The organism is Microbacterium testaceum, assembly GCF_020781835.1.
Taxonomy (GTDB): Bacteria; Actinomycetota; Actinomycetes; order Actinomycetales; family Microbacteriaceae; genus Microbacterium; species Microbacterium testaceum_H.
The window spans coordinates 55495-112833 of the sequence record NZ_JAJGNJ010000005.1 but is presented as its reverse complement, the minus strand read 5'-3'; the positions used below and the strand labels follow the sequence as shown (position 1 = coordinate 112833).

The following is a 57339-nucleotide window of genomic DNA, read 5'->3' as shown; positions in this document are numbered from 1 at the left end:
GAAAGCTCTCGCGCGCCGCGCCTTCGTACGAGCATTGCGTGTGTCAGGCCCGCTTGACACGCAGACCTTCGAATCAACCCTCCAGCGAAACGGCTGAACGGCTATGGACACGAAGTGAACGGCTCGAAATGAGACCCGTCCGCAACTAACGGTCTGCCCTGTCCGGGGTAGGCCCTCAGACAGGAGAATTGTGGCAAAACCACGCGTGCACGAGATCGCTTCCGAGCTCGGCGTCGACAGCAAGGTCGCGCTTGCGAAGCTGAAGGAGCTCGGCGAGTTCGTCAAGAGCCCCTCATCCACCATCGAGCCCCCGGTGGCTCGGAAGCTCCGCGCCGCCCTCGCGGCCGAGGGCTCGTCGGATGCCAAGCCTGCGGCCTCCGCAGCGCGCCCCGGCGCCCGTCCCGGCCCGGTCCGCCCGGCCGCGACCCCCGGAGCCCGCCCATCCGGCCCCACGCCCGGACCGGCTCGCCCCGCCGCGCCCAAGAGCGCACCCGCGCCCTCGGCGCCGGCTCCCGCGGCCTCCGCCCCTGCGACGCCGGCCGCGTCGACGCCCGCGTCGTCCACTCCGGCGCCGTCGGCTCCCGCCTCACAGGCTCCCAAGCCCGGCGGTCCCAAGCCCGGTCCGGCCGGCGGTGCCTCGCAGCCTCCGCGTCCCGGCGGCTCGCCGCGCCCGGGCAACAACCCGTTCGCCTCGTCGCAGGGCATGGGACAGCGTCCCGCCGGCCCGCGCCCGGGCAACAACCCGTTCGCCTCGGCCCAGGGCATGGGGCAGCGCCCCACCCCGGGCAACATCCCGCGCCCGCAAGCTCCGCGTCCCGGTGCCCCCCGCCCCGGTGCCCCGCGCCCCGGCGGTGCGGGTCGTCCCGGCGGCGGCGGTCGTCCCGGCGCTCCGTTCCAGCAGCGTCCCGGCGGTCCCGGTCGTCCCGGCGGCGCCGGTGGCGGCTTCCAGCGCCCCGGTGGCGCTCCCGGCGGTGGCTTCGCCGGTCGCCCCGGGGGTGGTGGCGGTCGCGGCCGTGGCCCCGGCGGTGGCACCGCGGGTGCCTTCGGTAAGGGCGGCGGCAAGTCCAAGCAGCGCAAGTCGCGTCGGGCGAAGCGGCAAGAGTTCGAGATGCGGTCGGCGCCGGTCGTCGGCGGCGTCAACGTCTCGAAGGGCAACGGCGAGATCATCCGCCTGCGTCGCGGTGCCTCGATCGCCGACTTCGCCGACAAGCTCGAGGCGCTGCGCGGGTACACCGTGCAGCCCGGCACGCTCGTGACGATCCTGTTCAACCTGGGCGAGATGGCCACGGCCACCGAGTCGCTTGACGAGGCCACCTTCGAGGTGCTCGGCGAGGAGCTCGGCTACAAGATCCAGATGGTCTCGCCCGAGGACGAGGACAAAGAGCTCCTCGAGGGCTTCGGTCTCGACCTCGACGCCGAGCTGGAGGCCGAGAGCGAGGACGACCTCGAGATCCGTCCTCCGGTGGTCACCGTCATGGGCCATGTCGACCACGGTAAGACGCGACTGCTCGACGCCATCCGCCAGACGAACGTCGTGGCGGGCGAGGCCGGCGGCATCACGCAGCACATCGGTGCGTACCAGGTCTGGACCGAGCACGAGGGCATCGAGCGCGCGATCACCTTCATCGACACCCCGGGTCACGAGGCGTTCACCGCCATGCGTGCCCGCGGTGCGCAGGTGACCGACATCGCGATCCTCGTGGTCGCGGCCGACGACGGCATCATGCCCCAGACGGTCGAGGCGCTGAACCACGCCCAGGCGGCGAACGTGCCGATCGTGGTCGCGGTCAACAAGGTCGACAAGCCCGATGCCAACCCGGCCAAGGTGCGCCAGCAGCTCACCGAGTACGGCCTGGTCGCCGAGGAGTACGGCGGCGACGTCATGTTCGTCGACGTCTCGGCCCGTCAGGGCACGAACATCCAGGAGCTCCTGGATGCCGTGCTGCTGACCGCCGACGCCGGCCTCGACCTCACGGCCAACCCGAACAAGGCTGCCCGCGGTGTCGCGATCGAAGCGAAGCTCGACAAGGGTCGCGGTTCGGTGGCGACGGTCCTCATCCAGTCCGGAACGCTGCGCGTCGGCGACGCGATCGTCGCGGGAACGGCCTACGGCCGCGTCCGCGCGATGATCGACGAGAACGGCGACGCGGTCGAGGAGGCCTACCCCTCCCGTCCGGTCCAGGTGCAGGGACTCAACTCCGTCCCGCGCGCCGGCGACGTCTTCATCGTCACCGAGGAGGACCGCACCGCGCGCCAGATCGCCGAGAAGCGCGAGGCCGCCGAGCGCAACGCCCAGCTGGCCAAGGCCCGCAAGCGCATCTCGCTCGAGGACTTCACCCGCGCTCTCGAAGAGGGCAAGGTCGAGTCGCTCAACCTCATCATCAAGGGTGACGTGTCGGGTGCCGTCGAGGCGCTCGAAGAGTCGCTGCTCAAGATCGAGGTCGACGACAGCGTCCAGCTGCGCATCATCCACCGTGGTGTGGGTGCGATCACCGAGTCGGACATCAACCTGGCCACGATCGACAACGCGATCGTGATCGGCTTCAACGTCCGTCCCGACACGAAGGCCCGCGAGCGGGCCGCCCGCGAGGGTGTGGACGTCCGGTTCTACTCGGTCATCTACAACGCGATCGACGACGTCGAGCAGTCGCTCAAGGGCCTGCTCAAGCCGGAGTTCGAAGAGGTGCAGTCGGGTGTCGCCGAGATCCGCGAGGTGTTCCGCTCCTCGAAGTTCGGCAACATCGCCGGTGTCATCGTCCGCTCGGGCACGATCACGCGCAACGCGAAGGCGCGCGTCATCCGCGATGGCGTGGTGCTGGCCGACGGTCTGCAGATCGAGTCGCTCCGCCGGTTCAAGGACGACGTCACCGAGGTCCGTACGGACTTCGAGGCCGGTATCGGACTCGGCAAGTACAACGACATCCAGGTCGGCGACGAGATCGAGACCACCGAGATGGTCGAGAAGCCGCGCGGCTGATTCGTCGAACGGGGGTCGCGCCTGCGGGCGCGGCCCCCGTTCCGTCCTCTCAGAGAAGGAGAAGGAAGTGGCAGGGGAACGACAGGCCCGTGTGGCCGACCGCATCCGCGTCGTGCTCGCCGAGCGCCTCGAGCGGGGTCTGCGCGACCCGCGGCTCGGGTTCGTCACGATCACCGATGTGCGCGTGACGGGTGACCTGCAGCACGCCTCGGTGTTCTACACCGTCATGGGCGATGAGGCGCACCGCGCCGATACCGCGGCCGCGCTGAAGTCGGCGACGGGCATGCTGCGCAGCGAGGTCGGCAAGAACCTCAACACGCGTCTTACCCCGACGCTGGAGTTCATCCTCGACGCCATCCCCGAGAACGCCGATCACATCTCGGCGCTGCTGCGCGAGGCGCGGGAGCGCGACGAGTCGGTGGCGGGGCTCGCGGCGCAGGCGTCCTACGCCGGCGACGCCGATCCTTACGTCAAACCGCGCGAGATCGACGAGGACGACGACGAGGACGACGAGCGCGACTGACTCCTCCGCACGAACGGCCGGATGCCACCCCCCCAGGGAGGCGTCCGGCCGTTTCGCGTGCGAGAGGGGCGTGCCGTCGTGCGGAGTCGGGGAGCGGCCCGCCGCTCCGGGGGCCACCATCGTCGGCGTGTCGGTAGGGGAGTCCGCAGGGCGGAGCGGGCCAGGTCCGCCGGGGGACGGAGCATGGAGTCTCCTTCGCACGGGGGAGGTCCCGGCATCCGGGTCTTCGTAGGGTCGAGACATGACCGCTTCGCCTCGCCCGGACTGGCTCGCCATCGGCGTGTTCGCCCTCACCTCCGTCGGCCTCTCGTGGCTCGTCGCGCTCCCGCTCTGGCTGCGCGGCCTGGGCTTGGCCGATCCGTTCCTGGGGCTCACAGCGGCCGCCATGATGTTCACCCCCGCTCTCGGCGTCGTCGCGGCGCTCCTCGTGCAGCGGCGCACGCGCGGACGGCGCGGCGCCCGCGTCGTGCTGCGGGAGCTCGGCATGTGGCCGCTCCGGCCCGCGGCCCGCACGATCTGGACGTGTGTCGCCGTGATCGCGGCCGCGCCGGTGCTCGTCGCTCTCGGCCTCGTGGGGGTGGGGGCTCTCGGCCTCGCGACCTTCGATCCGATCGGGTTCTCCGGCTTCGCCCAGACGCTCCGCGACGCCGTACCCCCGGGAACGCCGCTGCCGCCGGTCGCCGTCCTCGCCGCGGTGCAGGTGGTGATGATCCCGATCGGGGCCGTGATCAACGCTCCCTTCGCGTTCGGCGAGGAGCTCGGCTGGCGCGGCTTCCTGCTGCCGGCCCTGCGGCCGCTGGGGGTGTGGCCCGCCCTGATCATCTCGGGCGCCTTCTGGGGGTTCTGGCACTCGCCGCTGATCCTGCTCGGCTACAACTTCCTCGAGCCCAATGCGTTCGGCGTGCTGATGATGATCGTGGCGTGCGTCTTCTTCGGCATCCTGCTGGGATGGACCCGGCTGCGGACGGCCTCGGTGTGGCCGGCGGTGTTCGCGCACGGCGCCTTCAACGCCTCGGCCGGTCTCGGGGCGCTCGTCGTCGCGGCGGACTCGGCCACCCCGTCACCCGTGATCGCCGGCCCGCTCGGCGTCATCATGTGGGGCGTGTTCGGTCTCGTGCTCGCGGTGCTCGTGCTCACGGGTCAGTTCCGCGCGGACCGGCTCGACGCGCGGCTCGCGCCCGACCCCGTGCGCCCGGCACCGGTGCCGAGCGCCTGATCCTCGCGCCGTGCGGCTCACCGACCGGCAGCGACACGGCGCGCGGGCGGCGTGCCGCCGTGCGGAGTGCGTCGCCGACACGCCCTCGACCGCCTCCGGGCATTGGCGTGTCGGTGCGTGTCTCCGCAGGACGGTACGCCCCGGGGCCCCACGGGCGGGGCGGATGCGCGATCAGCGCGGCAGGAAGAGGACGCCGTCCGCGGCCTCGGCCAGTCCGTCGGCGATGAGGGAATCGATCGCGCGGTCGCGCTGCACCGGGTCCGGCCAGGCGGGAACGACCTCGTCGAGCCGCACGGCGGCCGGGGCGGCATCGCGCAGGACCTTCAGCACGGCGCCGCGCGCTTGGCGGTCGCTGCCCTCGTACTTCGCCTGACGGCGGCGGCGGTCCTCGGATGCCGGGTACCCGGCGGCGCGCCACGCGCACTGCGCGGCCACGGGGCGCACACCGCACTTCGGCGCGCGTGCCGTGCACACGATCGCGCCGAGCTCCATCGCCGCGGCGTTCACGATCGCGGCCTCGCCGATGTCGTCGGGAAGCTCGGCCGCCATGCGCGCGAGATCCGCCCTGCCGGGCGGGCCGGGTTGTGCGACGCCGTCGACGACGCGGGCGAGGACCCGGCGCGTGTTCGTGTCGACGACCGGATGCCGATCGCCGTAGGCGAAGACGGCGACGGCACGCGCGGTGTAGTCGCCGATCCCGGTGAGCGCCAGCAGCGCCTCGACGTCGCGGGGCACGACACCGTCGTGGCGGTCGCGGATCTCGACCGCGGCGCGGTGCAGCCAGAGAGCGCGGCGCGGATAGCCCAGGTTCGCCCACTGCGTCACGGCCTCGGCGGGCGCCGCAGCGGCGAGGTCGGCGGGAGCCGGCCAGCGCCCCAGCCACGCCTCCAGGTGCGGGATGACGCGGGCGACGGGGGTCTGCTGCAGCATGAACTCGCTGACCAGCGTGCCCCACGCGCCGAAGCCGGGCCGACGCCACGGCAGATCACGCGCATTGTCGCGGTACCACGCGATCAGTGGCGCGGCGATCCCTGGCATCCCTCCACCCTACGAGCCCGCGGGGCCGGCGCAGCGCGTCCGATCTCGCGGCGATGTGCGCCGTGCGACGGCGCAACGCGGCGCCGCGGCGTACCCGCCGGCGGAGAGCGTCTGACGGAGAGGTGTGCGCGGGCGACCGTAGGCTGGAGGCATGTCGAGCGAGAACCCCGCCGAGACCCTGCAGCGAAGTCTGCGCGATCTGATGCGCCAGAACGCCGGCGCCGGACGCGTCGTGGTCGGTGTCGACGCGCTCGACGCCGACGCGGCGACCGCCTTCGCGGACGCGTTCGCCGCCGCGGTCGAGGAGGACGGCACCGCGACCTTCCGCGCCACGCTCGCCGACGGCGCCGACGACGTGCGCCAGCACCTGATCTCCCCCTTCCGCGCGGGTGAGTCGTTCGACGGCGGTGATCCCGCACCCGATCATGCCGTCCTCGTGGTGGACGGCCGCTTCCTGCACGCGGCGGGCCTGCGGGGACTGTGGAACTGGTCGGTGTGGCTCGAGGCGAATCCGGTCATCGGCGCCCCTCGACCCGAGCTGCCGGATGCCGAGAAACGGTACCTCCGGGAGTCTCGACCGCGCGCTGCGGCTTCGGTCATCGTGGAGAACTCCGACCCGGCGCACCCGGTGCAGGTGTTCGGCGACTTCTGCTGATGGCGCGCGCCGGCATCCTCCTGGTCGACAAGCCCGGGGGCATCACCAGTCATGACGTCGTGGCGCGGGCGCGCCGGGCGTTGGGCACGCGCAAGATCGGCCACGCGGGCACTCTCGATCCGATGGCGACGGGTCTGCTCGTCCTAGGCGTCGAGGGCGCGACGCGCCTGCTCACCTACGTGGTGGGGGCCGACAAGACCTATGAGGCGACGATCCTGCTCGGGGTCGAGACCGACAGCGACGATGCCGACGGTGTCGAGACGGGCCGGGCGGATGCCGACGCCGTCGCGGCCGTGACGGACGGGGCCATCGCGGCAGGCATCGCCGCCCTCACGGGCGAGATCGAGCAGGTGCCGAGCACCGTCTCCGCGATCAAGGTGCAGGGGCGTCGGGCCTACGACCTCGCCCGCGCCGGCGAGACCGTCGAACTGAAGGCCCGCCGCGTGACCGTGTCGCGCTTCGCCGTACAGGCGAGTCGGCGGGATGCCGGAACGATCGCCCTGGACGTCGTCGTCGACTGCTCGAGTGGCACGTACATCCGCGCGCTCGCCCGCGATCTGGGCCGCTCGCTCGGCGTCGGCGGGCACCTCACCGCCCTCCGCCGCACGCGCATCGGCTCGTTCGAGGTGGCATCGGCGGCATCCGTCGACGACATCGCCGACGCCGCCCTGGTCGACCCCGCCACTGCGGCGGCGGTGGTCGTCGGAGCCCTCGCCGTGAGCGCCGACGACGCCCGTGACCTCCGGCACGGCAAGCGCATCGACGGCGGAGGTCGGCTCACGGGCGAGCGCGCCGCGGCGATCGATCCCGATGGGCGGCTGGTGGGGATCGTGGAACGCCGGGGCACCCAGCTCAAGAGCGTCATGAACATGCCCGAGGAGGTCGCGGGATGATCCTGTGGTTCACCGTCACGCAGGTCGGGGTCGCCGTGCTCGCGGGGCTCGTGGCGATCGTGGCGGGGCTGGCCGGGCGTCGCCCGTCCGACCTGACGGTCGGGGCCCTCGCCCTCATCGAGCTGCTGCTCGTCGCGCAGATCGTCGTCGCGATCGTCGCCCCGTTCGCCGGGAATCCGCCGACGGGCAGCCTGCTGGAGTACTGGACGTACCTCGTCTCCGCCGCGCTGCTGCCCCCTGCCGGTGCCGCCTGGGCGCTCATCGAGCGCAGCCGGTGGAGCACCGTCATCATGGGCGTCGCCGCCCTCGCGGTGGCCGTCATGGTGTGGCGCATGCACGTGATCTGGACGGTACAGGTGGCCTGAGCGGTCCGGTCCGAACCATGAGCGAGGGCCCTGACCGAACTAGACTCGGAAGGTCATGGCATCCACCACTCCCGCCCGCACCCGCGGAATGACCGGCGTCGGCCGGGTCCTCGTGATCGTCTACGTCATCATGGCGCTGGCCGCCACCGGCCGGTCCTTCGTGCAGATCGTCCGCGAGTTCGACGACGCGCCCGTGGCATACACGCTGTCGGCGCTCGCCGCGGTGGTCTACATCCTCGCGACGCTGGCGCTGGTCTTCTCGGCGCGTCCGGCCTGGTACCGGGTCGCGTGGGTCGCGATCGGCTTCGAGCTGATCGGTGTCCTCGTCGTCGGGACGCTCAGCCTCGTGCTGCCCGTATTGTTCCAGCACCCCACCGTGTGGTCGGTGTACGGCATCGGCTATCTGTTCGTCCCGCTGGTGCTGCCCTTCCTCGGTCTGTGGTGGCTGGTGCGGCACCGCCGGACGGCGTCGTGATCGTCTTCCGCGACCCCGCGGAGGTGCCCGTCGGGTTCGGGCCGTCGGTCGTGGCGATCGGGAAGTTCGACGGCGTCCACACCGGCCACCGCGCCGTGATCGATCGCGCGCGCATCGAAGCGGCGGACGGGGCACAGGTCGTGGCCGTCACCTTCGACCGCAACCCGCTGAGCGTGCTGCGCCCGGACAGGTGCCCGCCCGATGTCATCGGCCCGCATCAGAAACTCGAGCTCCTCGAACGGGCGGGCGTGGATGCCACCCTGCTGCTGACCTTCGACGCGACCCTGGCGGCACTCCCCGCGGACGAGTTCGTCCGGCGCGTGCTGGTCGAGGCCCTCTCCGCCCGCACGGTGCTGGTCGGGCGCGATTTCCGCTTCGGTGCGGGTGGGGTCGGCGACCCCGCGCTGCTGGAAAGGATGGGGGTCGACCACGGGTTCCGCGTCGACGTCGTCGACGACGTCCGTGCGGTCCACGCCGACCGTCGGGTCTCGTCGACCTGGATCCGCGAGGCCCTCGCAGCCGGCGACATCGCCACCGCCTCGCGGCTGTTGGGTCGCGCGCCGTCGGTCTGGGGAGAGGTCGTGCACGGGCTCAAGCGCGGGCGCGAGCTCGGCTATCCGACCGCCAACCTCTCGCCCGACCTCGAGGGGTTCGTGCCCGCCGACGGCGTCTACGCGGGCTGGCTGATCGACATCGAGGGCGCCCGGCGCATCAGTTACCCGGCCGCCATCAGCATCGGCACCAATCCGACCTTCGACGACGTGGACTCCCGCCAGGTCGAGGTGTACGTGCTCGACGAGACGGACCTCGATCTCTACGGGCACCACGTGGAGGTCCGTTTCGTCGAGCGGATCCGCCCCATGACGGCCTTCGACGGTGTGGACGCCCTGCTCGTGCAGATGGCCGACGACGTCGAGCGCGTGCGCGCGATCCTGCGCTGACCGCCCCGCGGTGCCGCAAGGTCGTCGGGCGCGGCCGGGGGAGGAGCTCAGTCCCGCCGTGACAGATGGTTCCGGATGCCGAGGAACGACGTCGCGGACCCGAGCACCATGAGTGCGGCGGTGAAGATCGCCGCGCGGTGGAACCCGTCGAGATCGAGGGCGCCGCCCGCGACGGCGGACACCGCCGCGATCGCCAGGAGGCCGGCGACCCGCGAGACGGCGTTGTTGACCGCCGAGGCGATGCCCGAGCGTTCCGTCTCGATCGCGCCGAGGACCGCAGCCGTCAGCGGGGACACCGTCGCGGTGAGCCCCAGGCCGAAGACGATCACACCCGGCAGCACCTGGGTCGCGTAGTCGAACTCCGCTCGCACGGACACCAGGAGCAGCGCGCCGATCGCCATGACCGCCGGTCCGATCGTCATGAACAGCCGCGGTCCGAACCGGCCCGAGAGGGCGCCCATGCGGGAGCTGAGGGCGATCATCAGCAGCGTGCTCGGCAGGGAGGCCAGCCCCGCGAGGGTCGCCGGCAGCCCCGCGCCCTGCTGCAGGTACACGCTGAGCACGAAGCCGTTCAGCGAGAGCGCGGCGTAGACGAACATCGTGGCGAGGTTGCCCGCCCAGAAGTTGCGGGAGCGGAACAGGTCCAGCGGCATCATCGGCTCTCGCGCGACACGTTGGCGCACGAGGAAGCCCGCGAAGGCCGCGGCGCCCAGTGCCCCCGGCATCCAGATGATCGGCGAGCCCCACCCGAGGTTCGGCTGCTCGATGAGGGCGAACACGATGCCGCCCAGGCCCAGCGCGCACAGCAGCGCCCCGAGGATGTCGACGTGCGCGCCGGGACGACGCTCGTCCGAATGGCCCCGTCGCGCCAGAAGCCACATCGTCACGGCGATCGGCAGCACGTTGACGAGGAACACCAGGCGCCAGGAGAGGGTGTCGACGAACAGCCCGCCGATGAGCGGGCCCGCGATCATGGCCACGGTGGTGGCCCCGGTCCAGATGCCGATCGCGCGGGCCTGGGCGGCGCCGCGGAACGTGGAGGTGATCAGGGCCAGCGAGCTCGGCACGAGCAGCGCTCCGGCGACACCCTGCAGGGCGCGGGCGACGATGAGGACCTCCGCCGTGGGTGCGGCGGCGATCGCGATCGAGGTGAACCCGAACCCGATGAGACCGATGCGCAGGACGAGCGTGCGGCCGAGCACGTCGCTCATCGAGCCCGCGACCAGGATGAACGCGCCGAGGGTCACGAGGTAGGCGTCCACGACCCACTGCTGCGTCGACAGCCCGCCGCCCAGGTCGCGCGAGATGGCCGGCAGTGCCACGTTGACCACGGTGCCGTCGAGGAAGGACACGAAGGATGCCAGGACGGCCACGGTGAGCACCACGCGCTGGTCCCGCGACATCCGCTCGGTCATGGCCCCAGCGTAGGTCCGCCGCGGCAGACGAAGGCCGCGATCGTGCGGGCCCGGCCCGGTGCGGCCCGGGCGGTGGAGGGCGCGGCCGGCGACGCGCCCGCGCGGACCCGGTCGTCGCGACGCAGCCGGGTTAGGGTCGAATCGATCCTCGGAGGTGTCATGCCCGCCCTCGCCCGTGTGGTCGCCGTCGGCTCTGTCGCGGCGGCCCTGGCCGTCATCCTGTCCGCCTGCGTCCCGGAACCCGTCCCGACCGCCTCGCCGAGCGTCGAGGCATCCGTGCCCGGTGACCCCGGGACGCCCACGCCGATCCCGTCATCGACGGTGCCTCCCACGACCGCCCTGCCGGCCACGTGCGACGACATCTACTCGGATGCCATGCGTGCGGTGTTGGAAGAGCAGAACCCGCCGCTGAACGACCCCGTGGTGACCCTGCTCGCCACCGAGCAGGCGCCTCTGCTCGAGCTGCTGGACGTCGTCCCCACGCTGCGGTGCTCGTGGGGAACCCCGAGCGAGCGCGGTCTGGCCACGAACGTGTCGATCGTGGACGCCGAGCAGGCGGCCCTGGTCCGGAACACGCTGACGACGAGCGGTTTCGAGTGCCAGGACAGCGGCGATGCGACGATCTGCCGCCTGGAGCAGCGCGGCGTGTCGCTCGACGACGTGCCGTTCGAACGCGGCGAGGTGCAGGCCCTCCGCGGAGAGGTCTGGGTCGCCACGTCGTGGATCAATTTCGACCCCGAGGGATACACCGAGGACATCCTGTCGACGGTGGCGGGGTAACACGCGCGCGGAACCGCTAGAATGGGTCTCGACCCCGTCACCCGCCTCCTCGCGAGCCGTTCCGGTGAAGACGCGTTGCGGGTCGCAGACGCTGCCGCTCCGGCGGTGAGTCTCGCGACATTCTCCGGGGTCACTGATCCACCGGCGTCACGCCGGACGTCCCGGACACATCCGGACGACACGCTCAGGAGGAGCATGCCGACCACGGCAACCGCCGCCCGAAGCTCGAGCCAACGGCGCCGCAAGACCTCGTCATCCCGTCGCGATGACGAGGCCCCCGTCATTCCCATCCTCGCCCGCAAGGTCCGCGAGGTCGAGGCCAAGGCCCAACGCGGCAAGCTGGGCCCGACCAACCGCGTGAAGTTCCAGGTGATCGCCTTCCTCGTCCGCGAGGAGCGTGCCCGCGTGAAGGCCGACACCGAGATCACCGACGCCGCCCGCGCGGAACTGCTGAAGCGCCTCGACGGCGTGGCCACGATCCTGGCCAAGACCGCCGCACGCGACACCTCCCTCATCCAGCTGCTCGAAGTCGACCAGGCGACCTCGCCGGTCGCGCGACGCATGCGTCGCGACTGGCTGCTCGAGTCCGGTGCCGAGCTCCCGCCGGACGAGCTCATCATCACCGACAACGCCCCGGCCAGCGCCCCCGTGGTGCCGGCGGCGCTCGCCGAGAAGCAGGTCGTCCCACCGTCCATCGAGGCGCGCCAGATGGCCAACCCGTTCCTCGCCCCCGACCTCACTCCGCGTCCCACCGGTGACGCGCCCCGCCGCCGCTTGGACGGCTGGGAGCTCATGGGTCCGCTGTACAAGGCGTTCGAGACCGGGGCGGGGGGATCGGCGGCCAGCATGGAGCTGCCGCCCGTACCCGAGTTCGACCGCGTCTCGCCGCGCGGGCTCGAGGTCATGCCGCACCAGTCCCGTTTCCTCGAGGCCGTGCGTCAGGGGCACCGCTCGTTCCTGCTGGCGGACGAGCCGGGCCTCGGCAAGACCGCCGAATCCGTGCTCGCCGCCTCCGTCGCCGAGGCCTACCCGCTGCTGGTCGTCGTGCCCAACGTCGTGAAGATGAACTGGGCCCGCGAGGTGCAGCGGTGGACGCCGCACCGGCGCGCGACCGTCATCTCGGGAAGCGGCGCCGACATCGATGCGTTCGCCGACGTGTTCATCGTCAACTACGAGATCCTTGACCGTCACCTGTCGTGGCTGTCGTCGATCGGCCTCAAGGGCATCGCGGTCGATGAGGCCCACTTCATCAAGAACCTGTCGTCGCAGCGATCGCAGAACGTGCTCGCCCTGGCATCCCGAGTCCGTCAGCAGACGCGCAATCCGCTGCTGCTCGCGCTCACCGGAACCCCGCTGATCAACGACGTCGAAGACTTCGACGCGATCTGGCGTTTCCTCGGCTGGACCAACGGTGAGAAGCCCGGCCCCGAGCTGATGGAGAAGCTGGATGCCACCGGCCTGACGCCGGCGGACAAGGCCTTCTACCCGGAGGCGCGCGAGGCCGTCATCTCGATGGGCATCGTGCGCCGCAAGAAGAAGGACGTCGCCGCGGACCTGCCCGACAAGCTCATCGCCGACCTCCCGGTCGAGCTCGATGACGAGTACGGTCGGTCGATCCGCCAGGCCGAGCGCGAGCTGGGCGCACGCCTCGCCGCGAAGTACCGGCGGATCATCGAAGCCCGCGGCGATCGCGGGCTGGCTGCGGGCGAGATCGACGAAGACATCGTGCGCCTGGTCGCCCACGGCGAGCTCGAGGAGAGCAAGGCCGCCGGCACCGGGTCCGAGAACGTCTTCACCATGGTGCGCCGCATCGGTCAGGCCAAGGCTCAGCTCGCCGCCGACTACGCCGTGCAACTGCAGCGGTCCGTGGGCAAGGTCGTCTTCTTCGCCAAGCACATCGACGTCATGGACGCCGCCGAGGCGCACTTCAAGGCATCCGGCCTGCGTGCGGTGTCGGTGCGCGGGGATCAGACGTCCACGGCGCGCCAGGCCGCGATCGACGCGTTCAACAACGATCCCGGCGTCGGTATCGCGGTGTGTTCGCTCACCGCGGCGGGTGTCGGTCTGAACATGCAGGCGGCGTCGAACGTCGTGCTCGCGGAGCTGTCGTGGACCGCAGCGGAGCAGACGCAGGCCATCGACCGCGTGCACCGCATCGGTCAGGAGGAGCCGGTCACGGCGTGGCGCATCATCGCCGCGCACACGATCGACACGAAGATCGCCGAGCTCATCGACTCGAAGGAGGGCCTGGCGCAGCGCGCCCTCGACGGCCTGGCCATCGAGCCGGGTTCGAGCGACTCGGTGCAGCTGTCGGCGCTCATGCACCTGCTGCGCCAGGCGCTCGGGGCCTGACACTCTCCACGAACGCCCCGGTGTCGCCGGGGCGTTCGTGTTTTCTGAGCCGGGTCCGGACGAGACGTTCTGGTTCGACGACGTCACGCCCGTGGGAGCCGTCGAGGACTGGATCAGCGCCGACCCGGGCGAGCCCGGCTCGTGGCGTCGTACGTGACGCGTCCCCCGTTTGGCGAGCGCGGCAGGAGGGGCAGTAATGTCGAACGCGGCAGTGTCGCCGACTCGATCATCCCCATTAGCGAGGTTCACAGCATGAAGATCGGCATCCTGACCAGCGGCGGAGACTGCCCCGGGCTCAACGCCGTCATCCGTGGTGTCGTGCTCAAAGGCACCACCAATCACGACATCGAGTTCGTCGGTATCCGTGACGGGTGGCGCGGTGTCGTGGACGGTGATTTCTTCCCGTTGACCCGTCACGAGGTGAAGGGGCTCTCCAAGGTCGGCGGAACGATCCTCGGCACGAGCCGCACGAACCCCTACGAGGGCGCCCGGGGCGGCGCCGAGAACATCTCCAAAACGCTGTACGGTCACCGTATCGACGGCATCCTGGCCATCGGCGGAGAGGGGACGCTCGCCGCGGCCGACCGTCTGTCGAAGGACGGCATCAACGTCATCGGTGTGCCCAAGACGATCGACAACGACCTGCGCGCCACCGACTACTCGTTCGGCTTCGACACCGCGGTGAACATCGCGACCGATGCCATGGATCGTCTGCGCACGACCGGCGACTCGCACCAGCGCTGCATGGTGGCCGAGGTCATGGGCCGTCACGTCGGCTGGATCGCGCTGCACGCCGGCATCGCGGCGGGCGCGCACGTCATCTGCATCCCCGAGGTGCCGATGTCGATCGAGGAGATCACCGAGCAGGTCACGCGCGCCCACGACCGCGGCCGCGCGCCGCTCGTCGTCGTCTCCGAGGGTTTCAAGCTCAAGGGCATGGACGAGGCCTTCAGCGACAAGGGCCTGGATGCCTTCAACCGCCCCCGTCTCGGCGGCATCGGCGAGCAGCTGGCCCCCGAGATCGAGCGACTGACCGGTATCGAGACCCGCGCCACGGTGCTCGGGCACATCCAGCGCGGCGGTTCGCCGTCGGCTTTCGACCGCGTGCTCGCGACCCGTCTCGGACTGCACGCCGCCGACGCGCTGAACGACGGCGCCTGGGGGCAGATGGTCGCGCTGCGCGGCACCGACATCGTGCGTGTGCCGTTCGCCGACGCCCTCGGCGAGCTCAACAGCGTCCCCCTCTACCGCTACGAGGAGGCCGCCGCGCTGTTCGGCTGAGCCTCCGCCGACGCCGCGCCCCGCTGCCGTGGGCCGCTGCCGTGTGGCGCTGCGGGGCGCTGCGGTGTGTCGCTGCCGCGTCCCGCTACGGTGTGTCGCTGCCGCGTCCCGCTGCCGCGTCCCGCTGCCGCGTCCCGCTGCCGCGGCAGATTCCGGTGCGGCGTACGCCCCCACGTCCCACTTATGGGGGTGCATGTCCCAAATGTTGTCGCCTGATGTGCTCTGAGACAGCAACAAGTGGGACATACTCCGCGCGGCGAGCGACGGGATGCCTTCTGCACAAGCCACACCTCGCAACGACGGCGTGTGGACAGTGCCGACGTAGGCGACTCCGTCCGGGACCCTGAGGCATGACCCGACCGCAGCCTCTACCCGCCGACCTCCCTGAGCGTTTTCATGTCGCCGAAGCATGCGGGAAGGGGGTGAGTCGTGGGCGCTTGCGCTCCTCAGACCTGGCAGCACCCTTCCACGGTGTGCGATCGCGGTCGGTGCGTGACGTCCACACCATCGCCGACCGATGCCGGGCCTACGCACCGCGTCTGGCTCCGGGGCAGTTCTTCAGTCACGAGACCGTTTTCGCCCTGCGGGGCCTCAGCACACCGGAGTGGCCCCATGTGCCGGCGATCCATGTGTCGGCACATCGGCCGGCAAGGGAACCGCGAACGGGCGGTGTCGTCGGGCATCGGCTGCAGACCCGTGAATCCGCCATCGAAGTCGGTCCATTCGGGATGCCGGTCGAGAACGCCGTGCGGGCGTGGCGGCAATGCGGTCGCCTCTGGCGTCTCGACGATCTCGTCGCCGGCGCCGACGCGCTGCTGGCGGGTCGGAACCCGCTGGCATCCATCGAAGAGTTGGAGGCCGAAGTGGCTCTCATGGGCGATGTCCGCGGTGGCATCCTGCGTCGGGCCCTCGCGTTGGCGCGCCCCGGTGTCCGGTCGCCGAGAGAGACCCGTCTCCGGCTGCTGCTCGTCCGGCGGGGTCTCCCCGAACCGCAGGTCAATACGGACATCTTCTCGCCGCGCGGCGAGTTCGTCGCCGAGATCGATCTCGCCTTCGAGCAGTGGAGGGTGGCGGTCGAATACGACGGTCGGGTGCACGCCGAAGACCCGCGACAGTTCGCCAGGGACGCCGACCGATGGGCCGCTATCCGGGATGCCGGCTGGGACCATGTTCGCATCCTGAGCCACCACCTCCGCGACGGCGGTGCTCCCGCCGTGGTGATGGTGCGCTCTGCGCTGATCAGGGCGGGGTGGCGGCCGGGGCTGTGACCTCAATGTCCCACTTATGGCAGTTTCGGCCGCCCTGAGGCTGCATATTTTGGGACATGCACCGCCATAAGTGGGACGAGCTCACCTAGCCCGCGCCTAGCTCCACCCGCGCCCGGCCGCCCGCGCCGCGCCTACTCCGCGAGACCCAGGACGTCGAGCAGCCAGGCGAGCTCGAAGGCGCGCTCGCGCCACGCGTTGTACCTGCCGCTGACGCCGCCGTGCCCGGCGACCATCTCGCACTTCAGCAGCGCGTCGGCGCCCACCTCGCGCAGCCGCTGCACCCACTTCGCCGGCTCGACGTACAGCACGCGCGTGTCGTTGAGCGAGGTGACGGCGAGGACCCGGGGGTAGGCGACGCCCGCGCGCACGTTCTCGTACGGCGTGTACGACTTCATGTACGCGTAGACGTCGGCGTCGTGCAGGGGGTCGCCCCACTCGTCCCATTCGATGACGGTGAGGGGGAGGGACGGATCGAGGATCGTGGTGAGCGCGTCCACGAACGGCACGTCGGCCAGGATGCCGGCGAACAGTTCCGGTGCGAGGTTCGCCACCGCACCCATGAGCAGGCCGCCGGCGCTGCCGCCCTCGGCCACCAGCCGCTCGGGAGTGGTGTAGCCGGATGCCACGAGGTGGCGGGCCACCGCGACGAAGTCGGTGAAGGTGTTGCGCTTGGCCTGGAGCTTGCCGTCCTCGTACCACTGGCGGCCCATCTCGCCGCCCCCGCGGACGTGCGCGACGGCGAAGATGACGCCGCGGTCGAGCAGCGACAGACGCGGTACCGAGAATCCGGGTTCGATCGAGTGCTCATAGGAGCCGTACCCGTACAGGTGCACCGGACGCGGCGACGCCCCGGGCTCTCCGAACGAGCGCCTCCACACCAGCGACACGGGGACGCGCGTTCCGTCGTCGGCGCTCGCCCACACACGGGCCTGCCCGTAGTCGGCGGGATCGAACCCGCCGAGCACCGGCTGGCGCTTGCGCAGCAGCAGCTCGCCGGTGTCGACGACGTAGTCGTATACGGTTCCGGGGGTCACGAACGAGCCGTAGCCCACGCGGAGCACGGGCGGTGCCCACTCGGGGTTCCCCCCGGTCCCGACGCTGTACAGCGGCTCGTCGAACACGATCTCGGTGACCGTCCCATCGGCGTAGGACAGCATGCCCAGGCGCGCCAGCCCGTCGCGACGGTAGGCGACGACACCCCACTCGCGGAACGTGTCGACCCCGAGCAGGCGCTCGCCGGGACGATGGGGGATCACCGTCTCGCGCGGACCCTCCGGAGCGGATGCCGGGACCCGCACCAGCTCGAAGTCGAGCGCGCCGTCGTTGTGCAGGATGTAGAGCACGTCCTCGCCGTCGATGACCGCGTGTTCGGTGGAGTACTCCACGCCCTCGCGGCGGGGCCAGACGACGCGGGCCTCGCCGCGCAGGTCATCGGCGTCGACCAGGCGCTCCTCGGACGTGATGGAAGAGCCCACGCCGATCACGAGGTAGCGGTCGCTGCGGGTGAAATCGGCGCCGACCCAGTACCGCTCGTCGGGTTCGTGGAACAGCGTGACGTCGGCATCCACACCCGTCCCGATCTCGTGCAGCCACACGGTGTCGGGCCGCCAGGCGTCATCCACGGTGGTGTACACGATGAAACGACCGTCGGGGGAGAAGGTGGCTCCGGAGAAGGTGCCGGGGATCTCGTCGGGCAGGGTCTCGCCGGTGACGAGGTCGCGCACACGGACCGTGTAGCGTTCGTCGCCGGCGACGTCGATGCCGTACAGCATGCGCGTGCCGTCGTTGGAGACCTCGAAGCTCCCGAGCGAGAAGAAGTCGGTGCCCTCCGCCTCGACGTTGCCATCGAAGAGCACCTGCTCGCCGGGCACGGGCACGTCGGGGGAGAGCGAGGGCGGCGTCCAGTCGTCGGGGGAGGCCAGGGGGGCGCGGCACTGGATGCCGTACTGCGCGCCCGCCACGGTGCGGCCGTAGTACCACCACTGGCCGCGGCGGGCGGGCACCGACAGGTCGGTCTCGAGCGTGCGGCCCTTGATCTCACCGAAGATCTCGTCACGGAGGGATGCCAGGTGCGCCGTGCGCGCGTCGGTGTAGGCGTTCTCGGCCTCGAGGTGGGCCACGACCTCGGCGTCCTCCTTGGCGCGCAGCCACTCGTACGGGTCGTCGAACGTGTCGCCGTGGTGGGTGCGCGCGGTGACGCGGCGGGCGGCGACGGGAGGAAGGGGGCGGGCGGCGGTGTCGGTCACCCCTCCACGCTAGCCGCACCCGACACGCGGGCGTCGGGATCGCCTAGCGGTCGAGCACGGTGCGTTCCGTCACCTTCCGCTGGGCGACGACGCGTCCGCGATGCAGGACGACACGGTCGTAGGCCCCGCCGGCGACGGCGGCGGCCAACGAGGGTGCGCGGATGGCGAGCAGATCCGCGACCCGGCCCGCCTCGACGCCCGCGGATTCCAGTCCCATGGCCGCGCGTGCGTGCGCGGTCACGCAATCGTGCGCGTCCTCGATCGTCACGTGCGAGGCCGCGACGAGCAGCCCGGCGGTGACGAGGTGGTCGGCGGCGCCGAGCGGATTGAGGGGGTCGCGCACGTTGTCCCCGGCGCCGCAGACGAGCACGCCCGCGTCGCGCAGCGCGCGCACGGGGGCGATCGCGCGGGGGACCGGCCCCGCGACGATGTCCTTGGCCTGCAGGTAGAGGTTCGTCAGCGGTGCCGCCGCGACCGAGACGCCCGCGCGGCGGAGGTCCTCGGCGACATCGTGCAGCGCAGCGGGGTCCAGCAGCCCCAGGCTCACGCAGTGTCCGGCCATCGCCGTGGTGCCCGGGGCGAGCGGTTCGCGCCGCAACGCGCGGGCCAGGCGCCGCATCGTCAGAGATGTCGGGTCCAGCCGCTCGTCGGCATGGATGTCGATGCCGACCCGCCGTCGGCGTGCGATCGCGACGAGCCGGTCCAGCTCGCCCTCCGGGTCGGCCGCGGTGTGCGGCGACCCTCCGACGAGATCCGCACCCGCGTCGAGAGCGGCCTCGATGGTCGCGTCGTCGATGTCGTTCTTGGGCAGGACCACGATCTGCAGATCCATGACGCCCGAGAGTTCGGCCCGCACCCCGGCGAGGGCCCGGACGCAGCGCAGCGGGTCCCCGGAGGGGAAGATCTCCGCGTGCGTGCGCACGGCGGTGACCCCGTTGGCGAGGAACATCCTGGCCAGCGCGCGTGCCCGGTCGGCGAAGTCCTCCTCGGTCAGGTGCCGCGCGTGCGCCTGCCACTGGCGGATGCCGGAGAGCAGATCGCCGTAGTCCGGCCGCAGCCTGTCGTAGACGAGGGCCTTGTCGAGGTGGGTGTGCGGCTCGGCACCCGCCGTCAGCAGGAGGGCCCCGTCCAGGTCCAGCTCGTCGCGTCCGCCGTGTCCGGTCGCGGGGGAGACGTCGATGATGCGTCCCTCCGCGATCCTCACGTCGACGAGGGACCCGTCGGAGAGGGTCGCACGCCGCAGGGCGGTGGGATAGTGGTTCGTCATGGTCGCCTCTGCAGGTTCTCCCGGGCGCCGGGGCGCGGGACGTTAGCGTAGGACTCGACGGGCCGCCGAGCCCGCCGAAGGGGGGAAGTGTGACCACGACCGACGACCCGCTGCTGGCAGAACAGGTGTACCAGCGACTGCAGGAGCGGGTGCTCAGCGGACGCATCGCGCCGGGCAGTCCGCTGAGCGTGCCGCGCTTGGCGACCGAACTCGGCGTGAGCCGCAGCCCGGTGCGCGAGGCCGTCCAGCAGCTCATCGCGATGGGATTGGCGGTGCACGTCCCGTACGCGGGGGCTCGCGTGCGGGCGTTGGACGAGGGCCTCGTCGACGACGTCTTCGAGCTGCGCGAGAGCCTCGACCGGCTCGCCGCACGACGGGCGACCACCCGCATGAGCGCATCGGCCGTCGACGAGCTCGACAGCCTGGTGGGGGAGTCCCGCCAGCGCGGGCAGGCGGGGATGGATGCCGCGGGCATGGCGGCCCTGGACGTCCGGTTCCACGCGATGCTGCGCGACCATGCCGGTAGCGAGCCGCTGGCGATGGCGCTCATGCGACTGGAGGCCCTGGGTCATCTCATCTCCGCGGATATGTGGGGCGCGCCGGAGAACAGCGTCTCGGCGATCGCCGAGCACGAACAGATCGCCGCGGCGGTCCGCCGCGGCGACGCCGACGCCGCCGGGGAGCTCGCCGCCGCCCACGTCCGATCGCTGGCGGTCCGACGCCGCCGGTCCGCCCAAATTAACATGTAATTTACGCCAGCGATCCCCCTCTCGCGCCGTTCTGCCCGAATACTGGATCGTGCGGGCGCCGGATTACATGTATTCGCGCCGGGCGCGGACCTCCGCCGCGTCGATTCCCTCCGCCCTCGGGCAGAAACGGATCATCATGAGCGAGAATTCATCCCTCATCGAGCTGGACAAAGAACGCCGTATGGGCGGTGACGGCACGATCGACACCACGCGCGAGCTGCGTCGGATCGACCTCAGCGACTTCGACAACCGCCGCGACGAGATCGCCGATCAGTTGTGGGCCGCCGCGACCGACATCGGCTTCTTCCAGATCGTCAACCACGGCATCCCCTCTTCGGTCGTCGACAGCGCCTTCGAGATGTCGCAGCGGTTCTTCGCGCTGCCCGCGGAGGTGAAGGAGCAGTACCCGCTGCGCAAGCAGGACAACGCCGGGTACGAGTTCCGCTCGCAGGTCCGCCCGTCGATCGGTGTGCCGGACCAGAAGGAGTCCTACCAGGTCACCTTGCCGCACATGGCCGATCTCTGGCCGACGGAGGAGCAGCTGCCCGGGTTCCGCGCGGCGATCCTCGACTTCGAGCATCGCGCATGGGCGCTGGCGATGAAGGTGCTGTCCTGCTTCGCGCAGAAGCTCGCGTTCGACACCGACTTCTTCGAGCGTGCCCACAACCCGCAGTCGCCGAACTACCAGAGCACGCTTCGGCTCCTGCACTACTTCGCGGTGCCGCCGGAGGCGCGCGACCAGGACGCGCCGTGGCGTGCCGGCGCGCACACCGACTTCGACGTCCTCACGCTGCTGTTCCAGCGCGACGGCCAGGGGGGACTCGAGGTGCTCCCCGGGCGCGAGATGGAGACGGAGTCGTGGACCCCCGTCGAACCGACGAGCGATTCGATCACCTGCAACATCGGCGACATGCTGATGCGCTGGAGCGATGACGCACTGCCGTCGAACTTCCACCGCGTGCGCGGACCGCGCGCCGGAGAGAACCAGGACGCGCGCTACAGCATCGCCTACTTCGCGCAGGCGGACCGCGACGTCGTGATGGAGAGCCCGAGCGGGGCGTGGGAGCCGATCACCGCCCGCGACTACCTGCTGGAGCGCATCCGCGCCAATTACGGCAAGTGAGCACACGACGAAGCCCCCGCACCGTGTGCGGGGGCTTCGTCGTGTCGTGCTCGGCGGCCTCAGCGCGGACGGCGCCGCCGCTCAGGCCAGACCGGTCGCGATCGCGCGGGCAGCGCGCACGGCGGTGACGGCTCCGGCCGACGTGACGTTGCCGACGACGGCCGTCGGCAGTACGCCGTTGCCCGCGACGTAGACACCGGAGACACCCCAGACCTGACCGTCGGGATCGACCACACTGGTGCCGTCGTCGGTGGCGCCGGAGCGGACCGTACCGGAGTAGTGCAGCGAAGAGCCGGGTGGGAGCAGGAGCGTGTTCCCCACGGCATCCGGTCCCGCGACGGCCTCGAACGCCGCTCGCTGGTCGATCATGGCCCGGTCGATGAGAGCACGGTCGATCTCGCTGTAGTCGTAGTGGATGGTCGCTCGAGGCAGGCCGAGCGCGTCCGTCTCCGTGTCGGAGAAGGCGATGTACGACTCGGCGCGCACCTCGGTGGGCACGTACACGCTGATTCCGACGGACATCGCGACCGCGTGGCTGAGATCCTCGGAGTACATGGGGCTGATGCCGATCTGCCAGTGGAACGGCTGGGCCGGGCCGCTGTGCGGGATCCACAGCGGCCCGCTCATCCACTCACCGTCGCCGGGGATGGGCACCTCCACCCCGCCGAGCCGGTCGGGCTCGACGAACACGCGTCCCGTCACGAAGGCGTGCTCATTGAGGTACCGACCCAGCGCCGCGGGGCGGATGCCGGAGGCGAAGAGCAGCTGTGGCGAACGGAGCGCATCCGCGGCGACGACCACGCGTTCGGCCTCGATGACGCGCACCTCGCCCGAGCGCAGGTCCTCCACCTCGACGCCGGTGGCGCGGCCGTCCTCGTGCCGCACGCGCCGAGCGAGGGTCTCGGCGAGCAGACGCACGGGACTCTCCGGCGTTCCCAGGCCGGGCAGGATGACGGAGGGGTCCGTCCTGCGACGTTCGGCATCGGGTGCGGCGAAGACGCCCATCGGCATCACCTGGGGGTGCCGACCGGGTGCCGACGCGGCGCCGAACCTCTCGTCCAGGGCGGCGATGACAGCCTCTCCGGCCGGGGTGGGGCCGAACCGGTCGACCGTGACGTTGAGCACGTCGAGCACGCGTGCGTAGTCCTCTTCCCACTCCGCGGCCGCGGTCGCGGGGATCTCCTCGCCCCACGGCGTGGGGCACGCGGCCGTCCAGTGCGACCCCATCCCGCCGACGTTCCACGCGCTCGCCGCGGCGGGCATCGCCCGCGCGTCGTTGCCCAGCGCGGAGAAGGAGTACAGGCCGGGCGTGGCCGTGGCCCCGCCCGCGAACGCCCCCGCCGTCGCGGCGCCGACGTACATCGACTGCACTCCGGCGGCCACGTGCTCGCGGTAGGAATCGCGGGTGGCAGCATCCGCGGCGCTGTGCAGGTGGCGACCGGGCTCGGTGCCGTGGACGGGTCCGGCTTCAACGAGCACGATGTCGGTTCCCGGGCGCTGCCGCAGCACCTCCCGGGCGACGATGGCCCCCATGATGCCGCTTCCCACGATGGCCACTTCGGTGCGCATGCGCCTCTCCTGTACGAGTCGATTCCGGAACGTTGATGACACTGACACGCCCTCCGCGCGGTGGCGCGGCGCCGACGTTTCCGCGATGTAGCGGATGATGCGCCCCGTGTCGTGAATGTAAATTCTGTCAACATTCGGCATAAGTCGCCAAAGTTGCATGCATAACCTGGGTGAGCACGGCACCGTGCCGGCGACCCGCCCGAACGAGCTCCATCCGGTCCGCCGCCCCTCGCACCCGTTTGAAAGGCTCCTTCATGATCCACGCCCTGCGCGCGAGACGCGCGATCCTCGCGACCGGAGCGGCCCTGACGGCCGCTGTCGTGCTCGCCGGCTGCGGCCGCTCCTCCGACGCCGACCCGGCCGCGGCAGATGTCACCATCGACGACTCCCCGGCCACCGGAACGATCGAGTTCTGGGCCGGCGGCGCCGACGGGGAGGCCCTCAAGGGCTTCCTCGAGGCGTTCGAGGAGGAGAACCCCGACGTCACCGTCAACATCACCCCCATCCCGGACTCCGAGATCGACACCAAGGTGACCACGGCGATCGCGTCGGGCACCGTGCCCGACATGACCTTCCTGTACTCGCAGACGCAGGCGAGCATGCTCGCGACCGAGGCTTTCGCGGCAGTGCCCGACGGCCTCGTCGAGCCCGACGCGTTCTTCCCGAACATGTGGGAGGCCGCTCAGTACGACGGCGCCGCTCACGCCGTACCGTGGTACACGTACGCCCAGGCGCTGTACTACCGCAAGGATCTGGCGGAGGCAGCCGGCGTCGAAGCGCCGGCCACCTGGGAGGACTGGGTGCCCTTCTCCCAGGCGATGCAGGCCCAGGGGGCCAAGTGGGGATTCGGTCTGTCGGCCGAGTGGAACCAGTACACCGCGCAGCAGTTCAACGACTTCAGCATCCAGGGCGGCGGTTCGCTCATCTCCGACGACCTGAAATCGTGGACGCTGGACACCCCGGAGAACGTCGCTGCGATGGAGACGCTCATGGGTCTGGTCACCGGGGGCTACGCGTCCGCTGACGGGCCTGCCTTCCTCGACACCACGCCGTGGTTCAGCAGCGGCGAGATGGCGTCGTACGTCACCGGTCCCTGGTTCCCGGGCTGGCTGGACGAGGCCAACGGCGAGGGGTGGTCCGCCGAGCACGTGGGCGTCGCTCTCGAGCCCGCGGGGCCGGCCGGAACGACCTCGGCCCTCGGCGGCGGCAGCCTCGCGGTGTTCGAGGACGGGAAGAACACCGAGGCCGCGTGGAAGCTCGTCAAGTGGATGTCCGAGCCGGAGAACCAGGTGGGCTGGTACAACACCTTCGGAAACCTCCCCGCCGTCGAGGCGGCGTGGGACGACCCGGTGATCGCCGACGACCCGCTGCTGACCACCATCAAGGAGGCCATCCCGCTGGCATCCTCGGTGCCCGCCGTTCCCGGGTGGGCTCAGGTCGCATCGATGCTCGGTGCCGAGATGGAGCGTGCCGCCCGCGGTCAGGCGACCGCCGCGCAGGTGCTGGCCGACGCCCAGGCCAAGGCAGATCAGATCGGAACGGGCGTCGAGTAGACGATGACCGCTCCCACCGTGCTCCGGGACGAGGCGGCCGCCGGCCGTCTCGTCCCGGAGCCATCCCCTCGAACCGTCCCCCCGCGGCGCCGGAGGAGTCCTCGCGAGGCCGCCACCGCCTGGGCGTTCCTCACGCCGACGCTCGTGGTCGTCCTGCTCTTCACGGTCATCCCCGTGCTCGGTGCGCTCGCCTTCAGCTTCACCGACGTCGGACTGCGCGACATGCGCGACCCCCTCGGCGTCGACGTGGTGGGCTTCGACAACTTCGCCGCCGTCCTCACCGCCCCGGACTTCCTCCGCTCCGTGCTGAACACCGCGGTCTTCGTCGTCATCGGCGTCCCGGCCACGATGGGACTCGGGCTCGCCCTGGCGCTGCTTCTGAACTCCGGGATCCGGCGTCTGCGGCCGGTGTTCCGTGCCGCGATCTATCTGCCCGTCATCGCCAATATCGTCGCGGCCTCCATCATCTGGAAGTACGCGCTGTCGTACGAGGGACCCGTCAACGAGGCCCTCGCCGCGATCGGCATCGCCGGGCCGAACTGGCTGGGCGACCCCGGGTGGGGGGTCACGAGCGTCATGCTCCTCACCGTCTGGCGCAACGTCGGAACCGCGATGGTGCTCTTCCTCGCGGGTCTGCAGGCCGTCCCCGAGGAGGTCTACGAGGCCGCCGCGATCGACGGAGCCGGGCCCCTCCGGCGGATCACGCACATGACGCTGCCCCTGCTGCGTCCCACGACGCTGCTGGTGTCGGTGCTGATCACCGTCATGTACATGAACATCTTCGAGGAGCCGTACCTCCTCACCGGCGGGGGACCGCTCGGGGCGACCCGGTCGATCTCCCTGTGGATCTATCAGCAGTTCGGTTTCGGCAACATCGCCGCGAGCATGGCCGGATCCTTCGTGCTGATCGTCCTGGTCGCCGTGGTGAGCGTGGTGCAGTTCCGGATGCTGAGGCCGAAACACTGATGCGTACCCGACCCCTCACCAGTGCCGTGCTCTACGGTGCCATCACCGCGGTCTGCGCGCTGATGCTGGTGCCCTTCGTGCTCGTGCTGTTCGGAGCGTTCAAGACGCAGGGCGAGTTCACCGCCGATCCCGGCGCGTGGCTGCCGCGCTCGTTCACGAACCTCGACAACTTCGCCACCCTGTTCGAACGGGGTTTCGGCACCTACCTCCTCAACGGCGTGATCGTCGCCGCTCTCGTGGTGGCCGGCAACATCGTCTTCGGCTCGCTGGCGGGGTACGCCCTGGCCAAGCTCCGCTTCCGCGGACGGGGCTTCGTGTTCGCGATGGTGCTCGCCACCATGATGGTGCCGATCGTCGCGGTGTTCGTGCCGCAGTTCCTCGTCGCGGTGCAGCTCGGCCTCGTCGACACGCTCCTGGGCATCGCGTTCCCCATGCTCGCCCTGCCCATATCGGTCTTCGTCGTCCGCCAGTTCGCTCACTCGATCCCGGAGGAGCTCTTCGAGGCCGCGCGCCTGGACGGCGCGGGCGAACTGCGGATCTTCGCGGGCATCTTCCTTCCCCTCCTGACGCCGGCACTCGCGACCGTCAGCGTCCTGACGTTCCTCACGGCCTGGAACGCCTTCGTCTGGCCCCTGGTGATCGCGCAGTCCCAGTCGACGTACACGCTGCCGGTGGGTCTGGCCATCGCCGCTCAGTCCAACCAGACCACCGAGTACGGCGTGCTGCTCGCCGGTGCCGTCGTGGTGCTTCTTCCCGTGCTCGTGCTGTTCCTGTTCCTGCAGAAGTACTTCGTGCAGGGCATCGCCGCCACCGGCATCAAGTAACCCCGAAAGGATCATCCGTGACGATCTCGCGCGCCCAGGTGGCGCTGAACCCCATCCAGTGGACGAGTCTGCCCCCGGATCCCAACGTCCCCGGCAGCAAGAGTCGGTGGCACTACGGCGAGCCGTCCTTCCGGGCGGAGTACCCGGACGTTCTCGCGGCCGTCGCCGCGGCGGGGTTCGACGCCACCATGATGGAGGTGCTCGACACGCAGACCCTCCAGGAGTACGAGCGCATGATCGGCGACGCGGGCCTGCGACCCGCGCCGGGCTACGCCTCCATCGGGCTCCCGGAGGATCACGGCCTGGACCTGAAGCCCGGTACGGCCGAGTGGATCCGGTGGTTCAACCCGGTGCGCCGCAAGGCGGAGGAGTCGCGCTACTTCGGCCTCGACTCGGTGTTCCTCGCCCCCGAGGTCAACTACCAGCTCCCGCGGTGGTCGGAGAAGGCCGCCGTCGGGCACCTCGCCGACGCCGACCGCCTGAAGCGGCAGATCGACCTCCTGTCCGAGGCTGCGACGATCCTCCAGGAGGAGGGCGTGCGAGCGGGCCTGCACAACCACGTGGGCACCTGGATCGAGACCGAGGACGAGATCGAGGCCGTGCTGGCGGCCGTCGATCCGGCCCTTCTCGGTGCCTCCTTCGACGTCGGCCACCTCGCGTGGGCGGGCATCGACCCCGTCGCCTTCACACGACGCCACGCGGATCGCATCCTGGACCTGCACGTGAAGGACCTGCCGGCCGACACCGTCGCCGAATGGCTGCGCGAACCGCGCCCGTACACCGAGGTCGGTCGGAAGGACTTCTTCCGCGAGCCCGGGCGCGGCGATCTCGACATCGACGGCGTCATCGCGGCTCTCCCCGAGGACTTCGGCGGGTGGATCATCATCGAGGTGGATCAGGTGCACGGAGATCCGGATGCCAGCGCACGCGCCAGTCGGGACTGGGTGGAGCGCACGTTCGCGGAGTGAGGTGTTCGGAAATCGGTCAGGCGGGGGCGTCTCGGCGGCCCCCGTTTGACCGATGGGGAGACCGGTGAAAGGATGTCGACGGCCCGGTGAACGCGGGCTCAACGTCAGGTGAACTCTTCGTTCTCCGCGCCGATCCCGTCGGCATCCCTCCCTTCCCCCTCACGGAAAGCGATCGGTGGAGAGCGCAGCCCTCATCATCGTGCTGGTCATCGGCCTGGCACTGTTCTTCGATTTCACCAACGGGTTCCACGACACGGCGAACGCCATGGCGACGCCGATCGCGACGGGCGCTCTCCGGCCCAAGGTCGCGGTGCTGCTGGCGGCCTGTCTGAACCTGGTCGGGGCGTTCCTGTCGACGGAGGTGGCGAAGACCATCTCCGGCGGCATGATCCGCGAGGATCAGCTGAGCCCCGACATCTTCCCCCCGATCATCTTCGCGGGCCTGATCGGCGCGATCACGTGGAACATGCTCACGTGGCTGCTGGGCCTGCCCTCCAGCTCGTCGCACGCCCTCTTCGGCGGGCTCATCGGCGCCACCCTCGTGGGTGTCGGCGCCTCCGCCATCGACATGGGCGTCGTGCTGAGCAAGGTGATCCTCCCGGCACTCATCGCGCCCCTCACCGCCGGGATCATCGCCTTCGCGGTGACCAAGATCGCCTACGGTGTCACGCGCCGGTACGACATGAAGACCGACGGCCGCGACGGCTTCCGCTGGGGTCAGATCTTCACGTCGTCGCTGGTCGCCCTCGCCCACGGCACCAACGACGCGCAGAAGACCATGGGTGTGATCACGCTCGCGCTCATCACCGTGGGATGGCAGTCGACCTCCGAACCGGACCCGCAGCTGTGGGTCGTGTTCGCGTGCGCCATCACGATCGCGCTCGGCACCTACATGGGCGGCTGGCGCATCATCCGCACGCTCGGCAAGGGCCTCACCGACGTCAAGCCCGCGCAGGGCTTCTCGGCCGAGACCTCCACCGCCGCCACGATCCTCGCCTCCAGCGCCCTGGGCTTCGCCCTGTCCACCACGCAGGTGGCCTCGGGCTCGGTGATCGGCTCGGGTCTCGGCCGTCGCGGCTCGACGGTCCGCTGGAACACCGTCGGCCGGATCATGGTCGGGTGGGTGCTCACCCTGCCCGCGGCCGGTGCCGTCGGCGCCGCGGCGTCCCTGATCGTGGTGTGGCTGGGCGGCTGGGGCGTCGCCGTCGACGCCGTCATCGCGGTCGTCATCATCCTCGGACTGTTCCTGCGGTCGCGACGCGACGAGGTCACCCACGCCAACGCCATGAGCGAGGTCGCCGACTCCGGCGCCGCCGTGAAGGTGCCGCGCAAGCCCGGCCCCACGCGCCGCCAGCTGCGTCTGGAACAAGCCGACGCCGCCGCCGGGAAGGGAGACCGCTCGTGATCATCGACTGGGAGGCCTTCCTCCACGTGTTCGTCGCGGCGTTGCTGGGCGCGGCGGTGGTGGTCACCTTCTACGCCCTGGGCCTGCGACTCATGGTGCGGGGCGGACGTCCCCCGCTGGTCGCGCCGGCGGAGTTCACGGATGCCATCACGGTGCTCACCGACAAGCAGAAGCGCCGCGCCGAGAAGGCGGTCGCCAAGGCGGCGGCACGCAATCCGCTCAGCGTCGGGCAGAAGCGGCTCGCGCTCACCGGCGCCTACGCGTGCTTCGCCGTGTGCGCGGCCGCGGTGTCCGGGGCGCTGCTGCTGATCCTGTTCCATCACTGACATCCCGTGTCGGCGGCCCCTCGTAGGCTGAGGGCATGGCATCGGTGCAGTTCGGTCAGCACGCGCCCGCGCGGCGCGTGATCCTCCATCTCAGCGACACGCACCTGCTGGCCGGCGATCGGCTGCTGGGCGGCAGGTACGACGCCGCCGCGCACCTGCGACGCACGCTCGAGGCCGCCGAGGCGACAGGAGTGCGGCCGGATGCCGTGGTCTTCACCGGCGACCTGACCGACCTGGGCGAGCCCGAGGCCTACCGGGCGCTGCGGGCCGCGGTGGAGCCGTGGGCCCGGCGGCTGGGCGCGCCGGTGGTGTGGGTCGCGGGCAACCACGACGAGCGCCCGGCCCTCCGCGCGGGGCTGCTGGACGCCGCGGCCACCGAGGACCCCGTCACCGGGGTGTGGGACCTCGACGGTCTCCGCCTCATCGCGCTGGATTCGACGGTTCCTGGATGGCACCACGGCGACCTCGACGCCGATCAGCTCGACTGGCTGCGCAGCGAGCTCGCCGAGCCGGCGCCGCTGGGCACCATCCTCGCCCTCCACCACCCGCCGCTGCCGACGCACATCCCGTTCTTCGACATCCTCGAGCTGCGCGACCAACCGGGACTGGCGGACGCGATCGCCGGCAGCGATGTGCGGGCGATCCTGGCCGGTCACCTGCACTACTCCACGTCGGGCACCTTCGCCGGCATCCCCGTGAGCGTCTCCGCGGCGTCGTGCTACACGATGGATCTCGCCCGACCGGCCGACGAGGTGAACGGAATGGATGCCGGTCGCTCCTTCCACCTGGTCCATGTGTGGGAGGACACGATCACCCACGCGGTGGTCCCCGTCGTCGACGCCGAGCCGTCCGGCTTCTTCACGCCGGAGTGGGTCGAGCGCATGGCGGCGTTGAGCCCCCAGGAGCGGCTCGAAGCGTTCTCGCGCAAGCGCTGACCGGGGTGTACGCGAGGGAGTGCGCGACTCCCGCGACAGGCCGCGGCGTCCAGCGACGCCGGCGTGCGGGGTGGTTAGGCTCGGGGGATCCCCTGACCGCCGTGACGACCCACGAGGACACCCCCATGGCTTTGGACGCAATGACGCGCACCCGCACCGAGACCGATTCGCTCGGCTCCCTCGAGATCCCCGCCGATGCCTATTGGGGCATCCACACCGCGCGGGCCCTGGAGAACTTCCCGATCGCGAAGCGGCCGATCTCGGTCTATCCCGACCTCATCCGCGCGCTCGCGATGGTCAAGCAGGCGTCGGCGCGCGCGAACCGGCAGATCGGCGTGCTCGACCCGACGAAGGCCGACCTCATCGATCGGGCGGCGCAGCGCGTCATCGACGGAGAGTTCCACGACGAGTTCACGGTCGGTGTCATCCAGGGCGGGGCCGGCACCTCGACCAACATGAACGCCAACGAGGTCATCACCAACATCGCCCTCGAGATGGCGGGACGCGAGAAGGGCGACTACGCCTTCCTCTCGCCCATCGACGACACCAACCGCAGCCAGTCGACGAACGACGTCTACCCGACCGCGATCAAGATCGGCCTGTCCCTCACCCTGCGCAGTCTCCTGGAGGAGCTCGGCCTTCTGCGCCAGTCCTTCCTCGACAAGGCCGAGGAGTTCCACGACGTCCTCAAGGTCGGGCGTACGCAGCTGCAGGATGCCGTGCCCATGACTCTCGGCCAGGAGTTCCACGGCTTCGCCACGACGCTCGGCGAGGACTACAACCGCCTGACCGAGAACGCCTACCTGCTGTTCGAGATCAACATGGGCGCGACCGCCATCGGCACCGGGATCACGGCCCACCCCGAGTACGGCCCCGCGGTGCTGCGCCATCTCCGTGAGGTCACCGGGCTGGACCTGGAGACCGCCACCGATCTGGTGGAGTCCACGAGCGACACCGGCGCGTTCATGTCGTTCTCGTCGTCGCTCAAGCGCAACGCGATCAAGCTGTCGAAGATCTGCAACGACCTGCGTCTGCTCTCCAGCGGTCCGCAGGCCGGCCTCGGCGAGATCAATCTGCCTCCGCGGCAGGCGGGCTCGAGCATCATGCCGGGCAAGGTCAACCCCGTCATCCCCGAGGTGGTGAACCAGGTCGCTTTCGCGGTGGCCGGTGCCGACCTCACCGTGACGATGGCCGTCGAGGGCGGTCAGCTTCAGCTCAACGCCTTCGAACCGGTCATCGCCCACTCGATCTTCCAGTCGATCACGTGGATGCGTCAGGCGATGTGGACCCTCCGGGTCAATTGCGTCGATGGCATCAGCGCCAACCGTGAGCGCCTCGGCGCCATGGTCGGATCCTCCGTGGGCGTGGTGACCGCCCTGACGCCGTTCATCGGATACTCCGCCGCCGCCGCCCTGGCCAAGACCGCACTGCTGACCCACCGCAACGTCGCCGACCTGGTCGTCGAAGCGGGTCTGATGACGCGCGACGAGGTCATGAAGCAGATCTCCCCGGCGCGCCTGTCGGGACTGCAGGCGATCACCGAGGCGATTCCGGTGATCCGCGCCGCCGACAGCGTCGTCGAGGACTGACGCCCGTCCCGTCCGGCCGGCCTGCCGCTCAGTCGAGGATGCGGCAGTGCGTCGTCAGCTCGCCGATGCCGTCGATCCCGACGGTCACCGTCGAGCGATCGCGCAGGAAGATCTGCGGGTCGCGCGAGTAACCGGCGCCGCCGGGGCTGCCCGTCGAGATCAGCGTGCCCGGGAGCAGGGTCGCCGACTCGGAGAGCTTGTTCACGAGCGTCGCCACCGAACGCACCATCTGGCCGGTGGTGGCGTCCTGCACGGTGTGGCCGTCGACGACGGTCCAGATGTGCAGATCCTGGGGGTCGGGGATCTCGTCCGCCGTCACGACGAACGGACCCGTCGGGGTGAAGCCGTCGAAGGACTTGCAGCGCGACCATTGCGCCTCGGAGAACTGGATGTTGCGCGCGGTGATGTCGTTGACGACCGTGTAGCCCCACACGTGGTCGAGGGCGTCCGCCTCGGGGATGTCGCGTCCCGGGCGTCCGATGATGACGCCGAGCTCGGCCTCGTAGTCCACGGCCTCGCTGAGGGCCCGGGCCCACGACGTCGTCTCGTGGTGGGCCGTGAGCGAGTTCGGCCACAGGACGAAGACGGTGGGGCCGGCATCCGTCTTGAGCCCCAGTTCGCCCGAGTGCGCCGCGTAGTTCAGCCCGACGGCGAGGATCGTCGGGGGAGCGAGCACCGCCGAGGCGAAACGGACCCCCTCCAACGGATGCCGGGGCGCGGTGTCGGCGGCCGCGCGCACGCGGTCGAGAAGCTCGTCGCCACCGGCGATCAACTGCTCCAGGGTCGCCGGGGCGCCTGGGAAGAACCGGTCGACGAACGCGAACTCCTCGCCGTGGACGCTGACGAGGCGGGGGACATCCGCTGCCTCCGGGGGACGGACGTGGGCGAAACGCATGCCTCCACGCTACCGGGCCGGTCGCAGCGGGACGCCGCCGGGCACCGCCACAAGCCGCGCGATCCCGTCGGGGCGTGCCCCTAGGCTGTGCGCATGAGCTACCCCTCGCCGCTGTGGCAGCCGGGCCCCGGCGAGCCGGCGCGGATCGCCGATGCCCCGCCGTCCGCCGCGACCGTCGACGCCCCCGTTCCTCCGCGTCCGCGTCGAAGCGGCGCGATCCTGTGGGTCGCGGCGGTGGTGCTCGTCCCTCTCCTGGCCCTGCTGGTGCTGTACTTCCTGCGTTTCCTCGGCCCGGCGGCATCCCTCGTCGGGCTGGTCCTGGCGGCGGTGCCGTTCGTGATCGTGTGGCTGGCGGTGCGGCTCATCGACAGGTGGGAGCCCGAACCGCGGCGGCTGCTCGTCTTCGCCGTCGCCTGGGGGGCGATCGCCTCCGTCGCGATCGCTCTCGGGGTGGACGCGGTGCTGGCGTTGCTCACCGGGGGGCTCGGCGACGCGTTCAGTTCCGTGGTGCAGGCGCCGATCGTCGAGGAGGTCGCGAAGGGACTGGGACTGGTCCTGCTGTACGCCGGCGCACGGCGGTCGTTCGACGGCCCCGTCGACGGCATCGTCTACGGCGCCCTCATCGGCGCGGGCTTCGCCTTCACCGAGAACGTGCAGTACTTCGCCGTGAGCTTCATCGAGGGCGGAGCGGTCCAGGTGGGCGGCGTCTTCTTCCTCCGGGCGGTCCTGTCGCCCTTCGCGCACGTGATGTTCACCAGCCTCACCGGGTACGCGTTGGGCTTGGCCGCCCGGCGTTCGCTGGGGACGGGCGCCGCCCTGCGCTCCGCCTTCCCGGGGCTCGTCGGGGCGGTCGTGCTCCACGCGCTGTGGAACGGCTCGGCCACGTTCTTCAACTTCTTCGAGCTCTACGCCACGCTTCAGGTGCCGCTGTTCGTGCTGTTCATCCTCGGCATCCTGGCCCTGCGCCGAGAGGAGGCGAGGCTGACACGGGCGCGGCTGGGCGAGTACGCCGCCGCGGGCTGGTTCACGGCTCAGGAGGTCGACATGCTCGCCACCGGTGCCGGTCGCCGCTCCTCCGTGGCATGGGCGCGGTCGCTGCCGGGCGACCGGTCCGCGGTCATGAAGACGTTCATCCGGGATGCCACGGCCCTCGCCGCCGCGCGCCAGCGCGCGCTGTCGGGACGGGATGCCTCCGCGTCGGCTCAGGAACGCGCCCTCCTGCAACGCACCACCGCCGCGCGGGCGGCTCTGCTGGCGCCGTGAGGGCCCGGCGCCGCCGCTCGGCGGGGTGGCGCGACCGGGGTCTTGACAGGCGCGGGGCAGCCGGAGCACCATCGATGTAGGCCAACTCAGCGCCCGGGAGACACGCAGGCATCGCCGCGGCACCGGGCGCTGAGTCTTGTCCAGGGGGTTCGTCCCGGTCCGTCGCGTGCTTGGATGGACCCATGACTGATCGCACCAAGCCGGAGTTCGACGCTCCCACCGGTCCCGCGCCCACCGACCTCGTCATCCGCGACATCATCGTCGGCGACGGCGACGAGGCCAAGCCCGGCGACACCGTCACCGTGCACTACGCCGGTGTCGAGTACGAGTCGGGCGAGGAGTTCGACTCGTCGTGGGGGCGCGGCGAGAGCATCCAGTTCCCCCTCCGCGGCCTGATCCAGGGCTGGCAGGACGGCATCCCGGGCATGAAGGTCGGCGGACGCCGCGAGCTCGTGATCCCGCCGCACCTGGCCTACGGTCCCGCGGGTGGCCACTTCCTCGGCGGCAAGACCCTCATCTTCATCATCGACCTGCTCAAGGTCGGCTGACTCGGCGTCTTCATCGCCCGTTCACGAACCCGAGGGAGCTGCGGCCCCTCGGGTTCGTCATTTTCGTCGATCGTGGAATACATTCGGATGAATGAGAGTTGGACCCCGGCAAGACGCCGATCCGGCTCCCCACGACTCAAGGAGTGACATGACCGACACGACCACGCTCGAGATCCCCGGCTACAAGGCGGGCACCTGGGTGCTCGACCCCTCGCACAGCGAGGTGACCTTCACCGTCCGCCACATGATGATCTCCAAGGTGCGCGGCACCTTCGGCATGAAGAGCGCCACCCTCGTCGCCCCCGAGAACCCGCTCGAAGCGACCGTCGAGGCCTCCGTCGACGTCACCTCGGTCGACACCAAGGACGAGGGCCGCGACCAGCACCTGCGCTCGGCCGAGTTCTTCGACGTCGAGACCTACCCGACCATGGACTTCCGCTCGACCGGTGCCCGCGTCGAGAACGGCGACTTCCTCGTCGACGGCGAGCTCACCATCCGCGGTGTCAGCAAGCCCGCCACGTTCTCGATCGACTTCGGCGGGTTCGGCACCGACCCGTGGGGCAACTACAAGGCCGGCGCGACCGCCAAGACGGTCATCAACCGTGAGGACTTCGGCCTCACCTGGAACGCCGCGCTCGAGACCGGCGGTGTGCTCGTCGGCAAGGACGTCACCATCGAGCTCGACCTGCAGTTCGCGCTCCAGGCCTGATCGCCCGAGCTCTTCGGGGCCCCGGATGCCACGGCATCCGGGGCCCTCGTCGTACGGGGAGGCCTCAGGCGCGCGCGCGACGCCCGAGACGCACGCGCTCCTGCACCAGCAGGATGCCGAGGAAGACGACGACCGCGCCCGCCGGCTCGTTCCAGGTGAGCCGTTCGCCCAGCACCAGGATGCCGAGGGCGACGCCGACCACGGGCGTGATGTAGGTCACCGTCGAGGCGCGCGTGGGCCCCCACGCCCGCAGGGTGTTCTGGCTCCAGACGTAGGCGAGACCGGTGCCGAGCACGCCGAGCGCGACGATGCTGGCGAGGGCGGCCGGGGTCGGTCGCATCGGCTCGGCGAGGATCACGGGGGACAGCAGCAGCATCAGCGCCGCCGCGGGGCCGATGTATCCGAAGGCGAAGGCGATGCCCGACAGGCCGGTGTCCCCGAGGAAACGGCGCATGTACGCCAGGCTGAAGCCGTAGCACGCGGTGGCGCCCAGGAGGGCGAGCTGCGCGACCGTGCTGCCTCCGATGTCCGCGGCAGCACCGGGCGCGATGATGACGACGACCCCGAGGATGCCGACGGCGATCCCGAGCAACTGGCCGGGCCGCAGCCGCTCCACGCGGAAGACGGCCCACGCCATGATCGCGGTCATGATCGGGGTCGTGGCGTTGAAGATGCTCGCCAGGCCCGAGGAGACGTGCTGCTCCGCCCACGCGAACAGCAGGAACGGCACGACGCAGAACGTCACCCCCAGGACGCACAGGTGCGCCCAGACGCGCAGGCTGCGCGGCATCCGTTCCCGCCGGACCGCGACGACCGCGGCGAGGGCGAGCGCACCGAACAGCAGCCGGCCCCCGGCGACCTGCGCGGGCGTCATGCCCGTGAGCGCGACCGCGATGAAGAGGAAGCTCGACCCCCACACGATGCCGGTCAGCACGAACTGGACCGTCACCGAGACGGGGGAGGGGGAGACGGGGGAGGGAGCGGATGCCACGCCCCGACCTTAGGCCCCGGGTACGACATCGCGCGGCCCTGCCGACCGCGACGGCGGGAATCCGCTGCCGCTGCGGTGTCCGGTGCGCGGGGCGCGCGGCCCGGCGCCCACGCATAAACGCTTCTGACGCGCATAAACGCGATGACACCGCGTTTATGCGCGCGGATGGCGTTTATGCGTGCGGGCACCCCGCTCGCCGACGACGGAAGGGGGCCGAAGGCGTGAGGGGGGGGAGGTCAGGGTTGCGGGTTCAGGGCGTCGTACTGTCGGAACCGCGGGGAGAGGCGCACGAGGAGTCCGACGAGGGCGAGGATCAGGATGCCGCCGAGAAGCGGTGGAACCCACAGAGACGTCAGTGTCGCGAGCGTGCCGGCGTAGAGCGCGCCGACGCGCGGACCACCGGCCACCACGACGATGAAGATGCCCTGGAGGCGTCCGCGCATGGCATCCGGGACCGCCGCCTGCATCATCGTCGACCGATAGATGGCGCTGACGTTGTCGGCCGCCCCCGAGACCGCCAGCGCGATCGCCGCGAGCACGATGAGGAGGATCGCCCCGGAGCCCTCGTCGGTGGACGGGGGGCGCATCCACCCCCCGGCCGCCGCGAGCAGCACCAGTCCGAATGCGCCGATCGAGAGGCCGTAGACCTGGATCGCCCGTTCGATCCCCAGCCCCTGGCGGCGCACCCGGCCGACGGGTCCTGAGAACAGGCTCGACAGGAACGCCCCCGCCGCGACCGCGGCGGTCAGGACACCGGTCGTGATGGCGCCGCCGCCCAGCAGAACGGCGCCGATCGCGGGGAACAGGGCGACGGGCTGCCCGAAGGTCATCGCGGTGATGTCGAGCAGGTACTGCAGGCGGATGTTGGGCGCCCGGCGCAGGAATCGCGCCCCGTCGCGGAAGGACTCCAGCCCCGGCCGCACGATCTCGCCCTCGGGACGCAGCCGCGGCAGCGACCACAGGCCGAGGAACAGCGACGTCATCAGCAGGACGTCCAGCGAATACGTCCACGCGTAGCCCGCGAACGCGACGAGGACGCCGGCGAGGGCCGGCCCCGCCATGACCATGATCCCCACCGTGACGCCCTGCAGCGCCGCCGCGGCGGGGAGCAGCTCGCGGGGGAGCAGCCGCGGCGTGATCGCCGACCGCGTGGCCATCACGATCGAGTTCGCGGCCGAATTGACGACGCTGAGCACGAACAGGGATGCCACGTTCTCCAGGCCCGTCCACGCCAGGGCGGCCAGCAGCGCCGTGGAGACGAACGTCACCGAGGCGGCGAGCAGCGCGACGGTGCGGCGGTCGAAGGCATCCGCCAGCATCCCGCCGTACAGACCCGCGAGCACCATGGGGACGAGACCTGCGACGGCGATCATCGACACGTCGAAGGTGCTCTGGGTCAGTTCGAACACATGCAGCATGACGGCCACGACCGTCAGCTGGCCGCCCATGCCCGACAGCGTCGAGCCGATCCACAGGCGCGCGAACGCGGGGGAGGTGGTGAGCGGACGCAGGTCGATGAAAGCGCTGCGGCGGCTCACGCTCCGACCTCGACGCGCTTGATGCGCGCGGTGTGCCCGCGCACGATCTCCACGTCGCGGGGCGCGACGCCGAAATGTTCGGCGAGGGCGCGAACGACGCCCGTGTTCGCCGCTCCTTCGGCCGCGCGCTCGCGCACGTGCACGACGAGGCCGTCGGGTCCGTCCTCGACGAGGGGGCCGCGCCGGCTGCCCGGCCTGACACGGACGGTGATCTGCACTCGTCGAGGCTACGCCACCGCGCGGGTCGCGGGCTTCGGCGGCGGTGGGCGATGGCATCCGGATGCTGGTAGACTCATGCGGTTGCCGTTGGATCGGCCGCGGATAAAGAGAGCCCACGCATCAGGCGTCGGGCGCCGCGCAACAAGAGGAAGGGGATCCCATCTATGGCACTCGAAGCGGACGTCAAGAAGGCGATCATCGAAGAGTACGCGACGCACCCCGGTGACACCGGATCCCCCGAGGTGCAGGTCGCGATGCTGACGCAGCGCATCAAGGACCTCACCGAGCACCTCAAGGCACACAAGCACGACCACCACTCGCGCCGTGGCCTGTTCCTGCTCGTCGGTCAGCGCCGTCGCCTGCTGGGTTACCTGCAGGAGGTCGACATCAACCGTTACCGCTCGCTCATCGAGCGTCTCGGTCTGCGTCGCTAAGCGCACCAGCGTTCAATCGCGCAAAACATTCTTGGAAGGCCGCCCCACGGTGTGGGGCGGCCTTCGTCATTCCCGGGCGTGCCGACCCCACGCATAAACGCGATCTGCGCGCATAAACACGAGGTGGTCGTGTTTATGCGCGCAGATCGCGTTTATGCATGCGTGGGGAGGCGTGGCGGGAAAGCGGCCGCCCCGGGGCTGCTCAGGAGGCCGCGCGCGCGGCGAGCAGATCCGGATGCCACCTCTCGGCGACATCGGGGTGAGCGCGCAGCCGCGACTTCAGGGCGTTCTCCCCGTACGTGGCGTAGATCGGGTTCGTCGGGTCCTGCGAGACGCCGCGGGTCTCGGCGGCGAGCTCGTCCGGCAGGTCGATGATCGGCAGCACGGCGTCCAGCGCCGGGTTGAAGAAGAACGGGACCGAGATGCGCTCGTCCGGGTACCGCGGCGAGATCACGCGGTGGTTCGTCGCCGTGAGGTAGCCCTGGGTGGCGTACTCGAGCAGCTCGCCGATGTTGACGACGAAGGCGCCGGCCACCGGGGGAGCATCGACCCACTCCCCGTCGCGCAGAACCTGCAGGCCGCCCTTGCCGGGCTCCACCCACAGCAGTGTGAGAACGCCGGAGTCCTTGTGGGCGCCGACGCCCTGCTGCGGCTCGGGGTCGTCCTTGCCGGGGTAGCGCACGATCTTGATGAGGGTCTGCGGGTCGCCGAAGTGGCGGTCGAAGTACTCCTCTTCGGCGCCGAGCGAGACGGCCCAGGCGCGCAGGAGCGTCCGCGCGATCTCGGTGAGCCGGTCGTGCCACTCGGTGACGACCTCGCGCAGTTCCGGCTGCGCGGCGGGCCAGAGATTGGGGCCCACGAGACGGTTGTAGCCCGGGCCGTCGGGGTCCGTGATCGCCTCGCGTTCCGGTCCGATGTCGATCTGCTCGCGCCAGTCGACACGGCCCTGCGTGAGCTCGCCGCCGACGCGGGTGTACCCGCGGAAGTGCGGACTGGTGAGGTTCTCGATCGCGAGCTTGTCGGCTTCGGGAAGGGCGAAGAAGTCCTTCGCGGCCTGCAGCAGGCGCGCCTCCAGCTCGGGGCTGATGCCGGTGCCGGTGAGGTAGAAGAAGCCCACGTCGCGGGTGGCGGTGCGCAGTTCGTCGCGGAAACGAGCGGCGGACTCGGGCCCCTGGTCGAGGAGCGAGAGGTCGAGGATCGGGAGGTTCAGCTCGGACATGAACCGAGGCTAAGTGGCTCGGGGCGGTGCAATGCGAATGTTGCCGACGGTTACCGCCGCCGAGCTCGCCGTCGGCCCGGATCGTGCGATTCCCCGGAGACGGCATCCGCTCTGGGGCGGATTCTCCCGGTCGGGAGGTGATTCCTTCCGCTCGATCAGAATGTGACGCCCCGGACCGGGCGGAATCGCGGAACGCTCACCCCCGCCGATCGGCGGGGGTGAACCGCCAATCGGTGGGGTGCGAGGAGGAGGCCGGATTGCGTAATGTGGCTGGGTCAGGTGAGGCTGTCCTTACCTATCCGCGCTGTCCTTACTCATCCGCACTGCCGCGGCATCCGCCCGAATCCCCGAAAGTCGGTCTCCGCTCGTGCTTGCCTCCTTCTTCGCTCCGTTCGTCATCGGGCTGCGTGAGGGGCTGGAAGCCGCCCTCGTCGTGGGCATTCTGGTCGCCTACCTCACCAAGCTCGGGAGGCGAGACGCCCTGCCGCGCCTGTGGGTCGGCGTGGGCCTCGCGATCGTGCTGGCCGTGGTCATCGGCGCAATCTTCACGTTCGGCGCGTACGCCCTGACCTTCGAGGCGCAGGAACTGATCGGCGGAGGGCTCTCGCTTCTCGCGGTGGCGATGGTGACCTGGATGATCTTCTGGATGCAGAAGGCGGGGCGCACGCTCAAATCCGGCCTCGAGGGCGGGATCGATCGTGCCCTTCGGGGCGGGGTGTGGGCCCTCGTCGTCGTCGGCTTCGTCTCGGTCGCCCGCGAGGGAGTGGAGACGACGCTGCTGCTGTGGTCGATGGTGCAGGGGTTCGGGGACAAGCCGGTCGCCCTGGTCGGGGCCCTCGTCGGGCTCGCCGTCGCCGTACTGCTCGGGTGGCTCATCGCTCGCGGAATGCTGCGGCTGAACCTCGGCCGTTTCTTCACTTGGACGGGCGGTTTCCTCGTCGTCGTCGCCGCCGGGGTGCTCGCCTATGCGATCCACGACCTGCAGGAAGGCGGTGCGCTGCCCGGCCCGTTCGGAGCCGGCGCCCCGATCGACCCGACGACCGGTGCCGTCGCCATCGGCTGGGTCGGTTTCCCCTTCGGCTGGGCCTTCGACCTGTCCGCCGTGATCGCGCCGAGCGGCGGCCTCGCCGCGCTCCTCCAGGCCACGATCGGCTTCATGCCGCAGATGACCTGGCTGCAGGTCATCGCCTGGGTCGTCTACGTCGCCGTCGTCGTCCCCCTCTTCGTCCGTGGTGTGCGGGGGAACCGCCGCCCCGCCGCCGCGCCGGTCCCGTCCGCAGGCACCACGGCGGACCCGACCCCCGCCACCTCGACGTCGAGCGCCGCGTCCGCCGCGGCATCCACCGCCCACCCGAATGGAGCATCATGAACCCCACTCGCTTCGTCGCGGCAGCCGCTGCGACCGGCGCGGCCGTCCTCCTCCTCTCCGGCTGCGTCGCCAAGACCGACGCGGCTGCCGCCGGCGCTCTGACGGTCACCTCGACGTCCGACGGCTGCGACGTCTCCGCGGCGACCGCGTCCAGCGGAACGGTCGCCTTCGACGTGAGGAACGAGGGCGACCAGGTCACGGAGTTCTACCTGCTCGCCTCCGACGGCCTGCGGATCGTGGGCGAGGTCGAGAACGTCGCTCCCGGTGCCTCGCGCAGCCTGACCGTGACGGCGCAGCCGGGCGACTACTTCACCCTGTGCAAGCCGGGCATGATCGGTGACGGTGTCGGTCGTGCCGCGTTCTCGGTCACCGGTGAGGCGGTCGCCATCGACGGCGAGGATGCCGAGCAGAAGCAGCAGGCCATCGACCTCTACGCCGCGTTCGTCAAGGACCAGGTCGGCCAGCTGCTTCCGGCCGTCCAGACGTTCGCGGCGGCCTACGCGTCCGGCGACGATGCCGCGGCACGCGATCAGTTCCCGCGGGTGCGCGCGTTCTACGAGCGCATCGAGCCGATCGCCGAGGCGCTCGGAGACCTCGACCCGCGCATCGACTACCGCGAGGTCGACGCCGTCGCCGAGGGCCTGACGTGGACCGGCTTCCACCGCATCGAGAAGGACCTGTGGGTTCCCGCGCAGGACGCGCTCAACGCCGACGGCGAGACCCCGGCCTGGGAGGATTGGGCTCCGTCCACGCCCGCCGAGCGCGCGTCGTACGGCGACACGCTGATCTCCGACACCCAGGAGCTCTACGACTACGTCCACTCCGACGCGTTCCAGCAGGCGCTGGACGACCAGGGCGTCGCGGGCATCTCCAACGGTGCGATCGCCCTGCTCGACGAGGTCGCCACGGGCAAGATCAGCGGCGAGGAGGACTGGTGGTCGGGCACCGACCTCTACGACTTCGCCGCGAACGTGGAGGGCTCGAAGATGGCGTTCTCGCTCGTGCGCGACTTCGCCGAGTCCAAGGGCGACAAGGGGGCGTCGCTGGTCACCCGCATCGAAGCCGGGTACGCCGATCTCGAGGCCGAGCTGGCCACCCACGGCTCCGCCGACGCCGGCTTCGTGCCGTACGCGCAGCTGACCGACGACGACAAGCGCCGGCTCACCGACCTCATCAATGCGCTCGCCGAGCCGCTCTCGCAGCTCACCGTGACCGTCCTGGAGTGACGTGGGCGAGAACGAGCAGATCCCGGATGCCACGGGCCTCTCCCGTCGCGGCCTGATCGGCCTCGCGGTGGGGGCAGGAGCCGCGGGACTGGCGATCGGCGCCGGATCCGGCGTCGCGGGCGGTGTCGCCCTGGGCCGCGCGCGCGAACGGCAGGTGCAGGATGCCGCGGTGTCGGGCGATGGCATCCACCAGTCGGGCATCACCACGCCGGTGCAGGACCACCTGCACTTCGCGGCGTACGACATGATGGCGCGCACCACCCGTGACGACCTCGCGAGCCTGCTCCAGGACTGGACCTACGCCGCGACGCGCATGATGCAGGGGCTCGAGGTGAGTGCGACCGGCGCCGTCGGGGGTTCGCCCGAGGCGCCCCCGGACGACACCGGCGAGGCGCTGGGGCTGCCGGCGAGCAACCTCACCATCACGTTCGGCTTCGGACCGTCGTTGTTCGACGACCGCTTCGGCCTCGCCGACCAGCGCCCGCCGGGGTTGGAGCGGCTGCCCGCGTTCCTCGGGGACGACCTCGACCCGGAGCGTTCCGACGGCGACCTGTGCATCCAGGCGTGCGCCGACGACCCGCAGGTGGCGGTGCACGCGATCCGCAACCTCAGCCGCATCGCCTTCGGGCGGGCACGTATCCGCTGGTCGCAGCTCGGGTTCGGCCGGACGTCGAAGACCACGAGCGACCAGGCCACGCCGCGCAACCTCTTCGGGTTCAAGGACGGCACGGCGAACATCCTCGCCGACGACACCGCGGCGCTGGACGAGCACGTCTGGGTCTCGGCATCCGAGGGTCCGGCGTGGCTGGCGGGCGGGTCCTACCTCGTGGCACGACGGATCGCCATGCTCATCGAGACGTGGGACCGGACACGCCTGGCCGAGCAGGACCGCGTCGTCGGCCGAGACAAGGCGCAGGGTGCGCCGCTCTCGGGCGGCGACGAGTTCACCGCTCCTGATTTCGCCGCCACCGACGCCGCGGGAAAAGCGCGGATAGACGAGCGCAGCCACGTGCGGCTCGCGCACCCCGACTTCAACGGCGGCATCCGGATCCTGCGGCGCGGCTACAACTTCGTCGATGGGAACACCGACCTCGGTCGGCTGAACGCGGGGCTGTTCTTCCTGTCGTTCCAGCGCAGCCCCGACCGCTACATCACTGTCCAGCGTGCCCTCGCGACCGACGCGATGGGCGAGTACCTGAAGCACGTCGGGTCGGGTCTGTGGGCCGTGCCTCCGGCTCCGGCGCCGGGTCGCTCGATCGGCGCGGGCGTGCTCGGCGACTGAGGTCGCGCGTCGGTGCCGGCTCGCTCGGCGCCGGAGGTCGGGCGTCCGCCTGTCGGCTGCCGCGGCCGCCACCGAGGGCGGGGTCGTGGAAGAGCCACGGCATCCGGGGCTCCACGAGGGGACGGAACACCCGCCTCACGGGTCGGCTGGCCAGCAGCACGGCGATCGCGACGCTGGCGACCGCGACGAGCGGGATCCACAGCCACATCGGCTCGAGCCCCCGCAACACTCCCGACTGGCGGAACGGGTAGAGCACGAAGGTGTGGAGCAGGTAGACGTACATCGTGGAGGTGCCCAGCCGCGTCCAGGACGTCTGCCTCCGCGGGATGAGCACGAGGAACGCGCCCATCAGGACCAGAGCCACCGCGATGATCGCCAGGCGCACGGCTCCCGACCACCAGGACGGGGCGTCCAGGTCGGTGTAGGCGTCGACGAAGAAGAACCACGTGCCCAGGCGCACCTCGCTCCACACGTCGACGAAGACGAAAGCCAGGACGCCGGCCCCCGTCAGCACCGCCGCCGCGACCGCGCGCAGCCACAGCGGGCGCCGGTCCAGCAGTCCGTGGCGCGCGACGACGTCGTGCGTACGGAGCCACCAGCCGAGGGTGAAGAAAGGCAGGAGGCCGAGCAAGCGCGACAGCGAGAAGGTCGAGTCGATGCTCGGCAGGTAGCCCGCGACGATCGAGATCCCCACCGCCCACCACACCGGCCCGCGCAACAGCGCGAGGTAGGGCAGGACGATGCGGAACAGCGCCAGCGCGAGAAGGAACCACAGCGTCCACGCCGGTTGCGCGGGATCCAGGTTCGTCCGGCCCGTGACGAGGAACTGCGTGAGCGTCCAGATCGCCTCGAAGATCACATACGGCGCGACCAGATCGGTGATCACACGGGCCAGGTGCTTGCGCGTCGTCTTCGTGGCGGAGGAGAAGTATCCCGACACCAGCGCGAACAGGGGCATGTGGAACGCGTAGACGAGAAGGTAGATCGCCTCGGCGGCGTCCGAGTCGTACGTCAGTCGCTGGATGGCGTGGCCGAACACCACCAGGACGATGGCGGCGAAACGGGCGTTGTCCCAGAACGGCACGCGGGGCTTCGCGGGCGCGGGGGTGGCATCCGGGGTCGTCATCGCGCGCCACGATAACCCGACCCTCGCGCCGACGTCGACGGGGGTGGGAACCGGATGCCGATGGGGTAGGGAATAGATCCGGGCGCCGCGCGTTCTCCCATGTATATTCATATGCATACAAACAGGAGGGGCATCGTGAACGAGACGAAAAACTGGCCCGGGATGCAGTTCGGTGTCATGACGGTGAGCGACATCACCCAGGACCCGACCACCGGCAAGACCCCGAGCGAGGCCCAGCGCATCAAGGACACGCTCACGATCGCGAAGCACACCGAAGAGGTGGGTCTCGACGTCTTCGCCCTCGGCGAGCACCACAACCCGCCGTTCTGGTCGTCGTCGCCGACCACCACGCTCGCGTACATCGCGGCCCAGACCGAGCGTCTGATCCTCACGACCTCCACGACCCTCATCACCACCAACGACCCGGTGAAGATCGCCGAAGACTTCGCGATGCTGCAGCACGTGTCGGGCGGTCGCGCCGACCTCATGCTGGGTCGCGGCAACACCGGCCCGGTCTACCCGTGGTTCGGCAAGGACATCCGCCAGGGCCTGCCGCTGACGATCGAGAACTACGACCTGCTCCACAAGCTGTGGCGCGAGGACGTCGTCGACTGGGAGGGCAAGTTCCGCACCCCGCTGCAGGGCTTCACCTCCACGCCGCGTCCTCTCGACGGTGTGCCCCCGTTCGTGTGGCACGGCTCGATCCGCACGCCCGAGATCGCCGAGCAGGCGGCGTACTACGGCAACGGCTTCTTCGCCAACAACATCTTCTGGCCCAAGGAGCACTACCAGCGGCTGATCACGCTGTACCGCGAGCGCTTCGCCCACTACGGCCACGGCACGCCGCAGCAGGCGATCGTCGGCCTCGGCGGCCAGGTGTTCATGCGGTCGAACTCGCAGGACGCGGTGCGGGAGTTCCGCCCCTACTTCGACAACGCTCCGGTCTACGGACACGGACCGAGCCTCGAGGACTTCAGCGAGATGACCCCGCTGACCGTCGGCTCGCCGCAGCAGATCATCGACCGGTACGCCGCGATGCGCGAGACGTTCGGCGACTACCAGCGTCAGCTGTTCCTCATCGACCACGCGGGCCTTCCGACCAAGACCGTGCTCGAGCAACTCGACATCCTCGGTGGAGAGGTCGTGCCCGTCCTCCGCAAGGAGCTGCAGAAGAACCGTCCGGCCGAGGTGCCCGACGCTCCCACGCACGCGAACCTCGTCGAGAAGATCTACGCCGGCGCCGCCCCGCGCCAGGCCGTCCCGGGGGCCAACCGCGGTGACAACCTCACCGCCGGCAGCCCCTACCAGGACGCCCCGGCCAAGGCCGGCAGCTCCTTCGGTGCCGCCGCGACGCGAGTGGGGGCCTGACATGACCGCCCGCCGTATCGCGGTGGTGACCGCGGGACTGTCCACCCCCTCGTCGACGCGGATGCTCGGTGACCGGTTGGCGCACGCGGCGCTGACCGAACTGCGCGAGCGCGGCATGGAGGCCACCAGCGACGTGTTCGAGCTGCGCGACTACGCGCACGAGCTCACCGACAACCTGCTGACGGGGTTCGCTCCGCCGGCGCTCGAGCAGATGATCAACACGGTGGTCTCGGCGGACGGCGTGATCGCCGTGACGCCGATCTTCTCCACGAGCTACTCGGGGCTGTTCAAGTCGTTCATCGACGTGCTCGACCCCCAGGCGCTCACCGGGACGCCGGTCCTCATCGGGGCGAACGCGGGGACCGCGCGTCACTCCCTCGCGATCGACTACGCGATCCGGCCGCTGTTCACCTACCTGCACGCCAATCCCGTCCCGACCGGTGTGTTCGCGGCATCCAGCGACTGGGGTGCGAACGCCGACGAGGTCGCGCCGCTCGGCGCCCGCGTCGACCGTGCCGCGCGCGAGTTCGCCGACGCGATCGCCGCGCGCGAGCCCGTGCAGGATGCCGACCCCTACGACCCGTCGTCGTACCTCGGTGCGGGGAAGTCCTTCGGTCACCTGCTCGGCGGTCTCTCCGGCGAGTGACCCGCCTCGAAGCCCCGTTCTCCGTTCGGAGGGCGAGGCTTCGTGCTGCCCGGGTGCGTCGCGTCGGTGCGATATGGCGCAAGCTCCGTGCGTCGCGCAACCTCAGTCCGGTCGCGCGTTGAGGGGCTGATCATCTGCTGATCGCTGAGGGTGCGCCGCGGGCGACCGATGAGTGGATGCCGAGGGCGGGGTCTGCGGCGCGTCGGCGCCGGCTCAGTGATTCGCGCAATATCAGTCCGGTCGCGCGGATTCGGGCTGACCTGGCGCGGACCGCCGAGGGTGCGCGGCGGCTCTAGGGTGAGGGCATGGATGCCGAGCAGTGGGACGAGCGCTATCGCGCGTCGGCCGGCGGGGTGTGGGCGAGCGAGCCGCCCGCCGTGGTCCGGGAGATCGCCGCGACGCTGACGCCCGCCGCCGCCATCGACGTGGCCACGGGCGACGGGCGGACGGCCCTCTGGCTCGCCGCGCGCGGGTGGGAGGTCACCGGCGTCGACTTCTCGGCCGAGGCCCTGGCGATCGCGGCGGCCCGACCCGGCGGGGACGCCGTGTCGTGGGTGCGCGCCGACGTGCACGCGTGGGAGCCGGTGGCATCCGTGGATCTCGTGGTCTCGTGCTACCTGCACCTCGGCGACAACGCCGCGGCGATAGCCCGCATCGCGCAGTGGGTCGCGGTCGGCGGGACGCTCGTCGTCGTGGGCCACGACGTCGAGAACATCGCCGCAGGCGGGCACGGGCCGTCCGACCCTGCGATCCTCTATACGCCCGACCTGCTGCGGGGTGCGCTCGACGACCGGTTCCGCATCGAGCGGTGCGAACGGGTGGTCCGCGGCACGGGCGACGCCGAGCTGCGCGGCGGGCACGCGCACGACGCGATCGACACCCTGCTGCACGCGGTGCGCGTGCGCTGAGCCGCCCCGCTCCCGGTGGCCGTCGATCGTCGACGGGCAGAGGGCGACGACGCCGAACTCCGCAACCCGCGCGCCGCGCGTGCCCGGGCTCAGAGCACGATGTCGCCCGCGTCCCGCAGCTCGCGCGCCCCCGCGGGGCGCACACCGGGGCGCTCCAGCACGTCCGCCTCCGCGAGCACTCCGACGTCGACGCGCGCGGCGGCGGCGATGTCGCGGATCGGCACCTGGAACGTGCGGAACGCGCCGAGCGGCGGCACCGTCAGTCCCTGCTGCGTGTCGACCAACGCGGTCTGATCGAGGATGAACCCGGCGGCCGCCAGCCCGGACGGCGAGCGCCAGGCCGCGATCTTCCAGAACCGCAGCGGTACCCGGATGCCGCGATACGGGGGATCGTCCGGATCGAGCACCGGCGCTGTGAACACGGCGAGCCGCTGATCGGTGCTCTCGGCGTAGGCGAGCACGTGATCCTCGAGTCCGAGCCAGAGCTCCTTGGACTGGTTGAAGCCCGCCGCCTGCGGTGCCGCGTTGGTGTAGAAGAACGTGGCCTCCGTGGCATCCCGCGCCTCGGACGCACCGCCCCACCCCGGGTCGCGGCGGCGCACGAGGTGACCGCGATCGAGATCGTTGCGGCTGTAGATCTCGGGACCGGCCTGAGCGGAGTCGGGCGCGCGCGGATCGAGACGCCACTCTCCCGAGCGCGGAAGGTCGCGCAGCGTCGCCCCGTCGATGACGACTCCGGTGACGGCAGCGAGACGCCGCTCGGGTGCGAGCAGGACCGAGAACCGCGGATAGTCCAGCCGTATCGTCTCGAGGGCGGGGGAGGGAAGGGGCAGGGGGATGCCGAGGAAACCGGGGTCGAAACCGTCGCTCATCGCTCCATCGTCGCCGCATCCTCCGACATCGCGACAGACTGGAGCGATGGAACGGCTGGTGAAGACCCGGGACGACGCCCCCGACGGCTTCTTCGCGGCGGAGGCCGCGGGGCTGGCGTGGCTCGCCGCCGCGGGCGGTGTCCGGGTGGTGGAGGTGCTCGAGACCGCGCCGACGCGGATCGTGCTCGAACGGGTGACGCCCGAGCGCCCGACCGCCGAGGCCGCGGAGCGGTTCGGTGCGGGATTGGCCGAGACCCATGACGCCGGAGCGGCGGCCTTCGGTGCACCGCCGCCCGGGTGGACCGGCGACATCTTCATCGGCCGCCGTTCGCAGCCGGCGCGGCCCGAGCCGATGTGGGGGGCGTTCTACGCGGCCCAGCGCGTCGAGCCCTTCCTCGACCCGGCCGTCGCGGCGGGGAATCTCTCGGCTTCAGGAGCCGGGATCGTGCGACGGGCATGCGCGCTCCTGTCGGCCGGCGCCTTCGACGACGACGACGGTCCCGCGCGCCTGCACGGGGACCTGTGGGCCGGCAACGTGCTCTGGTCCGCCGGGGGCGTGGTCCTCATCGACCCCGCGGCACACGGCGGCCACCGCGAGACCGACCTGGCGATGCTCGCCCTGTTCGGCTGCCCGTTCCTGGACCGGATCCTCGCGGCCTACGACACCCGGCATCCGCTGCGTCCGGGCTGGCGTGAGCGCGTGCCCGTCCACCAGCTGCATCCCCTCGCCGTGCATGCGGCCGGACACGGGCCGTCCTATGGCGACGAGCTCGTGGATGCCGCCGAACGCACGCTCGCGCTCGGCTGAGACCCGCGGGCGAGCGGATTACCGCGCCGCCCGCCGTCGCGCCCGCTGCGCGAGGAGCAGGTCGATGCCGATGCCGATCCCGATGGCGACCACGACCGACACGACGACCGCGACCAGCGGTCCACCGGGGACGAGGGCGGCGACCAGGGCGCCGATCACCGCTTGGTAGGCGGCCCAGGCGGTGGCGGCGACCGCGACGACACCGAGGTATCGAGCCGGGTTCAGCCGGGCAGCCCCGGCGGCGAGGTTCACGGCGAGCCGGGCGAACGGCACGAACCGCGCCGTGAACAGCACGACCGCGGTGTTGCGCTCCAGCCGGGCACGTGCCCATTCGAGCGCCGAGCGTACCCGCGGCCCCCGCATCCACGCCCAGCGTTCGACGCCGACGGCGCGCCCGACGAGGTAGCAGCACAGGTCCCCGCAGAACGCCGCGGCGCCGGCGACCGCGACCACGGCGATGAGCGGCGGTGCGCCCTGCGCCACCCCCAGGGCGCCGAACGCCGTCACCGCCGCCTCTCCGGGGATGACGACGAGGAAGGCGTCGGCGAACACGAGCGTCGCCATGGCCGGGAGGGCCCATGGGCTCGCCGCGATCACCCCGAGCCACGCCTCGATCCCGTCCACCCGGTCACTCTCCGCCGCGGATCGAGACGCACGGCCCACGTGGCGGTGACGCGGTGCGGAGCATCCGGTGAACATCGCGAACGTCGGGCCGGGTTCGCAGCCGGGACCCGCCGGCCGGTCCCACCCTGGAGGCGTGAGAGTCGCGCTGCTGGCCGAGTCCTTCCTCCCGCACATGAACGGAGTCACCGGTTCCGTTCTGCACGTCCTCCGTCATCTGGCGGAGGCCGGTCACGAGACGCTCGTGATCGCCCCCAAGTCCGGAGACGTCACCGCCGACCTGCACGGCGCTCGCGCCGAGCTGTTGCGCTCCGTGCCGCTGCCGTCGTACCCCGAGGTGCGTGTGGTGTTCGCGCGCGCGGCGCGCCTCGGTGCGCTTCTGCGCGAGTTCCGCCCCGACGTGGTGCACCTGGCATCCCCGTTCGTGCTGGGCTGGCAGGGACTGGCCGCCGCCGAGGCCCTCAAGATCCCGTCGGTCGCCGTGTACCAGACCGACGTCATCGCTTACGCCCAGAAGTACGGCCTGCCGCAGGCCACCGCGCTCGTCGCGGGCCACGTCACTCGGCTGCACCGCCGCGCCACTCTCACCCTTGCCCCCTCGTCGGCGTCCGTGCGTCAGCTCGAGGGTCTGGGTGTCGATCGTGTCCGCCGGTGGGGGCGGGGAGTGGATGCCGTCCGCTTCGCGCCCGCGCATCGTGACGACGTCTGGCGTGCCGCCGTCGCCCCGGGCGGGGAGCGCGTCGTCGGATACGTGGGGCGCCTGGCGCCCGAGAAGCAGGTCGACGATCTGCGGGCGCTCGCCGACCTCCCCGGCACGCGCCTGGTGATCGTGGGTGACGGCCCCTCGCGGCCGGCACTGGAGAAGGCGATCCCGGATGCCGTGTTCACCGGCCACCTCTCGGGGACGGACCTTGCGCGGGCGATGGCCGGATTCGACGTCTTCGTGCACCCGGGCGAGAGCGAGACCTTCGGGCAGACGATCCAGGAGGCACTGGCCAGCGGCGTACCGGTGGTGGCGACGGGCGTGGGCGGACCTCTCGACCTCGTCCGCTCCAGCGTCGACGGATGGCTGTACCGCCCGGGCGACCTCGACGACCTGCGCGCGCGCGTGGCCGATCTCGTCGGCGACGACTCCAAGCGTCAGGCGTTCGCGCGCGCGGCCCGGGAGGCGGTCGCGGGGCGCACCTGGGACGCGCTGACACGTGATCTCGTCGGCCACTACCGTGAGGCCGCGGCGCTGCGCGCGATGGACGAGGGCATGCTCGTGCGCGGGGGAGAGCGGCCCGAGGTGCCCGAGCGGCGCACGCGCGGACGCTGGACACGCTTCGTCGCTCTCGGTGACTCGCTGACCGAGGGGTTGTGCGACGCGTCGCGCATGCCGGCGGGGCACTTCCGCGGGTGGGCCGATCGCCTGGCCGAACTGCTCGCGCACACGAGCGACGACGGGCCGTTCCGGTACGCCAACCTCGCGGTGCGCAGCCGCCGCGTGCGGCATCTGATCGATGAGCAGATCCCCGCGGCGCTGGCACTGCAGCCCGACCTCGTCTCGATCCTCATCGGCGCGAACGACCTGGTGGGACCCGCTCCCGTGATCCCCGCTCTGGCGGCAGAGGTCGAATCGGCCGTCCGGGCCGTCCGCCGCACCGGCGCGGACGTGCTGTTGGTCACGACGTTCCTTCCGCGGCGGGCGGCGGCGCGGATCTTCGCCCGACGCTTCTCGGCGTACAACGTCGAGCTCCGGCGCATCGCCCGGACGCACGGCGCGATCCTCCTCGACCTCGAAGCCGTCGCCGAGATCGGCGACCTGCCGCTGTGGGCCGACGACCTCGTGCACCTGCGCTCGCGCGGACACCGCCTCGTCGCCTATCGCGCGGCCGAGGCCCTGGGCGTCCCCGACGCCGGAGAGCTGTCCGGCCTGGACGAGGCGCTGCACGCCGACGACGAGGTGCCGCAGCCCGGCTGGCTCACGCGCGATGCGCTGCCCTGGCTGTGGCGGCGCCTCCGCGGGCGCACCGCCGGCGACGGCATCCTCCCCAAGCACCGCGACTACGTCGAGCTGCCGACCCGCGGCGACCGCCAGCGCCAGCGCGCGTCGTCCTGAGGGGCGTCCGCGGCGCCGGGTTCACGCGATCTGGCTGAGCGTGCACGGCACGCGCGGCCGGGACACGGTCTCCGACGGGTCAGTACCAGCCGGTCGACTCGGAGTGCGCCCACGCGCCGCAGGGGGAGCCGTACCGGGAGTTGATGTACGACAGGCCCCAGGCGATCTGCGTCGCGGCGTTGGTCCGCCAATCCGGCCCGGCCGCGGCCATCTTCTCCCCGGGAAGCGCTTGAGGGATGCCATAGGCGCCGCTCCACGGGTTGAGGGCGTCGGCACGCCACCCCGATTCGCGGTTCCACAGCGACACCAGGCATGAGAACTGGTCGTCGCCCCATCCGTAGCCCCCGAGTGCGCCACGCGCGTGATCGCGTGCCTGACTCGGGCTCATCGTCGGACCGGCCGGCGCTGTCGTGCCGCCGGATCCGCCGCCCGATCCGCTCCCGGATCCCGATCCGCCGCCGGAGCTCGAGCCGCCGCCGGAGCTCGAACCCCCGCCGGATCCCGAACCGCCGCTCGAGCCCGAACCGGAGCCGCCCGAAGAACCGGAGCCGCCCGAAGCACCGGATCCGCCGGAGGAACCGTTCCCGCCGCCAGATCCGCCCGAACCGCCGCCCGAAGCCCCGCCGCCCGAGCCCGAACCGCCACCGGTGGCTCCGCCCGGCTCGGCCGCCTGGGCCGCGGTCTGTTGAGCCAGACGGGCGGCACGTTCCTGGGCCACCGTCGTTTCGCGAAGAGCCGCCAATCGGGCGAAGAGCGCGTCCAGCTCGGCCTGTGTCGCTGCGACGGTGGCCGATTCGGCATCCGCTTCCGTCTTTGCCTCCGCCGCCGTGGTCTCCGCCTCCGCCGCCAGGCGTGCGGCCTCGGCGCGCGCCTCTTCGGCCTGCGCGCGAAGGGACGCGGCGACATCCGCGGCGCTGCGCGCCTCGCCGACCGTGCGAGCGGTCAACGCGGTCACCCGATCCAGGATGCCGAGACGGTCCAGCAGCGAGTCCGGGTCGGCCGTGGTCAGCAGCTGCGCGACGAGCGGCCCGCCGGAGGTCGTGCGGTACAGCCGGGAGGCACTGGCACCGGCCCGCGCGCTGGCTGCGGCGAGCGTCGCGTCGGCTGCGGTGCTCTGGGCGGTCAGGGTCTCCGCGCGCGCCGCCGTGCTCTTGGCCAGTCGCCGCGTGCGCTCGGCCGCCGCCGAGGCATCCAAGGCCCGACGCGACGCGGCGGAGGCCGCGGCTTCGGCGGCATCCAGTCGCCGCTGGATGTCCTGAACCGCGGGATCGTCGTCCCCTGCGGCGGCGAGGCGCACGGGGGCGGCGGTCGCGACGCTGGCCGGCGTGGCGACGAGGGCGGCGCACAGCAGAGCACACGCGAGAAGCATGTGACGCGTGTGACGTCTGAGGCCCATGAGGCGAGGGTACGGCACCGGTCGGCCCGGAACCACCCGGGAAAGCCCGGCCCTGGTAGGCTCTCGGAGGATGCCGCCATGGCATCCGCTCAACTCAAGATGAGCTCACGGAGCAGGCCGGCAGACGCTGGTCCCCTGTGGTGGACTCCCCGTCATGATGCCGGGTGGTCGTCTACTGGTGGCCAGTCGCCGGGATTTCCGGGTCGACCCGTCGGCGCGCCCTTTCTGCCTGTTCCTGCTCCTTCGCATGTCAGCTCGTCGCCCACACGGGGCGGCGAGCCTAAACAAAGAAGGAGGGACCTCTTGGAAGGTCCAGAAATCACCGCCGCTGAGGCCGTTCTCGACAACGGCCGTTTCGGTACCCGCACGGTCCGCTTCGAAACCGGTCGTCTCGCGCAGCAGGCGCAGGGCTCGGTCGCCGCGTACCTCGACGAAGAGACCATGCTTCTCTCGGCCACCAGCGCCGGCAAGCACCCGCGTGAAGGCTTCGACTTCTTCCCGCTGACCGTCGACGTCGAGGAGCGCTCCTACGCCGCCGGCAAGATCCCCGGCTCGTTCTTCCGCCGCGAGGGTCGCCCCTCCACCGAGGCCATCCTCGTGTGCCGTCTCATCGACCGCCCGCTGCGTCCGTCGTTCGTCGACGGTCTCCGCAACGAGGTGCAGATCGTCGTGACCGTGCTCTCGATCGCGCCGGGCGAGTTCTACGACGCCCTCGCCATCAACGCCGCGTCGCTGTCGACCCAGATCTCCGGTCTGCCGTTCTCGGGCCCCATCGCGGGCGTCCGCCTCGCGCTCATCCCCGGTCACGGCGAGCACGCCGACCAGTGGGTCGCGTTCCCGACCGCCGCGCAGCTCGAGGATGCCGTCTTCGACCTCATCGTCGCCGGCCGCGTCCTGGACGACGGCGACGTCGCGATCATGATGGTCGAGGCCGAGGCGACCGAGGGCAGCTGGAACCTCATCAAGGGCGGCGCCACCAAGCCGAACGAGCAGGTCGTGGCCGAGGGCCTCGAGGCCTCGAAGCCCTTCATCCGCGAGCTCGTCGCCGCGCAGAACGTCGTGGCCAACACCGCCGCCAAGGAGATCCAGCCCTACCCGGTCTTCCCCGCGTACAGCTCCGAGGTCTACGACTTCGTCGCCGGTCGCGCGTACGACGACCTCGTCGGCGTCTACCAGATCGCCGACAAGCAGGAGCGCCAGAACGCCGACGACGCCGTCAAGGACCGCGTCAAGGCCGAGCTCATCACCGCCGTCGAGGCGGGGGAGCTCCCCGCCGGTGCTCCGCTGGAGTTCTCCGCGGCCTACAAGTCGGTCACCAAGAAGATCGTGCGCGGCCGCATCCTCACCGAGGGTGTGCGCATCGACGGTCGCGGCCTGGCCGACATCCGTCCGCTCGACGCCGAGGTGCAGGTCATCCCGCGCGTCCACGGTTCGGCGATCTTCCAGCGCGGCGAGACCCAGATCCTGGGTGTCACGACGCTGAACATGCTCAAGATGGAGCAGCAGATCGACTCGCTCTCGCCCACGACGAGCAAGCGGTACATGCACCACTACAACTTCCCGCCCTACTCGACCGGTGAGACCGGCCGCGTGGGTTCGCCGAAGCGTCGCGAGATCGGGCACGGCTTCCTCGCCGAGCGCGCTCTCGTGCCGGTGCTTCCCGGCCGCGAGGAGTTCCCCTACGCCATCCGTCAGGTCTCCGAGGCGCTGGGATCCAACGGCTCGACCTCGATGGGCTCGGTGTGCGCGTCGACCCTGTCGCTGCTGAACGCGGGTGTGCCGCTGCGCGCCCCCGTCGCCGGCATCGCGATGGGTCTGGTCTCGGACGAGGTCGACGGTCAGACGCGCTACGCCGCGCTGACCGACATCCTCGGCGCCGAGGACGCCCTGGGCGACATGGACTTCAAGGTGGCCGGAACGAGCGAGTTCGTCACGGCGATCCAGCTCGACACCAAGCTCGACGGCATCCCGTCGTCGGTGCTGACCGCCGCCCTCCAGCAGGCCCGTGAGGCGCGCCTCACCATCCTGGGTGTGCTGAACGCCGCGATCGACGCGCCCGACGAGATGGCGCCCACCGCGCCGCGCGTCATCAGCGTGCAGATCCCGGTCGACAAGATCGGTGAGCTCATCGGTCCCAAGGGCAAGACGATCAACGCGATCCAGGACGAGACCGGCGCCGACATCTCCATCGAGGAGGACGGCACCGTCTACATCGGCGCGACCGACGGTCCCTCGGCCGAGGCCGCCCGCGCCCAGGTCAACGCGATCGCCAACCCGACCAACCCCGAGGTCGGCGAGCAGTTCCTGGGCACGGTCGTGAAGATCGCCACCTTCGGTGCGTTCATCTCGCTCCTGCCCGGCAAGGACGGCCTGCTGCACGTCAGCGAGGTCCGTAAGCTCGCCGGCGGCAAGCGCGTCGAGAACGTCGAGGACGTCCTCTCCGTGGGGCGCAAGATCCTGGTGCGCATCACCAAGATCGACGACCGCGGCAAGCTCTCGCTCGAGCCCGTCCTCGACGAGGCCGCCACGACGCCCGAGCCCGCGGACACGCAGAGCTCGGCTGCCGCGAGCGAGGGTCCCGAGGCTCCCGCCGAGGGCTGATCCCGTCGTCGAGTGCCCGTCCCGCGTCCTGCGGGGCGGGCACTCGCGCGTCCGGGCGCGCTCGACGCGATGGTCAAGCGTTATGCAATGTTTACCGCCGGGCCGGGCGAATCGGCGGTCCCGCCCCGGGAAGGCCCTACCCTCGAACTACGCGTCGGGGGGCGAAGCGGGCGCCGTCGGCGTCCGGTCTCCGGCGCACGAGGAGAGGCCCATGAGCGGCTCGGGCGTCGACGAGACGGCCTCGCCGCCCCTGCGCCGGAACCGCGTGCCGCAGCCGCCCGCTCCGGCGCTGCACCCGTCTGCGCCCGTGACGCTCCAGGGTCCGGGTCTCGGGTCGCACGTCCGCGTGCCACTCGGTGAAACCGGCTTCGACGTCTTCCCGCTCTTCCTCGGCGGCGGCGAGTTCGGCTGGAACGTCGATGCGCAGGTCAGTCACGAGATCCTCGACACGTACGTCGAGCTCGGGGGCAACGCCATCCACACGGCCGACAGCTATGCCGCCGGGCGCAGCGAGCACATCATCGGCTCGTGGATGCGGTCGCGCCGAACGCGCGACGACACGGTGCTGACGGTGCGCGTGGGGCGGCATCCCGACAACCCCGGTCTCGGCGCGGTCAACCTCGTCCGGGCCGTCGAGGCGTCGCTCAGCCGGCTGGGCACCGACCGCATCGACGTGTTGTCGCTGGATGCCGTGCGAGGTGACAGCGCGGTGCTCGAGGACACCCTGGCCACGTGCGAGTGGCTCGTCGAGAGCGGCAAGGTGCGCGCCATCGGCGCCCACGGCTACTCGGCGTCTCAGCTCGTGGAGGCCCGCATCCTCTCGTCCGCGGGCTATCCTCGCGTGACCGTGCTCGACGTGCCGTACAACGTGCTGCGACGCGACGAGTTCGACGGCGATCTGCGTCTCATCGCTTCGGCGCAGGGCATCGCTGTGACTCCGTCGCATCCGCTCGCCCACGGCTTCCTCGCCGGCGAGACCCGCACGCGCGGTCAGCAGGCCGGCTCGGTGCGCGGGTCGCAACTCGCCGCGCACCTCAATCGCCGCGGCTCACGGGTGCTCCGCGCGCTCGACGCGATCGGCGACGAGCTCGGGATCCCGGACGCCGCGGTGGCAGTGGCCTGGCTGCTCGCGCAGAAGGTCGTGACGGCGCCGATCGTCAACGCTTTCGCGCCCCGCCATGTCGTGGAGTGCATGCGGGCCGTGGGTGTCCGGCTCAGTCGCGCCCAGCTGTCGGACATCGCCCGCGCCGCCGAGTGAACGGCCCCATGTCGGGGGCGTGACGTAGGCTGGAGGTGTTCTGCGGGGGGCCCGCACACTGACGACGAGGTGAGCTGACGTGACGCATTACATCTACCTGGTGCGCCATGGCGAGCACCAGGACGCCGAGCACGGACTCACCGACGGACCCCTGTCTCCCCGGGGCCAGCGGCAGGCCGCTCTCCTCGCCGATCGTCTGTCGGGGCTGCCGCTGGATGCCGTGTGGCACTCACCCCTCGAAC

At 71.0% G+C, this 57339-nt stretch carries 51 protein-coding genes and 1 pseudogene (2 of these 52 cut by a window edge); 38 read left to right on the top strand and 14 right to left on the bottom strand.

Translation table 11 applies throughout. The annotated features are described in order from the left end of the window. From LL239_RS09055 to LL239_RS09040, 4 genes are all read left to right on the top strand, one after another. Window positions 1-97, top strand: the 3' portion of a protein-coding gene (locus LL239_RS09055; protein ID WP_228163109.1) for a YlxR family protein. 155 nt of this gene lie to the left of the window's left edge; 97 of the gene's 252 nt are visible here — the last part of the coding sequence; the start codon falls outside the window, past its left edge; the stop codon is at window positions 95-97. A gap of 93 nt (window positions 98-190) precedes the next feature. Beyond that, window positions 191-2977 (top strand): translation initiation factor IF-2, encoded by a 2787-nt coding sequence (gene infB, locus LL239_RS09050; RefSeq protein WP_228163108.1) that lies wholly within the window; start codon window positions 191-193, stop codon window positions 2975-2977. A 67-nt stretch (window positions 2978-3044) separates the two neighbouring features. Continuing rightward, window positions 3045-3500: a 30S ribosome-binding factor RbfA gene (rbfA, locus tag LL239_RS09045; RefSeq protein WP_228163107.1), complete on the top strand. Its 456-nt coding sequence runs from the start codon at window positions 3045-3047 to the stop codon at window positions 3498-3500. A gap of 241 nt (window positions 3501-3741) precedes the next feature. Continuing rightward, the gene (locus tag LL239_RS09040; RefSeq protein ID WP_228163106.1) at window positions 3742-4716 is read left to right on the top strand and encodes a CPBP family intramembrane glutamic endopeptidase; all 975 of its coding nucleotides are present in this window, start codon (window positions 3742-3744) and stop codon (window positions 4714-4716) included. A 171-nt stretch (window positions 4717-4887) separates the two neighbouring features. Here the strand turns inward: LL239_RS09040 and LL239_RS09035 are convergent, their stop codons facing one another. Further along, complete coding sequence (locus tag LL239_RS09035; protein WP_228163105.1) at window positions 4888-5754, bottom strand: A/G-specific adenine glycosylase; 867 nt, start codon at window positions 5752-5754, stop codon at window positions 4888-4890. A 151-nt stretch (window positions 5755-5905) separates the two neighbouring features. Here LL239_RS09035 and LL239_RS09030 point away from each other — a divergent pair, with 151 nt between their 5' ends. Genes LL239_RS09030 through LL239_RS09010 form a run of 5 tightly spaced genes read left to right on the top strand, consistent with a single transcriptional unit; the run spans window position 5906 to window position 9083 of the window. After that, window positions 5906-6409 (top strand): hypothetical protein, encoded by a 504-nt coding sequence (locus LL239_RS09030; RefSeq protein WP_228163104.1) that lies wholly within the window; start codon window positions 5906-5908, stop codon window positions 6407-6409. Continuing rightward, entirely contained in the window at window positions 6409-7302 is an 894-nt protein-coding gene (gene truB / locus LL239_RS09025) for a tRNA pseudouridine(55) synthase TruB (protein WP_228163103.1), read from the top strand. Before LL239_RS09030 ends, truB begins: the two co-directional genes overlap by 1 nt. Beyond that, window positions 7299-7667: a hypothetical protein gene (locus LL239_RS09020; RefSeq protein WP_228163102.1), complete on the top strand. Its 369-nt coding sequence runs from the start codon at window positions 7299-7301 to the stop codon at window positions 7665-7667. Before truB ends, LL239_RS09020 begins: the two co-directional genes overlap by 4 nt. A 55-nt stretch (window positions 7668-7722) precedes the next feature. Further along, window positions 7723-8142: a hypothetical protein gene (locus tag LL239_RS09015; RefSeq protein WP_228163101.1), complete on the top strand. Its 420-nt coding sequence runs from the start codon at window positions 7723-7725 to the stop codon at window positions 8140-8142. After that, window positions 8139-9083, top strand: a complete 945-nt coding sequence (locus LL239_RS09010) for a bifunctional riboflavin kinase/FAD synthetase (protein WP_228163100.1) — start codon at window positions 8139-8141, stop codon at window positions 9081-9083. The genes LL239_RS09015 and LL239_RS09010 overlap by 4 nt, the downstream gene beginning before the upstream one ends. Window positions 9084-9130: 47 nt before the next feature. Here the strand turns inward: LL239_RS09010 and LL239_RS09005 are convergent, their stop codons facing one another. Next, entirely contained in the window at window positions 9131-10498 is a 1368-nt protein-coding gene (locus LL239_RS09005; RefSeq protein ID WP_228163099.1) for an MFS transporter, read from the bottom strand. Between the two features lie 159 nt (window positions 10499-10657). On the opposite strand from LL239_RS09005, the gene LL239_RS09000 reads away from it, so the two are divergent. The 4 genes from LL239_RS09000 to LL239_RS08985 all read left to right on the top strand — a co-directional run bounded on the left by LL239_RS09000 (window position 10658) and on the right by LL239_RS08985 (window position 16179). After that, window positions 10658-11278 carry a hypothetical protein gene (locus LL239_RS09000; protein WP_228163098.1) on the top strand — a complete coding sequence of 207 codons (621 nt, stop codon included), beginning with the start codon at window positions 10658-10660 and terminating at the stop codon, window positions 11276-11278. Window positions 11279-11473: 195 nt separating this feature from the next. Further along, the gene (locus LL239_RS08995; RefSeq protein WP_228163097.1) at window positions 11474-13630 is read left to right on the top strand and encodes a DEAD/DEAH box helicase; all 2157 of its coding nucleotides are present in this window, start codon (window positions 11474-11476) and stop codon (window positions 13628-13630) included. Between the two features lie 252 nt (window positions 13631-13882). Beyond that, on the top strand, window positions 13883-14911 hold the full coding sequence (locus LL239_RS08990; protein WP_228163096.1) for a 6-phosphofructokinase: 1029 nt from the start codon (window positions 13883-13885) through the stop codon (window positions 14909-14911). 728 nt (window positions 14912-15639) lie between these two features. Then, window positions 15640-16179, top strand: coding sequence for a hypothetical protein (locus LL239_RS08985; protein WP_228163095.1), 540 nt, complete (start codon window positions 15640-15642; stop codon window positions 16177-16179). A gap of 131 nt (window positions 16180-16310) precedes the next feature. Here LL239_RS08985 and LL239_RS08980 read toward each other — a convergent pair whose 3' ends face one another. Both LL239_RS08980 and LL239_RS08975 read right to left on the bottom strand, forming a co-directional pair. After that, window positions 16311-18425, bottom strand: a complete 2115-nt coding sequence (locus LL239_RS08980; protein ID WP_228163094.1) for a S9 family peptidase — start codon at window positions 18423-18425, stop codon at window positions 16311-16313. Between the two features lie 43 nt (window positions 18426-18468). Further along, entirely contained in the window at window positions 18469-19692 is a 1224-nt protein-coding gene (locus tag LL239_RS08975; protein ID WP_228163093.1) for an amidohydrolase family protein, read from the bottom strand. An 89-nt stretch (window positions 19693-19781) separates the two neighbouring features. Between LL239_RS08975 and LL239_RS08970 the strand changes: the two genes are divergently transcribed. After that, window positions 19782-20441, top strand: a complete 660-nt coding sequence (locus LL239_RS08970) for a GntR family transcriptional regulator (RefSeq protein ID WP_228163092.1) — start codon at window positions 19782-19784, stop codon at window positions 20439-20441. A gap of 136 nt (window positions 20442-20577) precedes the next feature. Beyond that, the gene (locus tag LL239_RS08965) at window positions 20578-21564 is read left to right on the top strand and encodes an isopenicillin N synthase family dioxygenase (protein ID WP_228163091.1); all 987 of its coding nucleotides are present in this window, start codon (window positions 20578-20580) and stop codon (window positions 21562-21564) included. 81 nt (window positions 21565-21645) lie between these two features. Here the strand turns inward: LL239_RS08965 and LL239_RS08960 are convergent, their stop codons facing one another. Continuing rightward, window positions 21646-23133, bottom strand: a complete 1488-nt coding sequence (locus tag LL239_RS08960) for a GMC oxidoreductase (protein WP_228163090.1) — start codon at window positions 23131-23133, stop codon at window positions 21646-21648. Between the two features lie 254 nt (window positions 23134-23387). Between LL239_RS08960 and LL239_RS08955 the strand changes: the two genes are divergently transcribed. The 8 genes from LL239_RS08955 to LL239_RS08920 all read left to right on the top strand — a co-directional run bounded on the left by LL239_RS08955 (window position 23388) and on the right by LL239_RS08920 (window position 31699). Beyond that, window positions 23388-24686 carry an extracellular solute-binding protein gene (locus LL239_RS08955; RefSeq protein WP_228163089.1) on the top strand — a complete coding sequence of 433 codons (1299 nt, stop codon included), beginning with the start codon at window positions 23388-23390 and terminating at the stop codon, window positions 24684-24686. Window positions 24687-24689: 3 nt separating this feature from the next. Further along, entirely contained in the window at window positions 24690-25652 is a 963-nt protein-coding gene (locus tag LL239_RS08950) for a carbohydrate ABC transporter permease (RefSeq protein WP_228163088.1), read from the top strand. Beyond that, window positions 25652-26476, top strand: coding sequence for a carbohydrate ABC transporter permease (locus LL239_RS08945; RefSeq protein WP_228163087.1), 825 nt, complete (start codon window positions 25652-25654; stop codon window positions 26474-26476). Before LL239_RS08950 ends, LL239_RS08945 begins: the two co-directional genes overlap by 1 nt. Window positions 26477-26493: 17 nt before the next feature. Continuing rightward, on the top strand, window positions 26494-27444 hold the full coding sequence (locus LL239_RS08940) for a sugar phosphate isomerase/epimerase family protein (RefSeq protein WP_228163086.1): 951 nt from the start codon (window positions 26494-26496) through the stop codon (window positions 27442-27444). A gap of 175 nt (window positions 27445-27619) precedes the next feature. Further along, window positions 27620-28849 (top strand): inorganic phosphate transporter, encoded by a 1230-nt coding sequence (locus tag LL239_RS08935; protein ID WP_228163085.1) that lies wholly within the window; start codon window positions 27620-27622, stop codon window positions 28847-28849. Further along, the gene (locus LL239_RS08930; RefSeq protein ID WP_228163084.1) at window positions 28846-29175 is read left to right on the top strand and encodes a peptidase; all 330 of its coding nucleotides are present in this window, start codon (window positions 28846-28848) and stop codon (window positions 29173-29175) included. Before LL239_RS08935 ends, LL239_RS08930 begins: the two co-directional genes overlap by 4 nt. Before the next feature lie 35 nt (window positions 29176-29210). Continuing rightward, window positions 29211-30110: a phosphodiesterase gene (locus LL239_RS08925; protein ID WP_228163083.1), complete on the top strand. Its 900-nt coding sequence runs from the start codon at window positions 29211-29213 to the stop codon at window positions 30108-30110. Window positions 30111-30235: 125 nt separating this feature from the next. After that, window positions 30236-31699, top strand: coding sequence for an aspartate ammonia-lyase (locus tag LL239_RS08920; RefSeq protein ID WP_228163082.1), 1464 nt, complete (start codon window positions 30236-30238; stop codon window positions 31697-31699). A gap of 28 nt (window positions 31700-31727) precedes the next feature. Here the strand turns inward: LL239_RS08920 and LL239_RS08915 are convergent, their stop codons facing one another. Then, window positions 31728-32594: a fumarylacetoacetate hydrolase family protein gene (locus LL239_RS08915; RefSeq protein ID WP_228163081.1), complete on the bottom strand. Its 867-nt coding sequence runs from the start codon at window positions 32592-32594 to the stop codon at window positions 31728-31730. A 93-nt stretch (window positions 32595-32687) separates the two neighbouring features. Between LL239_RS08915 and LL239_RS08910 the strand changes: the two genes are divergently transcribed. From LL239_RS08910 to LL239_RS08900, 3 genes are all read left to right on the top strand, one after another. Continuing rightward, window positions 32688-33857, top strand: a complete 1170-nt coding sequence (locus tag LL239_RS08910; RefSeq protein WP_228163080.1) for a PrsW family intramembrane metalloprotease — start codon at window positions 32688-32690, stop codon at window positions 33855-33857. A gap of 182 nt (window positions 33858-34039) precedes the next feature. Further along, window positions 34040-34405, top strand: a complete 366-nt coding sequence (locus LL239_RS08905) for an FKBP-type peptidyl-prolyl cis-trans isomerase (RefSeq protein WP_228163079.1) — start codon at window positions 34040-34042, stop codon at window positions 34403-34405. 148 nt (window positions 34406-34553) lie between these two features. After that, entirely contained in the window at window positions 34554-35114 is a 561-nt protein-coding gene (locus LL239_RS08900; RefSeq protein ID WP_228163078.1) for a YceI family protein, read from the top strand. A 64-nt stretch (window positions 35115-35178) separates the two neighbouring features. Here LL239_RS08900 and LL239_RS08895 read toward each other — a convergent pair whose 3' ends face one another. The 3 genes from LL239_RS08895 to LL239_RS08885 form a co-directional block, all read right to left on the bottom strand. Beyond that, window positions 35179-36105, bottom strand: coding sequence for a DMT family transporter (locus LL239_RS08895; protein ID WP_228163077.1), 927 nt, complete (start codon window positions 36103-36105; stop codon window positions 35179-35181). Window positions 36106-36341: 236 nt separating this feature from the next. Continuing rightward, the gene (locus tag LL239_RS08890) at window positions 36342-37643 is read right to left on the bottom strand and encodes an MFS transporter (RefSeq protein ID WP_228163076.1); all 1302 of its coding nucleotides are present in this window, start codon (window positions 37641-37643) and stop codon (window positions 36342-36344) included. Next, window positions 37640-37861, bottom strand: a complete 222-nt coding sequence (locus tag LL239_RS08885; protein ID WP_228163075.1) for a DUF167 domain-containing protein — start codon at window positions 37859-37861, stop codon at window positions 37640-37642. The genes LL239_RS08890 and LL239_RS08885 overlap by 4 nt, the downstream gene beginning before the upstream one ends. 165 nt (window positions 37862-38026) lie before the next feature. On the opposite strand from LL239_RS08885, the gene rpsO reads away from it, so the two are divergent. After that, complete coding sequence (gene rpsO / locus LL239_RS08880) at window positions 38027-38296, top strand: 30S ribosomal protein S15 (RefSeq protein WP_058598104.1); 270 nt, start codon at window positions 38027-38029, stop codon at window positions 38294-38296. Between the two features lie 202 nt (window positions 38297-38498). On the opposite strand, the gene LL239_RS08875 is transcribed toward rpsO, so the two are convergent. Next, entirely contained in the window at window positions 38499-39515 is a 1017-nt protein-coding gene (locus LL239_RS08875) for an isopenicillin N synthase family dioxygenase (RefSeq protein WP_228163074.1), read from the bottom strand. Between the two features lie 367 nt (window positions 39516-39882). On the opposite strand from LL239_RS08875, the gene efeU reads away from it, so the two are divergent. From efeU to efeB, 3 genes are read left to right on the top strand one after another with little or no spacing between them, the layout of a single operon-like run. Then, entirely contained in the window at window positions 39883-40884 is a 1002-nt protein-coding gene (gene efeU / locus LL239_RS08870) for an iron uptake transporter permease EfeU (RefSeq protein WP_228163073.1), read from the top strand. After that, window positions 40881-42110: an iron uptake system protein EfeO gene (efeO, locus tag LL239_RS08865; protein WP_228163072.1), complete on the top strand. Its 1230-nt coding sequence runs from the start codon at window positions 40881-40883 to the stop codon at window positions 42108-42110. The genes efeU and efeO overlap by 4 nt, the downstream gene beginning before the upstream one ends. Window position 42111: 1 nt before the next feature. Next, window positions 42112-43392, top strand: a complete 1281-nt coding sequence (gene efeB / locus LL239_RS08860; protein ID WP_228163071.1) for an iron uptake transporter deferrochelatase/peroxidase subunit — start codon at window positions 42112-42114, stop codon at window positions 43390-43392. A gap of 160 nt (window positions 43393-43552) precedes the next feature. Here the strand turns inward: efeB and LL239_RS08855 are convergent. Then, window positions 43553-44518 (bottom strand): annotated as a pseudogene (locus LL239_RS08855) (acyltransferase family protein); the annotation flags it as partial. A 162-nt stretch (window positions 44519-44680) separates the two neighbouring features. Here LL239_RS08855 and LL239_RS08850 point away from each other — a divergent pair. The 3 genes from LL239_RS08850 to LL239_RS08840 all read left to right on the top strand — a co-directional run bounded on the left by LL239_RS08850 (window position 44681) and on the right by LL239_RS08840 (window position 47440). Next, window positions 44681-45886, top strand: coding sequence for an LLM class flavin-dependent oxidoreductase (locus LL239_RS08850; protein WP_228163271.1), 1206 nt, complete (start codon window positions 44681-44683; stop codon window positions 45884-45886). Window position 45887: 1 nt separating this feature from the next. Continuing rightward, a complete protein-coding gene (locus LL239_RS08845; protein ID WP_228163070.1) occupies window positions 45888-46532 on the top strand; it encodes an FMN reductase in 645 nt (214 codons plus the stop codon). Between the two features lie 305 nt (window positions 46533-46837). Beyond that, the gene (locus tag LL239_RS08840) at window positions 46838-47440 is read left to right on the top strand and encodes a class I SAM-dependent methyltransferase (protein WP_228163069.1); all 603 of its coding nucleotides are present in this window, start codon (window positions 46838-46840) and stop codon (window positions 47438-47440) included. Between the two features lie 89 nt (window positions 47441-47529). Here LL239_RS08840 and LL239_RS08835 read toward each other — a convergent pair whose 3' ends face one another. Beyond that, complete coding sequence (locus LL239_RS08835; RefSeq protein WP_228163068.1) at window positions 47530-48312, bottom strand: DNA/RNA non-specific endonuclease; 783 nt, start codon at window positions 48310-48312, stop codon at window positions 47530-47532. A 46-nt stretch (window positions 48313-48358) separates the two neighbouring features. Here LL239_RS08835 and LL239_RS08830 point away from each other — a divergent pair, with 46 nt between their 5' ends. Further along, the gene (locus tag LL239_RS08830; RefSeq protein WP_228163067.1) at window positions 48359-49120 is read left to right on the top strand and encodes a fructosamine kinase family protein; all 762 of its coding nucleotides are present in this window, start codon (window positions 48359-48361) and stop codon (window positions 49118-49120) included. Window positions 49121-49138: 18 nt separating this feature from the next. On the opposite strand, the gene LL239_RS08825 is transcribed toward LL239_RS08830, so the two are convergent. Beyond that, on the bottom strand, window positions 49139-49744 hold the full coding sequence (locus tag LL239_RS08825; RefSeq protein WP_228163066.1) for a DedA family protein: 606 nt from the start codon (window positions 49742-49744) through the stop codon (window positions 49139-49141). 133 nt (window positions 49745-49877) lie between these two features. On the opposite strand from LL239_RS08825, the gene LL239_RS08820 reads away from it, so the two are divergent. After that, window positions 49878-51842 carry a glycosyltransferase gene (locus tag LL239_RS08820; RefSeq protein ID WP_228163065.1) on the top strand — a complete coding sequence of 655 codons (1965 nt, stop codon included), beginning with the start codon at window positions 49878-49880 and terminating at the stop codon, window positions 51840-51842. Window positions 51843-51921: 79 nt separating this feature from the next. Here the strand turns inward: LL239_RS08820 and LL239_RS08815 are convergent, their stop codons facing one another. After that, entirely contained in the window at window positions 51922-53238 is a 1317-nt protein-coding gene (locus tag LL239_RS08815) for a hypothetical protein (RefSeq protein WP_228163064.1), read from the bottom strand. A 303-nt stretch (window positions 53239-53541) separates the two neighbouring features. Here LL239_RS08815 and LL239_RS08810 point away from each other — a divergent pair, with 303 nt between their 5' ends. The 3 genes from LL239_RS08810 to LL239_RS08800 all read left to right on the top strand — a co-directional run. Next, window positions 53542-55839, top strand: coding sequence for a polyribonucleotide nucleotidyltransferase (locus LL239_RS08810; RefSeq protein ID WP_228163063.1), 2298 nt, complete (start codon window positions 53542-53544; stop codon window positions 55837-55839). A gap of 211 nt (window positions 55840-56050) precedes the next feature. Continuing rightward, the gene (locus LL239_RS08805; RefSeq protein WP_228163062.1) at window positions 56051-57097 is read left to right on the top strand and encodes an aldo/keto reductase; all 1047 of its coding nucleotides are present in this window, start codon (window positions 56051-56053) and stop codon (window positions 57095-57097) included. Between the two features lie 79 nt (window positions 57098-57176). Then, on the top strand, window positions 57177-57339 hold the 5' portion of the coding sequence (locus tag LL239_RS08800; protein WP_228163061.1) for a histidine phosphatase family protein. The gene runs 440 nt beyond the window's last position; only the first 163 of its 603 coding nucleotides appear in the window; the start codon lies at window positions 57177-57179; the stop codon falls past the right edge of the window.

What these genes read in the sequence shown, in the direction of transcription:
- LL239_RS09040 (WP_228163106.1), top strand. Translation starts at nt 3,742, where the DNA reads ATGACCGCTTCGCCTCGCCCGGACTGGCTCGCCATCGGCGTGTTCGCC.
- LL239_RS09035 (WP_228163105.1), bottom strand. Translation starts at nt 5,754, where the DNA reads ATGCCAGGGATCGCCGCGCCACTGATCGCGTGGTACCGCGACAATGCG.
- LL239_RS09030 (WP_228163104.1), top strand. Translation starts at nt 5,906, where the DNA reads ATGTCGAGCGAGAACCCCGCCGAGACCCTGCAGCGAAGTCTGCGCGAT.
- truB (WP_228163103.1), top strand. Translation starts at nt 6,409, where the DNA reads ATGGCGCGCGCCGGCATCCTCCTGGTCGACAAGCCCGGGGGCATCACC.
- LL239_RS09020 (WP_228163102.1), top strand. Translation starts at nt 7,299, where the DNA reads ATGATCCTGTGGTTCACCGTCACGCAGGTCGGGGTCGCCGTGCTCGCG.
- LL239_RS09015 (WP_228163101.1), top strand. Translation starts at nt 7,723, where the DNA reads ATGGCATCCACCACTCCCGCCCGCACCCGCGGAATGACCGGCGTCGGC.
- LL239_RS09005 (WP_228163099.1), bottom strand. Translation starts at nt 10,498, where the DNA reads ATGACCGAGCGGATGTCGCGGGACCAGCGCGTGGTGCTCACCGTGGCC.
- LL239_RS09000 (WP_228163098.1), top strand. Translation starts at nt 10,658, where the DNA reads ATGCCCGCCCTCGCCCGTGTGGTCGCCGTCGGCTCTGTCGCGGCGGCC.
- LL239_RS08995 (WP_228163097.1), top strand. Translation starts at nt 11,474, where the DNA reads ATGCCGACCACGGCAACCGCCGCCCGAAGCTCGAGCCAACGGCGCCGC.
- LL239_RS08990 (WP_228163096.1), top strand. Translation starts at nt 13,883, where the DNA reads ATGAAGATCGGCATCCTGACCAGCGGCGGAGACTGCCCCGGGCTCAAC.
- LL239_RS08985 (WP_228163095.1), top strand. Translation starts at nt 15,640, where the DNA reads ATGCCGGTCGAGAACGCCGTGCGGGCGTGGCGGCAATGCGGTCGCCTC.
- LL239_RS08975 (WP_228163093.1), bottom strand. Translation starts at nt 19,692, where the DNA reads ATGACGAACCACTATCCCACCGCCCTGCGGCGTGCGACCCTCTCCGAC.
- LL239_RS08965 (WP_228163091.1), top strand. Translation starts at nt 20,578, where the DNA reads ATGAGCGAGAATTCATCCCTCATCGAGCTGGACAAAGAACGCCGTATG.
- LL239_RS08960 (WP_228163090.1), bottom strand. Translation starts at nt 23,133, where the DNA reads ATGCGCACCGAAGTGGCCATCGTGGGAAGCGGCATCATGGGGGCCATC.
- LL239_RS08955 (WP_228163089.1), top strand. Translation starts at nt 23,388, where the DNA reads ATGATCCACGCCCTGCGCGCGAGACGCGCGATCCTCGCGACCGGAGCG.
- LL239_RS08950 (WP_228163088.1), top strand. Translation starts at nt 24,690, where the DNA reads ATGACCGCTCCCACCGTGCTCCGGGACGAGGCGGCCGCCGGCCGTCTC.
- LL239_RS08945 (WP_228163087.1), top strand. Translation starts at nt 25,652, where the DNA reads ATGCGTACCCGACCCCTCACCAGTGCCGTGCTCTACGGTGCCATCACC.
- LL239_RS08925 (WP_228163083.1), top strand. Translation starts at nt 29,211, where the DNA reads ATGGCATCGGTGCAGTTCGGTCAGCACGCGCCCGCGCGGCGCGTGATC.
- LL239_RS08920 (WP_228163082.1), top strand. Translation starts at nt 30,236, where the DNA reads ATGGCTTTGGACGCAATGACGCGCACCCGCACCGAGACCGATTCGCTC.
- LL239_RS08915 (WP_228163081.1), bottom strand. Translation starts at nt 32,594, where the DNA reads ATGCGTTTCGCCCACGTCCGTCCCCCGGAGGCAGCGGATGTCCCCCGC.
- LL239_RS08910 (WP_228163080.1), top strand. Translation starts at nt 32,688, where the DNA reads ATGAGCTACCCCTCGCCGCTGTGGCAGCCGGGCCCCGGCGAGCCGGCG.
- LL239_RS08905 (WP_228163079.1), top strand. Translation starts at nt 34,040, where the DNA reads ATGACTGATCGCACCAAGCCGGAGTTCGACGCTCCCACCGGTCCCGCG.
- LL239_RS08900 (WP_228163078.1), top strand. Translation starts at nt 34,554, where the DNA reads ATGACCGACACGACCACGCTCGAGATCCCCGGCTACAAGGCGGGCACC.
- rpsO (WP_058598104.1), top strand. Translation starts at nt 38,027, where the DNA reads ATGGCACTCGAAGCGGACGTCAAGAAGGCGATCATCGAAGAGTACGCG.
- LL239_RS08875 (WP_228163074.1), bottom strand. Translation starts at nt 39,515, where the DNA reads ATGTCCGAGCTGAACCTCCCGATCCTCGACCTCTCGCTCCTCGACCAG.
- efeO (WP_228163072.1), top strand. Translation starts at nt 40,881, where the DNA reads ATGAACCCCACTCGCTTCGTCGCGGCAGCCGCTGCGACCGGCGCGGCC.
- LL239_RS08850 (WP_228163271.1), top strand. Translation starts at nt 44,681, where the DNA reads ATGCAGTTCGGTGTCATGACGGTGAGCGACATCACCCAGGACCCGACC.
- LL239_RS08845 (WP_228163070.1), top strand. Translation starts at nt 45,888, where the DNA reads ATGACCGCCCGCCGTATCGCGGTGGTGACCGCGGGACTGTCCACCCCC.
- LL239_RS08840 (WP_228163069.1), top strand. Translation starts at nt 46,838, where the DNA reads ATGGATGCCGAGCAGTGGGACGAGCGCTATCGCGCGTCGGCCGGCGGG.
- LL239_RS08835 (WP_228163068.1), bottom strand. Translation starts at nt 48,312, where the DNA reads ATGAGCGACGGTTTCGACCCCGGTTTCCTCGGCATCCCCCTGCCCCTT.
- LL239_RS08830 (WP_228163067.1), top strand. Translation starts at nt 48,359, where the DNA reads ATGGAACGGCTGGTGAAGACCCGGGACGACGCCCCCGACGGCTTCTTC.
- LL239_RS08815 (WP_228163064.1), bottom strand. Translation starts at nt 53,238, where the DNA reads ATGGGCCTCAGACGTCACACGCGTCACATGCTTCTCGCGTGTGCTCTG.
- LL239_RS08805 (WP_228163062.1), top strand. Translation starts at nt 56,051, where the DNA reads ATGAGCGGCTCGGGCGTCGACGAGACGGCCTCGCCGCCCCTGCGCCGG.